At 70.7% G+C, this 57,348-nt stretch carries 47 protein-coding genes, 1 tRNA gene, 1 rRNA gene and 1 pseudogene (1 of these 50 only partly in view); 18 read left to right on the top strand and 32 right to left on the bottom strand.

The features are described 5' to 3' along the window. Positions 1–145: pseudogene (locus tag ACFYXB_RS26725) on the top strand (hypothetical protein) (its annotated part extends 356 nt beyond the left edge of the window); the annotation flags it as partial. A gap of 64 nt (positions 146–209) precedes the next feature. On the opposite strand, the gene hflX reads toward ACFYXB_RS26725, so the two are convergent. The 6 genes from hflX to miaA form a co-directional block, all read right to left on the bottom strand. Next, positions 210–1,700: a GTPase HflX gene (hflX, locus tag ACFYXB_RS26720; protein ID WP_351361783.1), complete on the bottom strand. Its 1,491-nt coding sequence runs from the start codon at positions 1,698–1,700 to the stop codon at positions 210–212. Between the two features lie 134 nt (positions 1,701–1,834). Next, positions 1,835–3,346, bottom strand: a complete 1,512-nt coding sequence (locus ACFYXB_RS26715) for a M1 family metallopeptidase (protein WP_389586618.1) — start codon at positions 3,344–3,346, stop codon at positions 1,835–1,837. A 98-nt stretch (positions 3,347–3,444) separates the two neighbouring features. Next, complete coding sequence (locus ACFYXB_RS26710; RefSeq protein ID WP_389586616.1) at positions 3,445–5,655, bottom strand: RelA/SpoT family protein; 2,211 nt, start codon at positions 5,653–5,655, stop codon at positions 3,445–3,447. Between the two features lie 283 nt (positions 5,656–5,938). Further along, entirely contained in the window at positions 5,939–6,808 is an 870-nt protein-coding gene (gene dapF / locus ACFYXB_RS26705; protein WP_351361774.1) for a diaminopimelate epimerase, read from the bottom strand. A 132-nt stretch (positions 6,809–6,940) separates the two neighbouring features. Continuing rightward, positions 6,941–7,444 (bottom strand): hypothetical protein, encoded by a 504-nt coding sequence (locus ACFYXB_RS26700; RefSeq protein WP_351361795.1) that lies wholly within the window; start codon positions 7,442–7,444, stop codon positions 6,941–6,943. Between the two features lie 108 nt (positions 7,445–7,552). Further along, a complete protein-coding gene (miaA, locus tag ACFYXB_RS26695; RefSeq protein WP_389586614.1) occupies positions 7,553–8,491 on the bottom strand; it encodes a tRNA (adenosine(37)-N6)-dimethylallyltransferase MiaA in 939 nt (312 codons plus the stop codon). 179 nt (positions 8,492–8,670) lie between these two features. On the opposite strand from miaA, the gene ACFYXB_RS26690 reads away from it, so the two are divergent. Together ACFYXB_RS26690 and ACFYXB_RS26685 are read left to right on the top strand one after the other, a co-directional pair. Then, complete coding sequence (locus ACFYXB_RS26690) at positions 8,671–8,958, top strand: hypothetical protein (RefSeq protein ID WP_388497706.1); 288 nt, start codon at positions 8,671–8,673, stop codon at positions 8,956–8,958. Between the two features lie 25 nt (positions 8,959–8,983). Next, positions 8,984–9,256, top strand: a complete 273-nt coding sequence (locus ACFYXB_RS26685; RefSeq protein ID WP_351361765.1) for an antitoxin — start codon at positions 8,984–8,986, stop codon at positions 9,254–9,256. Positions 9,257–9,364: 108 nt separating this feature from the next. Here the strand turns inward: ACFYXB_RS26685 and ACFYXB_RS26680 are convergent, their stop codons facing one another. From ACFYXB_RS26680 to ACFYXB_RS26665, 4 genes are all read right to left on the bottom strand, one after another. Beyond that, positions 9,365–10,084 carry a class III extradiol dioxygenase subunit B-like domain-containing protein gene (locus ACFYXB_RS26680; protein WP_389586611.1) on the bottom strand — a complete coding sequence of 240 codons (720 nt, stop codon included), beginning with the start codon at positions 10,082–10,084 and terminating at the stop codon, positions 9,365–9,367. Positions 10,085–10,273: 189 nt separating this feature from the next. Next, on the bottom strand, positions 10,274–11,794 hold the full coding sequence (miaB, locus tag ACFYXB_RS26675; RefSeq protein ID WP_389586609.1) for a tRNA (N6-isopentenyl adenosine(37)-C2)-methylthiotransferase MiaB: 1,521 nt from the start codon (positions 11,792–11,794) through the stop codon (positions 10,274–10,276). Between the two features lie 181 nt (positions 11,795–11,975). After that, the gene (locus ACFYXB_RS26670) at positions 11,976–12,587 is read right to left on the bottom strand and encodes a DUF6234 family protein (protein WP_389586607.1); all 612 of its coding nucleotides are present in this window, start codon (positions 12,585–12,587) and stop codon (positions 11,976–11,978) included. Between the two features lie 151 nt (positions 12,588–12,738). Next, on the bottom strand, positions 12,739–13,143 hold the full coding sequence (locus tag ACFYXB_RS26665) for a MazG nucleotide pyrophosphohydrolase domain-containing protein (RefSeq protein ID WP_389586605.1): 405 nt from the start codon (positions 13,141–13,143) through the stop codon (positions 12,739–12,741). Positions 13,144–13,229: 86 nt separating this feature from the next. Here ACFYXB_RS26665 and ACFYXB_RS26660 point away from each other — a divergent pair, with 86 nt between their 5' ends. Next, complete coding sequence (locus ACFYXB_RS26660) at positions 13,230–14,228, top strand: TAXI family TRAP transporter solute-binding subunit (RefSeq protein ID WP_389586603.1); 999 nt, start codon at positions 13,230–13,232, stop codon at positions 14,226–14,228. Positions 14,229–14,240: 12 nt separating this feature from the next. Here the strand turns inward: ACFYXB_RS26660 and ACFYXB_RS26655 are convergent, their stop codons facing one another. Together ACFYXB_RS26655 and ACFYXB_RS26650 are read right to left on the bottom strand one after the other, a co-directional pair. Next, positions 14,241–15,641, bottom strand: coding sequence for an ATP-binding protein (locus ACFYXB_RS26655; RefSeq protein WP_389586601.1), 1,401 nt, complete (start codon positions 15,639–15,641; stop codon positions 14,241–14,243). Between the two features lie 9 nt (positions 15,642–15,650). Further along, positions 15,651–16,337, bottom strand: coding sequence for a response regulator transcription factor (locus ACFYXB_RS26650; RefSeq protein WP_351364042.1), 687 nt, complete (start codon positions 16,335–16,337; stop codon positions 15,651–15,653). A 297-nt stretch (positions 16,338–16,634) separates the two neighbouring features. Between ACFYXB_RS26650 and ACFYXB_RS26645 the strand changes: the two genes are divergently transcribed. The 7 genes from ACFYXB_RS26645 to ACFYXB_RS26615 all read left to right on the top strand — a co-directional run bounded on the left by ACFYXB_RS26645 (position 16,635) and on the right by ACFYXB_RS26615 (position 23,051). Next, positions 16,635–17,411: an amino acid ABC transporter ATP-binding protein gene (locus tag ACFYXB_RS26645; RefSeq protein ID WP_351364039.1), complete on the top strand. Its 777-nt coding sequence runs from the start codon at positions 16,635–16,637 to the stop codon at positions 17,409–17,411. Between the two features lie 79 nt (positions 17,412–17,490). Further along, positions 17,491–18,330, top strand: a complete 840-nt coding sequence (locus tag ACFYXB_RS26640; protein WP_351364037.1) for a glutamate ABC transporter substrate-binding protein — start codon at positions 17,491–17,493, stop codon at positions 18,328–18,330. 130 nt (positions 18,331–18,460) lie between these two features. Further along, positions 18,461–19,129 (top strand): amino acid ABC transporter permease, encoded by a 669-nt coding sequence (locus tag ACFYXB_RS26635; protein WP_389586598.1) that lies wholly within the window; start codon positions 18,461–18,463, stop codon positions 19,127–19,129. Next, positions 19,126–20,034 carry an amino acid ABC transporter permease gene (locus ACFYXB_RS26630; RefSeq protein WP_389586596.1) on the top strand — a complete coding sequence of 303 codons (909 nt, stop codon included), beginning with the start codon at positions 19,126–19,128 and terminating at the stop codon, positions 20,032–20,034. Before ACFYXB_RS26635 ends, ACFYXB_RS26630 begins: the two co-directional genes overlap by 4 nt. Positions 20,035–20,209: 175 nt before the next feature. Further along, positions 20,210–21,823 carry an FAD-dependent monooxygenase gene (locus ACFYXB_RS26625; RefSeq protein ID WP_389586594.1) on the top strand — a complete coding sequence of 538 codons (1,614 nt, stop codon included), beginning with the start codon at positions 20,210–20,212 and terminating at the stop codon, positions 21,821–21,823. A 302-nt stretch (positions 21,824–22,125) separates the two neighbouring features. Continuing rightward, complete coding sequence (locus ACFYXB_RS26620) at positions 22,126–22,653, top strand: cysteine dioxygenase (protein ID WP_389586747.1); 528 nt, start codon at positions 22,126–22,128, stop codon at positions 22,651–22,653. Further along, positions 22,650–23,051: a rhodanese-like domain-containing protein gene (locus tag ACFYXB_RS26615; RefSeq protein WP_389586592.1), complete on the top strand. Its 402-nt coding sequence runs from the start codon at positions 22,650–22,652 to the stop codon at positions 23,049–23,051. The genes ACFYXB_RS26620 and ACFYXB_RS26615 overlap by 4 nt, the downstream gene beginning before the upstream one ends. Positions 23,052–23,128: 77 nt before the next feature. Here ACFYXB_RS26615 and recX read toward each other — a convergent pair whose 3' ends face one another. Both recX and recA read right to left on the bottom strand, forming a co-directional pair. After that, positions 23,129–24,064, bottom strand: coding sequence for a recombination regulator RecX (recX, locus tag ACFYXB_RS26610; RefSeq protein WP_389586590.1), 936 nt, complete (start codon positions 24,062–24,064; stop codon positions 23,129–23,131). 3 nt (positions 24,065–24,067) lie between these two features. After that, a complete protein-coding gene (gene recA / locus ACFYXB_RS26605) occupies positions 24,068–25,198 on the bottom strand; it encodes a recombinase RecA (RefSeq protein WP_389586588.1) in 1,131 nt (376 codons plus the stop codon). 356 nt (positions 25,199–25,554) lie between these two features. On the opposite strand from recA, the gene ACFYXB_RS26600 reads away from it, so the two are divergent. Together ACFYXB_RS26600 and ACFYXB_RS26595 are read left to right on the top strand one after the other, a co-directional pair. Next, positions 25,555–26,028: a carboxymuconolactone decarboxylase family protein gene (locus tag ACFYXB_RS26600; RefSeq protein ID WP_389586586.1), complete on the top strand. Its 474-nt coding sequence runs from the start codon at positions 25,555–25,557 to the stop codon at positions 26,026–26,028. Positions 26,029–26,383: 355 nt separating this feature from the next. Continuing rightward, complete coding sequence (locus ACFYXB_RS26595) at positions 26,384–27,127, top strand: hypothetical protein (RefSeq protein ID WP_389586584.1); 744 nt, start codon at positions 26,384–26,386, stop codon at positions 27,125–27,127. Positions 27,128–27,133: 6 nt separating this feature from the next. Here ACFYXB_RS26595 and ACFYXB_RS26590 read toward each other — a convergent pair whose 3' ends face one another. After that, complete coding sequence (locus ACFYXB_RS26590; RefSeq protein WP_389586582.1) at positions 27,134–28,405, bottom strand: AI-2E family transporter; 1,272 nt, start codon at positions 28,403–28,405, stop codon at positions 27,134–27,136. 60 nt (positions 28,406–28,465) lie between these two features. After that, entirely contained in the window at positions 28,466–28,660 is a 195-nt protein-coding gene (locus ACFYXB_RS26585; RefSeq protein ID WP_389586580.1) for a DUF3046 domain-containing protein, read from the bottom strand. A gap of 80 nt (positions 28,661–28,740) precedes the next feature. Here ACFYXB_RS26585 and ACFYXB_RS26580 point away from each other — a divergent pair, with 80 nt between their 5' ends. Continuing rightward, positions 28,741–29,685: a hypothetical protein gene (locus ACFYXB_RS26580; protein WP_389586578.1), complete on the top strand. Its 945-nt coding sequence runs from the start codon at positions 28,741–28,743 to the stop codon at positions 29,683–29,685. Between the two features lie 44 nt (positions 29,686–29,729). On the opposite strand, the gene ACFYXB_RS26575 is transcribed toward ACFYXB_RS26580, so the two are convergent. The 3 genes from ACFYXB_RS26575 to ACFYXB_RS26565 are packed head-to-tail and all read right to left on the bottom strand — an operon-like array spanning position 29,730 to position 31,671. Continuing rightward, on the bottom strand, positions 29,730–30,038 hold the full coding sequence (locus ACFYXB_RS26575) for an AzlD domain-containing protein (protein ID WP_351359599.1): 309 nt from the start codon (positions 30,036–30,038) through the stop codon (positions 29,730–29,732). Beyond that, complete coding sequence (locus tag ACFYXB_RS26570) at positions 30,035–30,808, bottom strand: AzlC family ABC transporter permease (RefSeq protein ID WP_389586576.1); 774 nt, start codon at positions 30,806–30,808, stop codon at positions 30,035–30,037. The genes ACFYXB_RS26575 and ACFYXB_RS26570 overlap by 4 nt, the downstream gene beginning before the upstream one ends. Continuing rightward, entirely contained in the window at positions 30,709–31,671 is a 963-nt protein-coding gene (locus tag ACFYXB_RS26565; protein ID WP_389586574.1) for an AraC family transcriptional regulator, read from the bottom strand. The genes ACFYXB_RS26570 and ACFYXB_RS26565 overlap by 100 nt, the downstream gene beginning before the upstream one ends. Before the next feature lie 121 nt (positions 31,672–31,792). Between ACFYXB_RS26565 and ACFYXB_RS26560 the strand changes: the two genes are divergently transcribed. From ACFYXB_RS26560 to ACFYXB_RS26550, 3 genes are read left to right on the top strand one after another with little or no spacing between them, the layout of a single operon-like run. After that, entirely contained in the window at positions 31,793–36,700 is a 4,908-nt protein-coding gene (locus tag ACFYXB_RS26560) for an ATP-dependent helicase (protein WP_389586572.1), read from the top strand. A gap of 48 nt (positions 36,701–36,748) precedes the next feature. Further along, positions 36,749–37,591: an Fpg/Nei family DNA glycosylase gene (locus tag ACFYXB_RS26555; RefSeq protein WP_389586570.1), complete on the top strand. Its 843-nt coding sequence runs from the start codon at positions 36,749–36,751 to the stop codon at positions 37,589–37,591. A 32-nt stretch (positions 37,592–37,623) separates the two neighbouring features. Continuing rightward, positions 37,624–38,388, top strand: a complete 765-nt coding sequence (locus tag ACFYXB_RS26550) for an SDR family NAD(P)-dependent oxidoreductase (RefSeq protein ID WP_389586568.1) — start codon at positions 37,624–37,626, stop codon at positions 38,386–38,388. Here ACFYXB_RS26550 and ACFYXB_RS26545 read toward each other — a convergent pair. From ACFYXB_RS26545 to ACFYXB_RS26500, 10 genes are all read right to left on the bottom strand, one after another. Continuing rightward, positions 38,336–38,614, bottom strand: coding sequence for a hypothetical protein (locus ACFYXB_RS26545; RefSeq protein WP_388505804.1), 279 nt, complete (start codon positions 38,612–38,614; stop codon positions 38,336–38,338). The two genes, ACFYXB_RS26550 and ACFYXB_RS26545, sit on opposite strands and share 53 nt — an antisense overlap. A gap of 123 nt (positions 38,615–38,737) precedes the next feature. Then, positions 38,738–39,208, bottom strand: coding sequence for a Dps family protein (locus ACFYXB_RS26540; RefSeq protein WP_389586745.1), 471 nt, complete (start codon positions 39,206–39,208; stop codon positions 38,738–38,740). A 211-nt stretch (positions 39,209–39,419) separates the two neighbouring features. Then, positions 39,420–39,794 carry a helix-turn-helix transcriptional regulator gene (locus ACFYXB_RS26535; RefSeq protein WP_351359580.1) on the bottom strand — a complete coding sequence of 125 codons (375 nt, stop codon included), beginning with the start codon at positions 39,792–39,794 and terminating at the stop codon, positions 39,420–39,422. 109 nt (positions 39,795–39,903) lie between these two features. Next, positions 39,904–40,449, bottom strand: a complete 546-nt coding sequence (locus ACFYXB_RS26530; RefSeq protein WP_389586565.1) for a CinA family protein — start codon at positions 40,447–40,449, stop codon at positions 39,904–39,906. After that, positions 40,446–41,177: a CDP-diacylglycerol--glycerol-3-phosphate 3-phosphatidyltransferase gene (pgsA, locus tag ACFYXB_RS26525; protein ID WP_389586563.1), complete on the bottom strand. Its 732-nt coding sequence runs from the start codon at positions 41,175–41,177 to the stop codon at positions 40,446–40,448. Before pgsA ends, ACFYXB_RS26530 begins: the two co-directional genes overlap by 4 nt. Then, complete coding sequence (gene rimO, locus ACFYXB_RS26520) at positions 41,174–42,649, bottom strand: 30S ribosomal protein S12 methylthiotransferase RimO (protein ID WP_351359572.1); 1,476 nt, start codon at positions 42,647–42,649, stop codon at positions 41,174–41,176. Before rimO ends, pgsA begins: the two co-directional genes overlap by 4 nt. Before the next feature lie 92 nt (positions 42,650–42,741). Further along, positions 42,742–43,587, bottom strand: a complete 846-nt coding sequence (locus ACFYXB_RS26515) for a helix-turn-helix domain-containing protein (protein WP_389586560.1) — start codon at positions 43,585–43,587, stop codon at positions 42,742–42,744. 275 nt (positions 43,588–43,862) lie between these two features. Beyond that, complete coding sequence (locus tag ACFYXB_RS26510; RefSeq protein WP_389586558.1) at positions 43,863–46,568, bottom strand: DNA translocase FtsK; 2,706 nt, start codon at positions 46,566–46,568, stop codon at positions 43,863–43,865. 123 nt (positions 46,569–46,691) lie between these two features. Next, complete coding sequence (locus tag ACFYXB_RS26505; RefSeq protein WP_351359563.1) at positions 46,692–47,375, bottom strand: response regulator; 684 nt, start codon at positions 47,373–47,375, stop codon at positions 46,692–46,694. A gap of 274 nt (positions 47,376–47,649) precedes the next feature. After that, positions 47,650–53,109: a HAMP domain-containing protein gene (locus tag ACFYXB_RS26500; RefSeq protein WP_389586556.1), complete on the bottom strand. Its 5,460-nt coding sequence runs from the start codon at positions 53,107–53,109 to the stop codon at positions 47,650–47,652. Between the two features lie 394 nt (positions 53,110–53,503). Between ACFYXB_RS26500 and ACFYXB_RS26495 the strand changes: the two genes are divergently transcribed. After that, positions 53,504–56,260 (top strand): SpoIIE family protein phosphatase, encoded by a 2,757-nt coding sequence (locus tag ACFYXB_RS26495; RefSeq protein ID WP_389586554.1) that lies wholly within the window; start codon positions 53,504–53,506, stop codon positions 56,258–56,260. 68 nt (positions 56,261–56,328) lie between these two features. On the opposite strand, the gene ACFYXB_RS26490 is transcribed toward ACFYXB_RS26495, so the two are convergent. The 3 genes from ACFYXB_RS26490 to rrf form a co-directional block, all read right to left on the bottom strand. Next, positions 56,329–56,401, bottom strand: a tRNA-Thr gene (locus ACFYXB_RS26490). Positions 56,402–56,478: 77 nt separating this feature from the next. Continuing rightward, positions 56,479–57,141: a DegT/DnrJ/EryC1/StrS family aminotransferase gene (locus ACFYXB_RS26485; protein WP_389586744.1), complete on the bottom strand. Its 663-nt coding sequence runs from the start codon at positions 57,139–57,141 to the stop codon at positions 56,479–56,481. Between the two features lie 114 nt (positions 57,142–57,255). Beyond that, positions 57,256–57,348, bottom strand: a 5S ribosomal RNA gene (gene rrf / locus ACFYXB_RS26480); the annotation flags it as partial.

Raw genomic sequence — 57,348 nt, 5'->3', positions numbered from 1 at the left:
GTTCCGGGTGGTGGACGGCAAGACCGTGCTGGTGTCTAACACCACGATCGGGCCGACCGACAACACCTGGCTCGCGGGCCCGCAGCTGGGCCAAGTGGCCGAGGAGCTCTACCAGAACATGAGCAGGGCGTACGGCGGTCGGTGACACCGGCACGCTGAAGGCCCGCTCCCCGGCGGCAAGCGGGGAGCGGGCCTTCGTGCGAAGTGCGTCAGAGCGCGGGAGCTGGCACGTACGGCGCGAGATCCGCCGCCAGTTCCTCGTGCACCCGCACCTTGAGCAGCGTGCCCTCCGCGGTGTGCTCCTCGGAGAGCACCTCGCCCTCGGTGTGGGCACGGGCGACCAGCTTGCCGTGGGTGTACGGCACGAGCGCCTCGATCTCGACCGAGGGCCGGGGCAGCTCGTTGTCGATGAGCGCGAGCAGTTCCTGAATGCCCTGACCGGTGCGGGCCGAGACCGCGATGGAGCGCTTCTCGATCCGCAGCAGTCGCTGGAGCACCAGCGGGTCGGCCGCGTCCGCCTTGTTGATCACGACGATCTCGGGCACGCCGGTCGCGCCGACGTCCCGGATCACCTCGCGCACGGCGGCCAGCTGCTCCTCCGGCACCGGGTGCGAGCCGTCCACCACGTGCAGGATCAGGTCGGAGTCGCCGACCTCCTCCATGGTGGAGCGGAACGCCTCGACCAGGTGGTGCGGCAGGTGCCGTACGAAGCCGACGGTGTCGGCCAGTGTGTACAGGCGGCCGCTCGGGGTCTCCGCCCGGCGGACGGTCGGGTCCAGGGTCGCGAACAGGGCGTTCTCGACCAGGACTCCCGCGCCCGTGAGGCGGTTGAGCAGGGAGGACTTGCCGGCGTTGGTGTAGCCCGCGATGGCGACGGACGGCACCTTGTTGCGGCGGCGCTCCTGGCGCTTGATCTCGCGGCCGGTCTTCATGTCCGCGATCTCCCGGCGCATCTTCGCCATCTTCTCGCGGATCCGGCGCCGGTCCGTCTCGATCTTGGTCTCACCGGGACCACGGGTCGCCAGGCCACCGCGACCGCCACCCATCTGCCGGGACAGCGACTGACCCCAGCCTCGGAGCCTCGGCAGCATGTACTGCATCTGCGCGAGCGCCACCTGCGCCTTGCCCTCTCGGGACTTGGCGTGCTGGGCGAAGATGTCCAGGATCAGGGCCGTACGGTCGATGACCTTGACCTTGACGACGTCCTCGAGCTGGATCAGCTGGCCGGGACTCAGCTCACCGTCGCAGATGACAGTGTCCGCGCCCATTTCGAGGACGATGTCCCGCAGCTCGAGCGCCTTGCCGGAGCCGATGTAGGTGGCCGCGTCGGGCTTGTCGCGGCGCTGGATGACACCGTCGAGCACGACGGCGCCGGCGGTCTCCGCGAGGGCGGCCAGCTCGGCGAGCGAGTTGTCGGCGTCCTGCGCGGTTCCCGAGGTCCACACCCCGACGAGTACGACCTGCTCCAGGCGGAGCTGTCGGTACTCGACCTCGGTGACGTCCTCGAGCTCGGTGGAGAGGCCCGCCACGCGGCGCAGGGCCGCGCGCTCGGAGCGGTCGAACTGGTCGCCGTCCCGCTCTCCGTCGATCTCGTGGCTCCAGGCGACGTCCTCTTCCATCAGGGCATCGGCCCGAAGACCTTCGGGGTAGGCGTGCGCGAAGCGCTTGGTGTCCTGGGAAGAGGAAGAAGAGGAGGTCATTGGGTCCTTACGTGGTTGTGGAATCCGATACGGGCGACAACCTGAACAACGCACGAGCACCCTGGGAGATTCCCGCGCTCCGTGCCGCGCCGACCTCAAGATGGTCGCACGGCACGGCCCGTCTCGTCACCGTCTTATTGCGCGGCAGACTTCTCCGGCGGCGTGGCCTTCCAGTCCTTGTGGCCTGGCATCGGCGGGGTCTTCTCGCTGTACAGCCAGGCCTTGAAGAACGCGCTCAGATCGCGTCCGGCGATGCTCGAGGCGAGGCGTTCGAAGTCGGCCGTGGTCACCGTGCCGTCGCGGTGCGTCTGGGCCCAGACCCGCTCCAGCCGCTCGAAGGCGGGCTCGCCGATCTCCTGGCGCAGGGCGTACAGCACCAGGGCTCCGCCGTCGTAGACGTTCGGCCGGAAGATCCCGATCTTCTGGCCCGCCGCGGGCGGCTTGGGCGCGGCGGGCGGACCGCCGGACCGGCGCCAGCGGTCGGAGACGCTGTAGGCCGCCTTCATGCGGTCGGCCATGGGCTTGTGCCCCTTCTCCTGCGCGTACAGGGCCTCGTACCAGGTGGCGTGGCCCTCGTTCAGCCACAGGTCGGACCAGGTGCGCGGGCTGACGCTGTCGCCGAACCACTGGTGGGACAGTTCATGCACCATGATCGACTCGACGTACCACTTGGGGTAGGCGGGCTCGGTGAACACGCCCTTCTCGAAGAGGGAGAGGGTCTGCGTCTCGAGTTCGAAGCCGGTGGCGGCCTGGGCCATCAGCAGGCCGTACGTCTCGAAGGGGTAGGGCCCGACCTTGCTCTCCATCCAGGCGATCTGGTCGGGGGTCTTGGCCAGCCAGGGTTCGAGGGCCTTGCGGTCGGCGGTGGGCACGACGTCACGGACGGGCAGTCCGTGCGGTCCGGTGCGGTGCAGCACGGTGGAGTGGCCGATGGACACCTGGGCGAGCTCGGTGGCCATGGGGTGCTGGGTGCGGTACGTCCAGGTGGTCGAGCGGCCGACCTTGTCGACGCCGGTCGGCAGGCCGTTCGCGACGGCCGTGTAGCCGTTGGGGGCGGTGACCCGGATCGTGAACATCGCCTTGTCGGACGGGTGGTCGTTGCACGGGAACACCAGGTGCGCGGCGTCGGCCTGGTTCGCCATGGCGAGGCCGTCGGTGGTGCGCACCCAGCCGCCGTCCCGGTGCTTGGCGGGCCTCGGGTCGCTGGTGTGGCGCACGGTGATCCGCGTCCAGTTGCCCCGGAGCAGCGCCCGCTTCGGGGTCACGACCAGGTCGTCTCGGGCGCTGGTGAAGGCGGCGGGGCGGCCGTCGACCTCGACGGACTCGACCTTGCCGTGCGCGAAGTCGAGGTTGATGCGGTCCAGGCTCTTCGTCGTCCAGGCGTCGATGGTGGTGACGGCCTCGAGGGGCTTGTCGTTCGTGCCGGGATAAGTCAAGGACAGGTCGTACGACGCGACGTCGTATCCGGGGTTGCCCAGATACGGGAAGAGGCGGTCGCCGATGCCCAGCGGGTCGGCGGGGGTGCTCGCGGAGACGAGGCAGACGGAGACGGCGGAGGCGAGGAGGGCGGCGGTGCGGTGCCGACGGCTCCTGCCGGCCGACAGGGGCGGCTTGGGCGGCCGGTTGGTGCGGGGGGTGAGCAGCATGGACCACCGCTACCAGCGCGCGCCTGTGCTATGGCGGAGACGCGCGCCCGGCGCACCCGAACGGATGGGCGTGGGGCGCGTCCGTCAGGAGGGCTCCGTCAGGAAGCCGATGTCTGGTGCTGCGCTCGCCCCACGTCGTACACGCCCGGCACGTTGCGCATGGCGCGCATGAGGACCGGGAGGTGGGCCGCGTCGGGGAGTTGGAGGGTGTATGTGTGGCGGACGCGCTGCTGGCTCGGCGGTTCGACCGTCGCGGAGACGATCTCGGCGCCTTCGAGGGCGATCGCTTCGGTGAGGTCGGCGAGCAGATGGGGGCGGCCGAACGATTCGGCGACCAGCGTGACCCGGCACGCGGTGGTGTCCCCCCAGCGCACGCCGATCTCCGGGCGCCCCCCGCTCTTCATACGCGCCACCGCGGCGCACTCGACGCGGTGCACGGTCACCACTCCCCCGCGCACGGAGAAGCCGGTGACCTCGTCGGGCGGTACGGGCGTACAGCATCCGGCGAGCCGGGGCGTGGCGCCGGGGCGATCCACCAGGACTTCGGCGTCTCGGGGGCGGGCCGGGGCGCCCGCGCCTTCTGACGTGACACGGCCGGCCGTGGCGGCACGCGTGACGGAGTCCACTGCCCCGGCGCGCTCCGCCCCACCGCCGATCCCGTCGCGGAGCCCGCTCCTTTCGGCCTGTTCCGGATCCGTGTCGTCGTGCACCGGATGTGCCGCCAGCCACCTCTGGATGGCGATCCGGGCGGCCGGGGTGTGCGCGTGGTCCAGCCATTCCCTGGAGGGTTCGGAGGCCGGGTCCTGGCCCATCAGGAGCTGAACGCTGTCGCCGTCCTTGAGGACCGTACTGAGCGTTGCCAGGCGGCCGTTGACCCGGGCGCCGATGCAGGCGTGCGCGTCCTCGCCGTACTGCGCGTACGCGGCGTCCACGCAGGTGGCGCCCTCGGGCAGGCCCAGGGTGCCGCCGTCGGGCCGGAAGACGGTGATCTCGCGGTCCTGGGCGAGGTCCTCACGCAGGGTCGACCAGAAGGTGTCGGGGTCGGGCGCGCCGCGCTGCCAGTCGAGGAGGCGGGAGAGCCAGCCGGGGCGCGTGGGGTCGGCGCGCTCGCCGTCGGCAGGGACGCCCTCGCCGCTCTGCTCCTCCGCCGGAGGGGCGTAGGGATTGCCCAGGGCGATGACACCGGCCTCGGCGACCTTGTGCATCTGGTGGGTACGGATGAGGACTTCGGCGACCTGGCCGTCCGGGCGCGCGACGGCCGTGTGCAGCGACTGGTAAAGGTTGAACTTGGGTACGGCGATGAAGTCCTTGAACTCGGAGACGACGGGCGTCATGCACGTGTGCAGCTCGCCCAGGACGCCGTAACAGTCCGCGTCCTCGTTGACGAGCACCAGCAGGCGGCCGAAGTCGGCGCCGCGCAACTGTCCGCGCTTGCGGGCGACGCGGTGCATGGAGACGAAGTGCCGGGGGCGGATGAGGACTTCGGCCGGGATGTCCGCGTCGCGCAGGACGGTGCGGACCTCGTCGGAGATCTCGGCGAGGGGGTCGTCGGCGCGCGTGGCGTTGTCGACGATCAACTCCCGCGTGTGCTCGTACTCGTCGGGGTGGAGGATCGCGAAGACGAGGTCCTCCAGTTCGGTCTTGAGGGCCTGGACGCCGAGCCGCTCGGCGAGCGGGATGAGGACGTCGCGGGTGACCTTGGCGATGCGGGCCTGTTTCTCGGGGCGCATCACTCCGAGGGTGCGCATGTTGTGCAGCCGGTCGGCGAGTTTGATCGACATCACGCGGACGTCGTTGCCCGTGGCGACGAGCATCTTGCGGAAGGTCTCGGGCTCGGCTGCCGCGCCGTAGTCGACCTTCTCCAGCTTCGTCACCCCGTCGACCAGGTAACGAACCTCCTCGCCGAACTGTTCCCGCACCTGGTCGAGCGTCACATCGGTGTCCTCGACGGTGTCGTGGAGCAGAGAGGCCGTCAAGGTCGTGGTCTCGGCCCCGAGTTCGGCGAGGATGAGGGTCACCGCGAGGGGGTGTGTGATGTACGGCTCGCCACTCTTGCGCATCTGGCCGCGGTGCGAGGACTCGGCCAGCACATAGGCGCGGCGCAGAGGTTCGAGGTCGGCGTCCGGGTAGTGGGCGCGGTGGGCCTCGGCGACGTGGCCGATGGCGTCGGGCAGTTTGTCACGGGCGGGTGAGCCCAGCAGCGCGGCCCGGCCGAGCCGACGCAGGTCGATCCGGGCGCGGGCCTTCTTGCGCGGCGCCGCAGGGGTGACAGGGCCTGGGTTCGCGGGGTTCGTGGCCTCCGCACTCATGGGCACCTCCGGCTCGTGGACCGGCGGACGGGGCCACGGGGCATACGCGGCTCAGGGATGGCGACGTTCCCCCGTCCGTGCCGGTGCTTGATGCTACCGAGCCCAACACGTGCGACTGACCGCCTCCCGCCGAGCGTGAAACGGATCACCCAATCGAGCGACGATGCGGAGGTTTACGGTTTTGCGCCAGGTGACTGGCCGTCGGCCGTGGTTTCGATACGCCCCTGACGCCGGGAGCCACGGATCCGGGTGTCGCGGGCTGTCGTGGCCGCGGTTCGCGCGGTCAACGGGCCGCGTTTTCCAGCCACTCGGCGTCGATCTCTCCTTCGGCGACGATCACGGCGGGGCCGGTCATCTCGACCTCGCCGTCGGGCCGCTCGATTATGACGAGGCGTCCGCCGGGCACGTCCACGGTGTACGTCGCAGGGGTGCCCGTGACGGCCGGGTCGGCGCCGTCGCGGCGGGCGGCGGCCACGGCGACGGCGCACGCGCCCGTGCCGCAGGAGCGAGTCTCACCGGCGCCGCGCTCGTGCACACGCATCGCCACGTGCCGGGGGCCGCGGTCGACCACGAACTCGACGTTCGCGCCGTCCGGGTAGGCGCCCTCCGGGCCGACGGGCGGCGGGGTGAACAGGTTGCCGGCGTGCGCGAGGTCGTCGACGAAGGCGACCGCATGCGGGTTGCCCATGTTCACGTTGCGTGCGGGCCAGCTGCGCTCGCCGACGCTCACCGTGACGTCCCCTTCAAGGAGGCGCGCGCTGCCCATGCCGACGGTGACGTCACCGTCCTTGGCGATGTGCGCGCTCTTCACGCCCGCGCGCGTGGCGACCGTGATGTCGCCCTCGGTGACGTGTCCGGCGTGCTGGAGGTAGCGCGCGAACACGCGCACGCCGTTACCGCACATCTCCGCGATGGAGCCGTCGCCGTTGCGGTAGTCCATGAACCACTCGGCCTCGGCCGCCATCGCCCTGGCCTCCGGATGCGCGGCCGACCGCACCACGTGCAGCACGCCGTCACCGCCGATGCCCGCACGCCGGTCGCACAGCGCGGCGACGGCGGCCGGGGTGAGGTCGAGGGCGTTCTCTGGGTCCGGGACGATCACGAAGTCGTTCTCGGTGCCGTGACCCTTGAGGAAGGCGATCCGCGTGCTCATTCCTCGATCGTACGGGGTCGGTACGACAACCTCGTACGGCGTCGGTACGGCGTCCCGGTCGCCGGTGCGGGGCCGGCGCAACGGACTCGGGGCGGCGGCGGGCGGGCCGGCGAGGCGAGCGGGTGCGCCGGCTCAGCGCAGGCGGGCCACGCGCCAGACGGCGAGGACCGCGACCACGGCGACGACGAGGACGTACGCGAGAACGACCCGCCAGTCCGGTCGGCGTCCGGAGCCGCGCGGGGGCAGACCCGGGAGGGCGTAGCCCACGCGGCGGGCGGCCATCATGCCCCAGCCTGCGGCGCAGGAGCAGATGAGCAGGCCCAGCATCGCGATGACGGCGCCGCTGTCGCCGAAGTCGAAGGCGAGCGGGAAGGCGAACATCAGGGAGCCGACGGCGGCGAGGCCCACGATGGGGGCGAGCTGCCAGATGCGCAGCCGACGCTGCGGCCGCAGTTCGACCTCGACCTCCGGGCCGCCCGCGAACATCTCCTCGGGCTCCGGGCCGTCGGCGGTGACACCGCCCACCGTGTCGTCGGGTCCGTCGGGGCTCAGGCGGTCCTCGTCCTGCCCCGGCCCATCACCGTCGGTGGTGAGGTGCTCGGTGCCTTGTGCGGTGTCGCGAGGGCCGGCCTCCATCGCCACGCGCCCTCCCAACTCGGACTCCACTTGGTCGATCGAAGCTCGATGATGGCATGGCGCCGGAGGCCTCGATGACCGGCGGCGCATCCCGATGCCATCACGTGATCAGGCTGTGACCGGTCGTTCGATCAACGTCAGCGCCAGGTGCGGAAGTTCCGTCCGGTCCGCCGTGGCGCCACTCAGCCAGTGCACCCGGGGGTCGCGCCGGAACCATGAATCCTGACGGCGCGCGAAGCGTTTGGTGGCGCGCACGGTCTCGGCCCTGGCCTCCTCCTCGGTGCACTCCCCGGAGAGGGCCGCGAGCACCTGCTGGTAGCCGAGGGCGCGCGACGCCGTGCGCCCCTCGCGCAGGCCCCCCGCCGCCAGCACGCGCACCTCGTCGACGAGCCCCGCGTCCCACATCCGGTCGACGCGGAGCGCGATGCGCTCGTCGAGCTCGGGGCGGGCCACATCGACGCCGATCTGGATCGTGTCGTAGACGGAGTCGTGGCCCGGGAGGTTCGCCGTGAACGGCTGGCCGGTGATCTCGATCACTTCCAGGGCCCGGACGATACGGCGTCCGTTGCTGGGCAGGATCGCCCGGCCGGCCTCGGGGTCGGCGGCGACGAGGCGGGCGTGCAGCGCCCCGGAGCCGCGCAGCGCCAGCTCCTCCTCCAGCCGGGCCCTGACCTCGGGGTCGGTGCCGGGGAACTCCAGGTTGTCCACTGCTCCGCGCACGTACAGGCCCGAGCCGCCGACCAGGATCGGCCAGCGGCCCCGGGCGAGCAGGTCGTCGATCCGGGCGCGGGCGAGCTTTTGGTACTCGGCGACGGAGGCCGTGACGGTGACGTCCCAGATGTCCAGCAGGTGGTGCGGGACGCCGCCCCTCTCCTCGGACGTCAGTTTGGCGGTGCCGATGTCCATCCCGCGGTAGAGCTGCATGGAGTCGGCGTTGATGACCTCGCCGCCGAGCTGCTGGGCCAGGAAGACGCCCAGATCGGACTTTCCGGCCGCGGTGGGGCCGACGACGGCGATGACGCGGGGGGTGGGGGCTGCACTGCTCACCGCACCAGTCTCCCAAACCTCACGGCCACTCCTCGAACGGGTTACGTGACGGCATGCGGTCGGCTTCGTTGCCCGTGGCGAGTGCCCGCCGCCGGTTTCGGGGCGGTGACCCGGGCGGCGCGATCGGACGCACCGGACGACGCGGGATTCCGTCCGCACGAGTAACGTATGGAGTGGATATGGGCGTTTTTGCACGACTTCTCCGGAAGTCCAGGGCCACGGAGGAGGCGTCGGCCGCCGAGGCGCGGACCGGTACGGAGCCGGCCGGGCCCGAGGCGGAGGAGGCTGCAGCTGCGGAGGAATCGGCACGGACGACGGCGTCTGCCGAAGGCGGGACCGAGGACGCGACGGCACGAGCGGAGACGGAGTCCGTCGAGGGCGTCGCCAAGGAGAGCGCCGAGATTCCCCAGCAGCATTCGGCCGACGAGGTCGCGGACAGCACGGCCCGCGAGGGCGCCCGCAGGTAACTGCCCCGCGAGGGAAGGTGGACCGATGGGTCTGATGGACAACGTGAAGGCCAAGCTCGCCCCGGCCAAGGACAAGGTGTCGGACCTCGCGCAGCAGCACGGGGGCAAGATCACACACGGCATCGACAAGGCCGCGAAGGCCGTCGACGAGAAGACCAAGGGCAAGTACAGCGAGAAGATCCACACCGGCACGGACAAGGCCAAGCACGCCATGGACCGGCTCGCGCACAAGGGCGGCCCCGAAGAGGCAGAGGGCACGACGCCCACGCCCCCCGAGACACCGCCTCCGGCTTCCTGAACGGCACGACTTATGACACGCTGACCGGCGGACGGCTGCGGAGCACTACAGCTCCCGGCCGCCCGCCGTTTCCGCGCCTGGAACCCGGCCCGCCCCGCCCCCTGACCCCTAGGACCAGCTCGCGACCACGTATCCCACGCCGTACGGCGCGTCCTCGTACAGCAGGGAGCCCGCCAGTGCCGCATCCTCCGCCGCTCCCGCCAGGACCTGCCAGGCGGAACGGCCGGCGGCCCTCAGTTCACGGGCCAGGTCCGGGTCCAGTGCCTCGATGGCCCGTACGTCCGCGGAGCCCAGCGCTCGGGCGACCTCCGCGTCGAACGGGGCCGCCCGCTCGTCCAGATAACCCGGTGCCTTGAGCGTGCGGCAGGCGCTGGCGTCGCCCATCACCAGGAGTGCCATCCGCTCGGCCCTTGCAGCGATTTCCCTTCCCACTTCGATACACCGCTCGGGCGCCAGCGGTTCCGCCACGCCGAGTCCCTCGATCGGGGCGTCCGCCCAACCGGTGCGCTCAAGGAGCCATGCCGCGACGACCAGCGACGTCGGCAGCTCGCGGTCGGAACCGGCGGCGGCGCCCTCGTCCCGGCCCAGTCGCACATCGACGTCCACGCCGAAGCCTCGGAAGGAGCCCCGGGTGCCCTGCGGACAAGGCCCGAGACCGCTCTCCTCGGCTGGCCCGACGACCACCAGCCGGTCGGGGCGGGCGGCGGCAAGTACGCCGAGCGCGTCCATGCACGCTGCACGCGCGGCGTCCAGCTCGGCGGCGGCACCCGCGGCGACCTCGGGCACGAGGAGCGGCGGGCAGGGACAGACTGCGGCGGCGACAAGCATGATCGGCAGAGTAACCCCGTCCGACGGCCCGGCGTCACCCCTCGACGAGCACGAGCACGTCGGAGGTGTCGATGCGGGTGCGCCGAGCGCCATGAGCTTGGCGTCGCCGGCCGTCACGCGCGCGTGCCGCACGCTCGGTGAGCTCCTCGCCGTACGAAGTGCGGCAGCCCACCCCAGCGGCGGCCGAGGTCAGTCGCAGCCGCAGCCGCTGCCCGAGGCGACCGGCAGCGGCTCGGGGGCGCCGATCTTCGGCAGGCCGAGCATCACACCGGCCGGCTTGGCGGCCTCGGCGGCGTTGCGCTTCTCCCAGGCGTCGCCCGCGCGCGTGCGGCGCACGTCGAGGACCTGGCCCTCGGCGAGGAGGTGGTGCGGGGCGGCGTACGTGATCTCGACCGTGACGACGTCGCCGGGACGCACCTCCTGCTCCGGCTTGGTGAAGTGGACCAGGCGGTTGTCGGGGGCGCGGCCGGAGAGGCGGTGCGTGGCGCCGTCCTTGCGGCCCTCGCCCTCGGCGACCATCAGCTCGAGCGTGCGGCCGACCTGCTTCTTGTTCTCCTCCCAGGAGATCTCCTCCTGGAGGGCGACGAGACGCTCGTAGCGCGTCTGGACGACCTCCTTGGGGATCTGGTTCTCCATGGTCGCGGCCGGGGTGCCGGGGCGCTTGGAGTACTGGAAGGTGAAGGCCTGCGCGAAGCGTGCCTCGCGGACCGCGTGCAGCGTCTGCTCGAAGTCCTCCTCGGTCTCGCCGGGGAAGCCCACGATGATGTCCGTGGTGATCGCGGCGTGCGGGATGGCGGCGCGGACCTTCTCGATGATCCCCAGGTAGCGCTCCTGGCGGTAGGAGCGGCGCATCGCCTTGAGGACCGTGTCCGAGCCGGACTGCAGCGGCATGTGCAGCTGCGGCATCACGTTCGGCGTCTCGGCCATGGCGGCGATCACGTCGTCGGTGAAGTCGCGCGGGTGCGGGGAGGTGAAGCGGATCCGCTCCAGGCCCTCGACGTTCCCGCAGGCCCGCAGCAGCTTGCTGAACGCCTCGCGGTCGCCGATGTCGGAGCCGTACGCGTTGACATTCTGCCCGAGCAGCGTGATCTCGGAGACGCCCTCGCCGACCAGGGCCTCAACCTCGGCCAGGATGTCGCCGGGGCGGCGGTCCTTCTCCTTGCCGCGCAGGGCCGGGACGATGCAGAAGGTGCACGTGTTGTTGCAGCCGACGGAGATCGAGACCCAGGCGGCGTACGCGCTCTCGCGTCGCGTCGGCAGTGTTGAAGGGAACGCCTCGAGCGACTCGGCGATCTCGACCTGCGCCTCTTCCTGCACGCGCGCGCGTTCCAGCAGCACCGGCAGCTTGCCGATGTTGTGCGTGCCGAAGACGACGTCCACCCAGGGCGCCTTCTTGACGATGGTGTCGCGGTCCTTCTGCGCGAGACAGCCGCCGACGGCGATCTGCATCCCGGGGCGCGAGGCCTTCTTCGGCGCCAGCCGGCCGAGGTTGCCGTAGAGCCGGTTGTCGGCGTTCTCGCGCACGGCACAGGTGTTGAAGACGACGACGTCCGCGTCCCCGTCCGACCCCTCGGGCGCACGTACATAACCGGCCTGTTCCAGCAGCCCGGACAATCGCTCGGAGTCGTGGACGTTCATCTGGCACCCATAGGTGCGCACCTCATATGTTCGCTCAACGTCCACGGCCTGGCTCCGGTCGATGCTGCTCATGCCATAAGGGTAGGCGGTACATCGGGCAGCCTTCGCCTCCGTAGCCGCACCGCAAGATCCGGTCCAGGCGCGATGAGTATCCGGGTCCCCCTGGCCCGACGCCCCGCCACGCCTCGACTTGCGGCGATACGCGACCACGGTGAACCCTCCGGCGATGAGAAGCCTGCGGCGCTCAGCCCAGTCAGACCGCTCCCAGAGCTCTGCGTAGTGCTCCCCCGTTCCAGAGGATCCGTCCTTCGAACGGGACAGCTGAAGAGCACTGCCTGCCCGAGTGGCTGAACGAGGGCGCCACGGTCGTCGATGGCCACGGCGTCGGGGCATCGTGCAGTTCATCGGCGAGTGGGAAGACCCCGCCACCCGGCGCGTCACCGACCGCGCGATCTTCCTGCGCCCCGAGGGCGGTGGCACGGAATGGATCGTGGCCGACCACCGCACCCTCGCCAAGGGCTGACCATGCTTCCCTCCGGCCAGGGGCGGGCGGGTGGTCGTCGTGGTACTGAAGAACCAGGGCTACGGCGGCGACCCCGAGCAGGGCGAGGCCCGCGAGGGTCTGGCCGCAGGCCGTCACGATCGCCCGGCCCCGGCCCGCCAGCAGAGCCGTCGCCAGCACCGCGAGGCCGAGTACGGCGAGACCGACGGCCGGTGCGGTCATGCTGACGTCGGAGTTGTCGGCGCCGGCGTCGAAGAACGCATATCCGGCCTGAGCCAGAGCGTAGAGATACGTGATCAGGGCCACCCCCGCGTCCAGCGCGAGCAGGAGGAGCGCGAGGACGACGTCCGCCAGCGGGTGCATGCCTGAGCGTCCTGACGTGGGGCGTGCATGTGCTGTGGACATGGCACCAGTGTCGGAGGGTCGGTCACGAAGTGCCTGAGTACGGATACTCAATACCGGCCTCGGCGGAACGCCATGAACTCAGGTTGGGACAGGGCCGGAACGAGCGGTGTCAGGCACCGCCGGATCTCCAGCCCTGGCGGCGCAGGACCTCCGACACGTCCGGCGCCTCGTAGTGCTCGCCCTTGAGCACCTTCCCGTCCGACCGGCGGGCGACCTGGCCGTCCGGGCCCAGCTTGCTCATGTTGGCGCGGTGGATCTCGGCGATCACGGCGTCGAGGTCGATCCCGTGGACCAGCGCCGTGCCGTACGCGATGTACACCACGTCGGCCAGTTCGTGTGCGAGCCGGTCCAGCGGGCCGGTGACCGAGACCTCGGCGACCTCCGCGGCCTCTTCGGCGAGCAGTTCCCCACGGTGCGCGGCCAGTTCGGGGGACACCTCGGTCGGCGTACTGCGGGCGTCGAGGCCGAAGGCGAGGTGGAACTCACGGACTGGGTCGGCGGGCGAGGTGCTCATACGGCGACTGTAACGGCCGCCTCCGACAACGCCGCTCCTGAGCCCCGCCTGGCCAGGACCCTGGCCAGGCTGGCAGGATCGCGCGCATGTCCAAGGTGCTCCCCCGGATCAGCAGGCGGCACGCGCTCCGGGGCACGGCCGCCGGCGGCGTCGCCCTCGGGCTGCTGCTGTGGTGGCTGCTGCCCCTGGGCGAGGAGCCGCCGAGCGGGACGATCACTTTCAGCACGGGGACGTCGCGCGGGGTCTACCAGGAGTACGGCGAGCGGCTGCGCACCGAACTGGACCGCGACATGCCGGGTCTGACGGTGAAGCTGCAGACCAGTGCCGGTTCGCAGGAGAACGTCCGGCGCGTGGCGACCGGGGAGGCCGACTTCACCATCGCGGCGGCCGACGCGGTGGAGACGTACGAGATCGCGGGCGCGGCCGGGGCGGACAGGCTGCGCGGTGTGGCCCGCCTCTACGACGACTATGTGCAGGTCATCGTGCCGGACGACTCGCACGTCAAGTCCATCACGGACCTGAGGCACAGGCGGGTGGCGATCGGGCTGCCCAACTCCGGTGTGCGGCTGATAGCGAATCGGGTGCTCAGGGCCGCGGGCATCGACCCCGAGAAGGACATCACGCCGATGTCGGACGGCATCGACACCGGGCCCGACCGGCTGATGCAGGGTCGGATCGACGCATTCTTCTGGTCGGGCGGGCTGCCCACGAACGGGCTGGTCCAGCTGGCCCGGAAGTTCCACTTCCGGTTCGTTCCGATCGACACCGACCTCGTGGCCACGCTGCACCGCCAGAGCGACGCGGCCCGCTACTACCGGGCCACCAACATGCCGGAGTCGGCCTATCCGTCGATCCAGCAGGGGTCCACCGTGCCCACGATCGCGGTGTCCAATCTTCTGATGACCCGTGAGGACATGGATCCCCGGCTGACCGAATGGGTGACCCGCACGGTGATCAAGAGCCGCGACGGCATCGGCGCGCACGTCCACTCCGCACAACTGGTCGACCTGCGCACGGCGATCTACACCGACCCCCTGACCCTGCACGAGGGCGCGCGACGGTACTACCGCTCGGTGAAGCCCTGACCCGGCCGGCCCTCAGCCACCGCTCCTCGGCACCGTCACCGTCACCTTGAGCCCCTTCGGCTCGTGGTGGTCGTACGAGAGTGAGCCGCCGCCCGCCGAGAGCAGGGCCCGGGTGATGGACAGGCCGAGGCCCGAGCCCTTCACGTTCTGGTGGCGGCCGCTGCGCCAGAAGCGGTCGCCGACGCGGGCGAGTTCCTCGTCGGTGAGGCCTGGGCCGGTGTCGGTGACCACGACGGCCGAGGTCTCGCCGTTGGAGGAGACGGTGACCTCGACGGTGCCGTCCTCGGGGCTGAACTTCACCGCGTTGTCGATCACGGCGTCCAGTGCGCTGGACAGCGAGATCGGGTCGGCCCACGCGGTGGTGGGCGGGCACTCGCCGGTCAGCCGGACGCCCTTGGCCTCGGCGGCCGGTGCCCAGGCGGCCACCCGCTCGGTGGCGAGCTGGCCGATGTCGGTCAGCCGCAGGTCGGCGTCGGCGTGCTCGGCCAGCGCCAGGTCGAGCAGGTCGTCCAGGACCTGCGCGAAGCGCTTGCCCTCGGTGCGGACCGAGGCGATCTCCTCGTTGCCCTCGGGCAGTTCGAGGGCGAGCAGTTCGATGCGCAGCAGCAGCGCGGCAAGGGGGTTGCGCAGTTGGTGCGAGGCGTCGGCGACGAAGGCGCGCTGCTGCTCCAGCACGTCCTCGACGTTGTCCGCCATCTCGTTGAACGACCGGGCGAGCCTCTGGAGTTCCGGCGGGCCGCCGGCCGCGGCGACCCGGGACTTCAGACGGCCGCTCGCGATGGCGTGGGTGGTGGCGTCGAGGATGCGTACGGGCCTGAGCACCCAGCCGGTCAGCCGCAGCGCGGCGCCGACGGCCAGCAGCATCGCGGCGATCTCGCCGGCGCCGATGAGGAGCCAGCCGCGCAGGGTCCGCGAACGCATCTCCCCGGTCGGCGAGTCGGTGACCACGACGGCTACGACGTCGCCGTCCCTGATGACCGGCGACGCGACGACGAGTCGGCTGCGCTGCCACGGCCACACCTGTGCGGGGTCGTGGCTGCGCCGGCTGAGCAGGGCCTCGTCGAACGCGTCGCGCACCTCGCCCGTGCGGGGCAGGAACCAGTCGGCGGGGGCGTTGGCCATCGCGGAGTCGTTGCGGTAGAAGACGCCCGCGCGGATGCCGTACACCTCGTAGTAGCTGTCGAGTTCGCGGCTGAGGGTCTCCCTGCGGTCGTCCACGGTCGTACGGCGGGATCCGCTGGGGCCGTCTGTGACGGACTGGGCGAGCACCGCGAAGCGCGCGGTGTCGTCGATCCGGTCGACGACCACCTTCTGCTGCTGGGCGGCGGCGACACTGGCGGCGAGCGGGAGGCCCAGGGCGAGCAGGACGGCCGCCATCAGGACGATGAGCAGCGGGAGGAGACGTGTGTGCACCCGTGCCCGCTAGGCGGCCGGTGTGACGAGCCGGTAGCCGACGCCGCGGACGGTCTCGATCAGGGCGGGCATGCGCAGCTTGGCGCGCAGGGAGGCGACGTGCACCTCGAGAGTGCGCCCGGTGCCCTCCCAACTGGTGCGCCACACCTCGCTGATGATCTGCTCCCGGCGGAAGACCACGCCGGGGCGCTGGGCGAGCAGCGCGAGGAGGTCGAACTCCTTGCGGGTCAGTTGGATTACCGAACCGTCCACGCTGACCTGACGGGTGGGTAGTTCGATGTGGACGGGGCCGAGGCGCAGCGTGCTCTCGCCGCCCGGTGCGACGTCCTCCTGGACGGTGCGCCGGCTGACGGCGTGGATGCGGGCGAGTAGTTCGCCGGTGTCGTACGGCTTCACCACATAGTCGTCGGCGCCCAGGTTGAGGCCGTGGATGCGGGAGCGGACGTCGGCACGCGCGGTGACCATGATGACCGGGGTGCTGGTCCGCTTGCGGATCTTGCCGCAGACCTCATAGCCGTCCTGGTCGGGCAGGCCCAGGTCGAGCAGGACCACACCGAAGCCGGCGCTCTCGGGCACAAGCGCCTGGAGGGCCTCCTCGCCGCTGCGGGCGTGCGTGACGTCGAACCCGTGCCGTGCCAGAACCGCGGACAGGGCGGCGGCGACGTGGTTGTCGTCCTCGACGAGCAGCAGTCTCATTCCGGCCCCCTCCGGTTCAGCCGTCGTACGGTCTCACTTCGCGGCCGCCTTGTAGAAGGCGCGCGCACGCGCCTGTGCACCAAGGAAGTCACGCCGATGGACAAGGACGGCGTCAAGAGGGTTCCGGTTACCCATGACTTCCGTTACCCGGCCGATACGCGGCCAGGTCGCCCCTACTACGACACGTGTCCGATTGCTATCGGATCGTAATGCTCAGATTCCCCTCAGATGTAATGACGCTGGTCGCATAGGGTTACTACTGTCCTCCGAAACCGAGGAGGACGGAGCCTGAGAGCGATGACCGAAGTATCGGTGGCCAAGGAAGACGTGGCCGCGACAGGCGATCTGGTCGTCCTGAAGAGCGTCAACAAGCACTTCGGCGCGTTGCATGTACTCCAGGACATCGATCTGACGATCGCCCGCGGTGAGGTCGTGGTGGTCATCGGGCCCTCGGGGTCCGGGAAGTCCACCCTGTGCCGCACCATCAACCGCCTGGAGACCATCGACTCGGGCACCATCACGATCGACGGGAACCCGCTGCCCCAGGAGGGCAAGGAGCTGGCCCGGCTGCGGGCGGACGTCGGGATGGTCTTCCAGTCCTTCAACCTGTTCGCGCACAAGACCGTGCTCGACAACGTGATGCTGGGCCAGATCAAGGTCCGCAAGGCCGACAAGAAGCAGGCCGCGGAGAAGGCCCGCGCCCTGCTCGACCGGGTCGGCGTGGGCACCCAGGCCGACAAGTACCCCGCGCAGCTCTCCGGCGGCCAGCAGCAGCGCGTCGCCATCGCGCGGGCCCTCGCGATGGACCCGAAGGTCATGCTCTTCGACGAGCCGACCTCGGCCCTCGACCCCGAAATGATCAACGAGGTCCTCGAGGTCATGCAGCAACTCGCCCGCGACGGCATGACGATGATCGTCGTCACCCACGAGATGGGGTTCGCACGATCGGCTGCAAACCGAGTGGTCTTCATGGCGGACGGCCGCATCGTCGAACAGGCTGCGCCGGACCAGTTCTTCAGCAACCCGCGCAGCGACCGGGCCAAGGACTTCCTGTCGAAGATCCTCCACCACTGAGAGCGCCGTCCACTCTCGGCACGGCCCGCGTCACCCGCCCGACGGCCCGCTTCTCCTCACCAGACAAAGGATGTTCACCATGAAGCTCCGCAAGGTCACCGCCGCCTCGGCCACCGTGCTCACGCTGGCGCTCGCCCTCACCGCGTGCGGCGGCGACAACAAGGACTCGGGCAGCAACTCGGGCGGCGGCAACAAGATCAAGATCGGCATCAAGTACGACCAGCCCGGTCTCGGTCTCAAGCAGCCCGACGGCTCGTTCGCCGGCTTCGACGTGGACGTCGCCACCTACGTCGCCAAGGAACTCGGTTACCAGCCGAACCAGATCGAGTGGGTCGAGACGAAGAGCGCCGACCGCGAGAACGCCCTCGCGCGCGGCGACGTCAAGTTCATCACGGCCACCTACTCGATCACCGACGAGCGCAAGCAGAAGGTCGACTTCGCCGGCCCGTACCTGCTCGCCCACCAGGACCTGCTCATCAAGACCGGCTCGGACATCTCCCAGGGCACGGACCTCAACGGCAAGAAGCTGTGTTCCGTGACCGGCTCGACCTCGGCGCAGAACGTGCAGAAGACGATCGCCCCGAAGGCCAACCTGAAGGAGTACAGCGGCTATTCGGAGTGCATCGCGGGTCTGCAGAGCGGCGCCGTCGACGCGGTGACCACCGACGACTCGATCCTCGCGGGCTTCGCCGCGCAGGACAAGTACAAGGGCCAGTTCAAGCTCGCCGGCCTGAAGCTGAGCAACGAGAACTACGGCATCGGTGTCAAGAAGGGCGACACCGCGACCGAGGACAAGATCAACAAGGCGCTGGAGAAGATGGTCAGCGACGGCTCCTGGCAGAAGGCCGTCGACGCCAACTTCGGTCCGGCGAACTACAAGAACGAGCCGGCCCCGAAGATCGGGCAGATCGTCCAGTAGCGCAGCCGCGCCGACGCAGGAATCCGGCAGGTAACGCACGGTTCCACGGGCACGCCGCCGCCGACCGCTTCCCGGGCGGCGGCGCGCCCTGCCCTCCACGTACGCCACACACCCGGAAGCGCGGGAGATCGTGTTCGACTTTCTAGAAGGCTACGACGTCCTCGGGGCGTTCTGGATGACGGTGAAACTCACCGCCCTCTCCGCCGTCGGCTCCCTGGTCTGGGGCACCGTGCTGGCCGCGATGCGGGTCAGTCCGGTCCCGCTCATGCGCGGGTTCGGCACCGCCTACGTCAACATCGTCCGGAACATCCCGCTGACGGTCATCATCATCTTCACGTCGCTCGGCCTCGCCGACATCTTCGGCGTGACCATGGGTGCCTCCGACGACTTCAAGCTCCAGGGCTTCCGCCTCGCGTTGCTCGGTCTCGTGGCGTACACCGCCGCCTTCGTGTGCGAGGCGATCCGCTCCGGCATCAACACGGTGCCGCTCGGCCAGGCCGAGGCGGCCCGCGCGATCGGGCTGAGCTTCACCCAGACCCTGCGGCTGATCGTGCTCCCGCAGGCCTTCCGCGCGGTCATCGGCCCCCTGGCCAACGTCCTGATCGCCCTCACCAAGAACACCACCGTGGCGGCCGCCATCGGCGTGGCCGAGGCCGCCTCCCTGATGAAGACGATGATCGAGAACGAGGCCCAGACGCTGGCCATCGGCGCGGTGTTCGCCTTCGGCTTCGTGGTACTGACCCTGCCGACCGGTCTCATCCTCGGCTGGCTGGGCAAGCGACTGGCGGTGAAGCGATGAGCTCCGTTCTCTACGACACTCCAGGACCCCGCGCCAGGCGGCGCAACGTGGTCCTCTCCGTCGTCTTCCTCGCGCTGCTCGCCCTGGTCGTGTGGTGGCTGTGGCAGAAGATGGACGACAAGGGCCAGACGAAGTGGGACCTCTGGGAGCCGTTCACCACGGCCCAGGCCTGGACGACGTATCTGCTGCCCGGACTCGGCAACACCCTCAAGGCCGCCGCGCTCGCGATGGTCATCGCCCTCCCCCTGGGCGCGCTCTTCGGCATCGCACGCCTGTCCGACCACCGCTGGGTACGCGTTCCCGCGGGCGCGGTGGTCGAGTTCTTCCGGGCGATCCCGGTGCTGCTGTTGATGCTGTTCGCCAACGAGTTCTACGTCCGCTCCACGGACATCGGCAGCGACGAGCGCCCGCTCTACGCGGTCGTGACCGGTCTGGTGCTCTACAACGCGTCGGTCCTCGCCGAGGTCGTCCGCGCCGGCATCCTGGCCCTGCCCAAGGGGCAGACGGAGGCCGCGTACGCGATCGGCCTGCGCAAGGGCCAGACGATGACCAGCATCCTGCTGCCGCAGGCCGTGACGGTCATGCTGCCGGCCATCGTCAGCCAGCTCGTCGTCATCGTGAAGGACACCGCGCTGGGCGGTGTCCTTCTCCAGTACTCGGAACTGCTGAACGCGCGCAGCACGCTCGCGGCCAACTACGCCAACGTCATCCCCAGCTTCATCATGGTCGCGATCATCTTCATCGTGGTCAACTTCACGCTGACCAGCTTCGCGAGCTGGCTGGAGGGCAGGCTGCGGCGCAGCAAGCGCGGCACGGGCGCGGTCCTGACCGGCGAGGACGTCGAGGAGCTCAACGCGGCCGAGGTCGGGGGCACTTTCGGCGCCGGGGCCGGCGGCACGATCTGACGATCGTTCAAGTGGCGTGACCCGTACGGAGGCAGTGGCCTGATCACCACTGCCTCCGTCACTTGACGCAAACACCGGCAATGGGTTGCATACGTTCTGTGATCGTGCACCCCGCTCCACTTTCGTGTTCACATGCGTCCGCAAGGACACCTCTGCGGGCAGGGGGCGCCACGCCGTGGACCCGGTGATCATCGTCGGCGCGGGGCCCGTCGGGCTCACGCTCGCCCTGGCGCTGGCCCGTCAGGAGGTGCCGTCCGTGGTCCTCGACGAGGGCCCCGGCAAGGACGAACCACGCGCCGCGCGCACCGTCGTGCTGCGCGAGGACACCGCCGCGCTGCTGGAACGGCTGAGCGGCGTCCCGCTCGCCGGGGTGGGGCTGCGCTGGGCCGGATGGCGGTCCATGCGGCGCAGGCAGGTGCTGCGCGAGGTCACCTTCGACGAGACCGAGCCCGGCCCGTTGCACATCGCCCAGCATGTGCTGACCACCGCCCTGCGCGCCGCGCTCGACCGGGAGCCGCTGGCCAAGGTCGCCGTGGACAGCCGCCTGGACGCGGTCGAACAGGAGCGTTCGGGCGTCACGGCCCACACCCGCGGCCCCAAGGGCACCTGGTGGCGCGGCAGTTACCTGATCGGCTGCGACGGTCCCCGCTCGACCGTGCGCAAGCTCCTCGACATCCGCTTCCCCGGCCGTACGGCGGTGGAGCGGCACGCCGTGGCCGCGCTGCGCACGGAACTTCCGTGGCCCGACCGGGCGTTGCTCCATCGGATGCCGCCGTGGCGGACGTCCTGGCCCATGGCCGGGGAGGTGACCGCCCGCCCCCTCCCGGACGACGTGTGGCGCCTGGACTGGCTGCTGCCGCAGGGCAAGGACCTGGTCACGCCCGAGCTTCTGGTGGCCCGGGTCCGCGAGACCCTCGCGGGCTGGGCGGGCGGCCCCACACCGCCGTACGAACTCCTCGACACGGGAGTTCACACGGTGCACCACCGGCTGGCCCGCCGCTGGCGCGTCGGCCGTGTTCTCCTCGCCGGGGACGCGGCCCATCTGCTGGGCACGCTCGGGACGCAGGGCCTCGACGATGGGCTCAGGGACGCCGACAACCTCGCCTGGAAGCTGGCCTCGGCCTGGCACCACGGCCCGCACGAGGCGCTGCTCGACAGCTACCAGACGGAGCGGCGCGGGGTCGTCGCCGCCCGGCTGCGCGCCGCCGACCAGGCGCTGCCGGTGCTGCGCGGCGGTGGCGGGCTGCGCGCGTACGTCCCCGGCACCGCCCGGGGCCACGACGCACTGTTCAGCGACGGCCACCTGGGGCGCGGGGCGCTCGGCACTCCCGGGGTGTACACCGGCTCGCCGCTCGCTCCCCGGCACCTCGAGGCGGAGGTCCCGGTCGGCACGACGCCCGGCGCCCAGGTGACGGACGTGCGGGTCACGGCGGAGGACGGTTCCTTCGTACGGCTGCGGGACCGGCTCGGCCGGAACGCGCTGCTGGTCGTCCTGATCGCGCCGGGCACGGGCGTGTGGGACCGCAAACACTGGGTCACCGCGGGCGTCATGCCCCGGCTCGCGGCCGCCGTGACGGCGCTGCCGTACCCCGCGGAGCTGCTCGTCGCCGAGAGCTACCCGGGAGCGCCCGCACACACCGTGCTCCTCGTACGGCCGGACGGTCACCTGGTCACCGCGCTCAGCGGGGTTCGCCCGGCCGACCTGTACGCGGCGGCCGAGGCGACGCTGGGCGGGGCCGCGAAGACGGAGGCCGAGGCGGAGGCCGGAGCGGGCTCCGGCGCGCGTTGAGCGCAGGTGGAGTCACGCTCCGGTCCACATAGTGACGGTCAGTTGACCGGCGTGCATCGGCATGGTCTACTCCGCATCGTGACCGACACCTGTGTGCACCTGTGGCGGAAGGTCCATCTGGACCTCGTCCGCTATGCAGGCTGCGTGTGTCGCCCGTCCTGCTGAATTCGCATCCCCTTTCACCCGCGCGCGCCGCCGACTTTCAGATCCCTGCCGCGCGCTTTCCGCGAACGCTCATCAGGACGGTGTACGTGTCTGTCTCCTCCTCTGTTTCCGCCTCGGCCGACGACACCCCCGCGGCCGTGTCCGCCCCGGCCGCCGGCTCCGCTGCCGTTTCCGCTCCGACGCAGGCGGACCTCCTCGACTTCGTGCGGTGGACGGCCGCCGACGCCGAGCTGGTCGCCTCGCTCCCGCTCGACCCGGAGGGGCGCACCTGGGTGCGGCTCGAAGGCCCCGGCGGCAGCGAGGCCTGGCTGATCGGCTGGCCGCCCGGAACCGGCACCGGCTGGCACGACCACGCCGAATCGGTCGGCGCCTTCCTCACCGCGTCCGGCGAGTTGAAGGAGAACTCGCTCGCCGCCCGGCTGCCCACCGACGGCTGGCAGACCCTGGAACTCACCGACGGCGTGGACCGCGAACGGCGGCTGTCGGCCGGGAAGGGCCGCGCCTTCGGACAGCACCATGTCCACGAGGTCCTCAACGAGTCCACCGACGAGCATGCGATCTCGGTGCACGCCTACTACCCGCCCCTGCCCCGCATCCGCCGCTACAGCCGCACCGGCCAGGTGCTGCGCCTGGAGCAGGTCGAACGCCCGGAGGACTGGCAGTGAGCGCGGCGGGCGAGACTCCCGTCGGCATCGACGAGTTGCTGGAGCGGGTACGCGAGGGCTACCACCGGATCGATCCGCGAGAGGCCTACGACGCGGTTCAGGCAGGGGAGGCCCTGCTGGTAGACATCCGGTACGCGGCCCTGCGCGAGCGTGACGGGCTGATCCCCGGCGCGCTCGTCATAGAGCGCAACGAACTGGAGTGGCGCTTGGATCCCCAGGGCAGCCACCGCACGCCGGAGGCCACCGGCCACGACCTGCGCGTCGTCGTCATCTGCAACGAGGGCTACGCCTCCAGCCTGGCGGCGGCGTCCCTCCACCAACTCGGCCTGCACCGGGCCACGGACCTGGTCGGAGGCTTCCAGGCGTGGAAGGCGGCGGGACTGCCGGTGACGGCGTGATCGGCCGAGGCCAGTCCGGCGACGGCGCCTGACAGGCGGGGTTCCCGAGGGGGCGGTCGGCGGCGCGGACGGTGCGTTCAGTGCTCCTCGCCGTCGAGGAACTCCGTGTCCTCGCCCTCCGCCTCCAGTGCCTGGCGTACGACTCGCAGGGCCATGCCCTCGGAGTAGCCCTTGCGGGCGAGCATGCCGGCGAGGCGTCGTATCCGCTTGTCGCGGTCGAGGCCGCTGGTGGAGCGCAGCTTGCGCTCGACGAGTTCGCGGGCCGTCGACTCCTCCTGCTCGGAGTCGAGTCGGCCGACGGCCTCCTCGATCAGCGACGCGTCGACGCCCTTGGTCCGCAGCTCCTGGGCGAGCGCGCGCCGGGCCAGCCCCCGGCCGTGGTGCCGGGACTCCACCCAGGCGCCGGCGAACGCGCTGTCGTCGATCAGGCCGACCTCCTCGAACCGCGACAGCACATGTTCCGCCACGTCGTCCGGGATCTCCCGCTTGCCCAGCGCGTCCGCAAGCTGCTTCCGCGTGCGCGGGGTCCCGGTGAGCAGACGCAGACAGATCGCCCGCGCCTGCTCAGCCGGGTCCCCTGGGGGCTCCTCCTTCTCGGCCCTCGACGAGGAGAAGGAACCTCCGTCTTCACCGGACGGCTCGCCGAAGCCTCGCCGCCGGCGCCCGCGCATGCCACCGTCCTGGCCGCGCGTGCCCCGACCGCCCCGGCGCGAACCGCCCCGCGGCCCGTCGCCGTGCGGGTCGCTGCCGTACCGGTCATCGCCGTACGGTTCGTCCGGACCGTTGCTGCCGAAGGCGTCCGTGCCCCCGGCTCCGGAGACGTCCGCCCCGCCGCGGGGCCCGTCCCCGTACGACCCGTCGCCGAAATCGCCGTCACCGAACGCGCTGTCGCCGTCCGCCCCGTGGCCCTCCGTGCCGTCGCCCGTCCAGGCAGGGCCGACGCCACCTCTGCCGCGCCGCTCCCGCGGAGCGTCGAGGTGCGCGTACTCGGCCCAGTCGGTTCGTCGTGTCACGGGTCAGCTCTTGGCTGCGGCGGCCTTGGGCTTGGTGGCCTTGGCGGCAGCGGGGGCGGGTACCGTCTTCGCGGCATCGCCCGTGGCCGTGGCCGTGGCCGCCGCGTCCGCGCCCGGCTCGGCCGCGGGCTCCTCCGGCCGCACGCCGACGCCCAGCTTCTCCTTGATCTTCTTCTCGATCTCGTTGGCCAGGTCGGGGTTGTCCTTGAGGAAGTTGCGCGCGTTCTCCTTGCCCTGGCCGAGCTGGTCGCCCTCGTACGTGTACCAGGCGCCGGCCTTGCGGACGAAGCCGTGCTCCACACCCATGTCGATCAGGCCGCCCTCACGGCTGATGCCCTGGCCGTAGAGGATGTCGAACTCGGCCTGCTTGAAGGGCGGCGCGACCTTGTTCTTGACGACCTTGCAGCGGGTGCGGTTGCCGACCGCCTCCGTGCCGTCCTTCAGGGTCTCGATGCGGCGGATGTCGATGCGCACCGACGCGTAGAACTTGAGCGCCCGGCCACCCGTCGTGGTCTCCGGGGAGCCGAACATCACGCCGATCTTCTCGCGGAGCTGGTTGATGAAGATCGCAGTGGTCTTGGACTGGTTGAGCGCGCTGGTGATCTTCCGCAGCGCCTGGCTCATCAGACGGGCCTGCAGACCCACGTGACTGTCGCCCATCTCGCCCTCGATCTCCGCGCGCGGGACGAGCGCGGCGACGGAGTCGATGACGATGAGGTCGAGCGCGCCGGAGCGGACGAGCATGTCCACGATCTCCAGCGCCTGTTCACCGTTGTCCGGCTGGGAGAGGATCAGGTTGTCGATGTCGACGCCCAGCTTGCGCGCGTACTCGGGGTCGAGGGCGTGCTCGGCGTCCACGAAGGCGACCTGGCCGCCGGCCTTCTGCGCGTTCGCCACCGCGTGCAGGGTAAGGGTCGTCTTGCCGGAGGACTCCGGGCCGTACACCTCCACCACTCGGCCACGCGGCAGGCCGCCGACGCCGAGGGCGACGTCGAGCGCGGTCGACCCGGTGGGGATGACCTCGATGGGCTCGTTCGGCCGCTCGCCCAGGCGCATCACCGCGCCCTTGCCGAATTGCCGTTCAATCTGTGCGAGCGCGGCGTCGAGCGCCTTCTCGCGGTCGGTTCCTGCCATGGGTTCCACCCGGTTTGCTTGAGTCGATCGCTTCACGTCAAAGACGCTAACGCCTGCCACTGACAATGCGCCCCGACGCCGGCCCGGCCTGTGGACAACTGGGGTCCTTCTCCACCTAAACCATGTCGAAATACCCGTCGAGAGCCTCGCCTGAGCTTCCATAAGAATGGATGTTCGATTTTCGTGTCAAGCAGACCACGCGGCACTGCGGGATGTCTCCCGTGCCGCGGTGTCTCCCCTGCCGCGATGCGGGAAGGGCGACGCAGGTCACATTCGTCCATGTCACAACTGGCGGGGGCTGTTCAGTCCAAGAGGTGGAACCACCGACAACGACGACAACGACACAGGAGTGCACCGTGGAAGCTCGGTTGAACCTCATGGCCAGCCCGGTCGCGGCCAGGGCCATGAAGCACATCGTCGCGGCGGGCAAGGCGCTCGCGGACTCGACGCTGCCGGCCGCGACGCGCGAACTGGTGATGCTCCGCGCCAGTCAGATCAACGGCTGCGCCGGATGCATCGACATGCACACCAAGGACGCCGCCGCGGCCGGGGAGAGCGCGGTGCGCCTCAATCTGGTCGCGGCCTGGCGCGAGGCCAAGGTCTTCACCGACGCCGAGCGCGCCGCGCTGGAGCTGGCGGAGCAGGGCACCCGCATCGCGGACGCGGCCGGCGGCGTCACGGACGAGGTATGGGCCAACGCCGCCAAGTACTACGACGAGGACCAGCTCGCCGCCCTGGTGACCCAGATCGCCGTCATCAACGCCTTCAACCGCGGAAACGTCATCACCCAGCAGCCCGCCGGCGACTACCAGGTCGGCCAGTTCCACTGACGGGACGGTAGTGGCCGCCGGCGCCACCCGGCGCCGGCGGCCACACCTCGGGGAGGCTCTGCATGACTCCGGGCCGTCCACCGGCGGGAGGGGCGGGAACGTGGGACGGTCCGCCACCGAGACCGGTCGGTCCCGATCCGCGCGGCCGGGCCGGCCAGCGGAACATGACCATGGCCGCCCCGTACTTCCTGATGCTGTGGGGAGCCGGTTTCTTCACGGGGGGCGCCGTGCTGCTCGTCGGCACCTTGTGGGGCTGACCACCGGCCTTGCGCGCGCGACGCTACTTCCCGTGGCGTACGGCGAGTGTCTTCGGCCGGACGATGACCGCGCGGGGCGCTCCCGGAAGCCTGAGCGCATGCCTCGTCCACGCTCCGCCGAGCGCCTCTGTCATGCGACCGGTCTGCTTCTCGTCCTCTCCGGTCTCGCGCACCTCGTGGTGTTCGCGGTCGACGGTGGCCCCTGGGACGGTCCCGTCTCCTGGCGCAAGCCTGTCACGTTCGGGCTCTCCTTCGGGGTGACGCTGATCGCGGTCACCTGGGTCACGTCGTATCTGCGCGTCGGACCACGCCTGCGCACCGTCCTGCTCCTCGTGTTCGCCGCCGACTGTGTCGTGGAGGTCGGCGGCATCACCCTCCAGGCATGGCGCCGGGTGCCCTCGCATCTCAACATGGAGACGCCCTTCGACACGGCTGTGTCGATAACGCTCGCCGTGGGTGGCGGGGTCCTCGTGGTACTGCTCACCGTCTTCGCCGTCGCATCCTTCCGGCACCGGCCGACGGGTCCCGCGGGCATGCCCCTCGCGGTGCGTGCCGGCTTCGCGGTCCTGCTCGTGGCGCTGGCCTCGGGTGCCGCGATGATCGCGCGCGGGGTGGTGCTCACCCGGACCGGCCACCAGGAGGCGGCCTACCACTCGACGGCCCCGCTCAAGCCGCTGCACGGCGTGAGCCTGCACGCCGTCCTCGTCCTCCCGGCCCTGGCGTGGCTCCTGTCCCGCACCCCTTGGAGCGAACGGCTCCGGTGGCGCGTCGTGGCCGCGGCGACCGGCTGCTACGCGGTCGCGGTCGTGATCGCCGGGGTGTGGGCGGTCATCACCTACTGAAAGCCCTCAGGAAGAGCCCTCCTCCAGGGCACCTTCCTCGGGCTCCGCCGCCCCCGGCCGTCGTGCCCACAGTTGCTGCGCGCGCGTGAGCAGACCGGGTTCGGCCGTGCCGCGGCTGCGGTGGCCCTGCACGCGGGGGTCGTCCGTGACGTCGTACCGCTTCACATAGGCGCCCAGGAAGGCCTGCAGCGTGGCGACCGCCGGGATTGCGATCAGCGCGCCGACGGCGCCCAGCAGCGCGGTGCCCGCGATGACCGACCCGAAGGCGACCGCGGGGTGGATGTCGACGGTCCTGGAGGTCAGCTTGGGCTGCAGCATGTAGTTCTCGAACTGCTGGTAGACCACGACGAAGATCAGCACCCACAGCGCGTACCAGGGGTCGACCGTGAACGCGATCAGCATGGGCAGGGCGCCCGCGAGATAGGTGCCGATGGTGGGGATGAACTGTGAGACGAGGCCCACCCACACGCCGAGGACAGGCGCGTAGGGCACGCCCAGGGCCTGCAGCAGGATGTAGTGCGCGATTCCGGAGATGAGCGCCATCAGACCGCGCGAGTAGAGGTAACCACCGGTCTTGTCCACAGCTATCTCCCACGCGCGCAGCACCTCGGCCTGGCGGGCGGGCGGCAGGACGGAGCACAGGGCTCGGCGCAGCCGGGGACCGTCGGCGGCGAAGTAGAACGAGAACAACGTGATCGTCAGCAACTGGAACAGACCGCCGAGCACCTGGGCGGACACGTCGAGCACGCCGGCGGCACTGGTCTGCGCGTACTTGCGCAGCGAGTCGGAGTGCAGCAGGCCCTCCTGGACGTCGACCCGTCTGAGCTCTGTGTTGAATGTCTCGTTGACCCAGTTGATGACCGAGTCGAGATACCCGGGGAACCCCTCGACCATCTTGATGATCTGCCCGGCGAGCATGGAGCCGAGCAAGGTGACGAATCCGGCGGTCAGGATCAGCAATCCGAGGAAGACCAGGAAGGTCGCGAGGCCCCTGCGCATGCCGCGCTCGGCCATCCAGCTCACCGCGGGCTCTATGGCGAGCGCCAGGAAGAACGCGATGAGTACGTTGATCAACAGGCCGGTGAGCTGGTGGAAGGCCCAACTGCCCAGCTGGAACACGGCGATGAGCGCGAGCGCGAGCACCATGGCGCGCGGCAGCCAGCGCGGCATGCGGGCGCCCGGCGCGGCGGCGCCCTCGGCCGGGGGCCGGTCGGGCGGTGTCGTACCGAACGTGGATGCGTGCTGGGCGAGCTGCCTGGTGTCGTCAGTGGGTGCCACGGTGCAAGTCTCGCCCATGCCACTGACAACCCGCTGCCGCCCTGCGATCTTCGTTACCGGTCAGTGCTTCTCCCCCGGCACGTCCATGACGGTGCAGACCACGCGCCACACGTCCTTGGCGTCCCAGCCGGCGTCCAGTGCCTGATGCACCGTGCGTCCGCCGAGCTCCGCCATCACATGATCGCGCGCGAAGGTGTCGGCGTACCCTGAACCGAAATGTTCCGCCATCCGCTGCCAGAAGACCGTCAACCGCATGAACCCAGTATCCCGCTCCTGCGAGTGGGCCCTTCTCGGGACCGCTTGCCACGGGTGCTTTCCGCCCTACGGTCTGACCCATGGCCGAATCAGGAGCTTCCCCGCTCCCCCCTACTCCCCCGGCGCGCACCCCGCTCTTCCGCGCCGAACAGTTCGTCTGGCTCACCGCGCGCGTGCTGGAGCAGCGCCTCTTCGCTCACCACTTCCTGAACGGCGGCGCCGATTCGGTGGAGACGGCGCTGGACGCCTACCGCAACGACGACGGCGGGTACGGGCACGCGCTGGAACCCGATCTGCGCGGCCCGGTCAGCCAGCCGCTGCACACCGGTCACGCGCTGCGCATCCTGGACGCCATCGGGCGGTGCGGCGGCCAGCGGGTGGAGCGCGTGTGCCGCTATCTGACGTCGGTGTCGACGGCGGACGGCGCGCTGCCGGCGGTCCATCCCGGCCAGCGCGGCTATCCGGTGGCGCCGTTCATCCCGGTCGTGGACGACCCGCCCAGCGAACTCCTCGCCACCGGGCCGGTGGTGGGGGTGCTGCACCACAACGAGGTGTGGCACGCCTGGCTGTTCCGGGCCACCGACTTCTGCTGGCAGGTCGTGGAGTCCCTGGAGAAGTCCCACCCCTATGAGGTCGAGGCCGCGGTGGCCTTCCTGGACTCGGCACCCGACCGCCCGCGCGCGGAGGCGGCCGCCGACCGGCTGGGCCGCCTGGTGCGTGAGCAACGGCTCGCGGCGCTGGATCCGGAGCGCCTTGCGGAGTACCCCGTCGCGCCCGGCTACGCCCCGGGCGAGCACCACTTCCCGCACGACTTCGCGAGAACTCCGCGCTCCCTCGCGCGCGCGTGGTTCACGGACGCCGAGATGGAACGCTCCCTGGACTTCCTCGCCGGCGAGCAGTGGGAGGACGGCGGCTGGCCGATCCGATGGCGCCAGTGGGCACCGGGCACTGCCCTGGAGGCCCGTCCCATCGTGACGATCGAGGCGCTGCGCGCCCTCAGGGCGTACGGCCGCTTCGTGGGCTGATCCGGACGCACCGGGTCACCCACGAGGGCCCGGGACCCCAGCCGTCACCCACCCAGCGCCCGCACTCCCGCCGTGACCAGCACGGCCGCCGCGACGACTAGCAGGAACGGGGCGCGCAGCACCAGTGCGACGGCGGCCGCGGCGAGCCCCGCGGCCCTGGCGTCCAGCACGAGCGCGTGCCCGTCGGCGAACGTCTGCTGGGCCGTGAGGGCGGCGAGCAGGGCTACGGGCAGCAGTGCGGCGAGCCGCTTGACCAGCGGCCGCTCCAGGGCGCCCGCGGGCACGAGCAGCCCGGCGAGCTTGACGGCGTAGCAGCCGATAGCGGTCGCGCCAACGGCGATCCAGGTGTTCAACGTGCGTCCTCTGGTGCGTCGTTACGGGGCTGTCCGGTCGGTTCGTCGTTGCGGGTACGTCCCGCGCGGCGCCCCTCCACGAAGAGGGCGACCGGTGCGGCGAGCGCGGCGACGAGGACCGGTACTCCGGCGGGCAGGACGGGGAGCAGGCCGAGTCCCAGCAGCATCGCGAGGCCGGCGACCGCGCGCTCGACAGTGGTCTTCAGCATCGGCGCGAGCAGCGCAAGGAAGACGGCGGGCCCGGCAGCGTCGAGGCCCCACGCGCCCGTGTCACCGATCGCCTTGGCACCGAGGGCGCCAAGCAGCGTGGTGAGGTTCCACAGCAGGTACAGGCTGAGCCCGGTGACGGCGAAGCCGAGGCGGGCTGCGCGCCGGGTCGGCTGGGCCAAGGACACCGCGGTGGTCTCGTCGATCACCCACTGGGCGGCGAACGGCCGCACCGCGCGCGGGAGGGCCAGCAACTGCGAGAGGCGCAGCCCGTAGAACGCGTTGCGCACGCCCAGGAAGAAGGCGCCCGCGGCGGCCGTGAGCGGACTGCCGCCCGCCGCGAGCGCTCCCACCAGGGCGAACTGGGAGGCGCCGGTGAACACCAGGAGGCTGAGCGCGCAGGTCTGCAACAGGCTCAGCCCGCTGCCGGCCGAGGTCACCCCGAACGCGAAACCGGACAGTCCTACGGCGACGCCGACTCCGAGGGCGTCCCGGACGACGGCAGCGTCCGGTTTCCCTCCGTCGCCTGCGCGTATGTCTGCGAGAGCTGTCTGTTCTGCCACGCCTCGGACGGTACGAGCAGTCGCCGCCCGGCGTCTTGTACGTTCTTGCGCTCCCGCTGGTAGGCCCCCGGCGGTACGCCGACGATCCGGGCGAAGTGACGGTTGAGGTGCGGCTGGTCGGTGAACCCGACTGCGACGGCCGCCTCCGCGGGTGTCGTGCCCGCGTCCAGCAGTTGCCGCGCCCGGCGCACGCGCGCGTCGGTCAGCCAGGTGTGGGGCGGCATGCCGTAGACGTCGCGGAACGCCCGCAGCAGCGCGAAGGGGCTGGTGCCCAGGTCGGCTGCCAACCGCTCCAGGGTGGGCGGCTCGGTCATCCGCTCCTCCAGCACGGCACGCGCGCGTGCCGCGAACCGGGCCCCTGCCGTCCGCACCTCGCGCCGGGGCAGCGCCCCGCCGTTCAGCCGCAGCAGCCGGGTCACCGCCACCCGCAACAGGGTGTCGGCGGCGAGCGCGTTGCCCTCGTCGGCAGCGCGGAGCACCTGATGGACCAGGCCGACCGAGTACGGATCGTCGAGGACGGGACTGACGAAGCCTGGAGTGCCCTTGATCCCGGTGGTCTCGGCCGCGATCTCGCCCACCACCTCGGGCGACGGGTAGACCGCCCCGTACCGCCAGCCCTCGGGAATCCCTGCCCGTCCGGTGTGCGGGGTGTCCGGATTGACCAGCGCGAGCGCTCCCGCCCCGGCGTACACGTCGGACCCTCCGTGGTGGAAGACCTCGACGCCGTCGGCGATGGCGGCGATCACGAAATGCTCGTGGGTGTGCCGGACGAACGTCTTGCGGATGTACCGGGCCCGCAGCAGATCCACGCCCGGCAGGTCCGCGTACTGCCAGTGCCGTGCCCGCTCGCCCGAACCCGCCATGCGCCCATTGTCCGCCACACCGGCGACGCCCGGCGCCCCCGTCCACCAGGCGAACACGGCAGGGTCGAGGACGTTTTTGCAGGTCAGGCCGATTGTCAGAGCGTGGGTGCAGGATGGACGCATGGTCAGCTCCGCACACCGAGCCCTCGACGGCTTCTCCCCCGCGACCCGCGGCTGGTTCACGGGGGCGTTTTCCGCGCCCACCGCGGCCCAGGCCGGCGCGTGGCAGGCCATCGGCCAGGGCTCCGACGTGCTGGTCGTGGCCCCGACCGGCTCGGGCAAGACGCTGGCCTCGTTCCTCGCCGCCCTGGACCAACTGGCCTCGACCCCGCCCCCGGCCGACCCGAAGAAGCGCTGCCGGGTCCTGTACGTCTCGCCGCTCAAGGCCCTCGCGGTCGACGTCGAGCGCAACCTGCGCAGCCCGCTGACCGGCATCCGCCAGGAGTCGGTGCGCCTGGGCCTGCCCGAGCCCGAGGTCAGGGTCGGCATCCGCTCCGGTGACACCCCGGCCGCCGAGCGCCGCGCACTGTCCACGCGCCCGCCGGACATCCTGATCACCACCCCGGAGTCCCTGTTCCTGATGCTGACGTCGGCCACGCGCGATGCGCTGACGGGTGTGGAGACGGTGATCCTGGACGAGGTGCACGCGGTCGCGGGCACCAAGCGCGGCGCGCATCTGGCGCTGTCCCTGGAGCGGCTGGACGAGTTGCTGCCGCGGCCGGCCCGCCGTATCGGTCTGTCGGCGACCGTCCGTCCGGTCGACGAGGTGGCCCGCTATCTCTCGCCCCGCCGCAAGGTGGAGATCGTCCAGCCGGAGTCCGGCAAGGAGTTCGACCTCTCCGTGGTCGTCCCGGTCGAGGACCTGGGCGAGCTGGGCGGCTCCCCGGTGGCCGACGGCACGGAGGGCGCGGAACGGCCGTCGATCTGGCCGCATGTCGAGGAGCGGATCACCGACCTGGTGCAGGCCCACCGCTCCACGATCGTGTTCGCCAACTCCCGGCGTCTCGCGGAGCGCCTGTGCAACCGGCTCAACGAGATCGCGTACGAGCGGGCGACCGGTGAGCCCCTGGACGAGCACCACTCCCCGGCCGAGCTGATGGGCGGCTCGGGCGCGGCACAGGGCGCACCCCCGGTCATCGCCCGCGCGCACCACGGCTCCGTCTCCAAAGAACAGCGCGCCCTGGTCGAGGAGGACCTCAAGGCGGGCCGTCTCCCGGCCGTGGTCGCCACCTCCAGCCTCGAGCTGGGCATCGACATGGGCGCCGTCGACCTCGTCGTCCAGGTGGAGTCCCCACCCTCCGTCGCCTCGGGTCTGCAGCGCGTGGGGCGCGCGGGACACCAGGTGGGCGCGGTCTCCACCGGCGTGGTCTTCCCGAAGTACCGCGGCGACCTCGTGCAGGCCGCCGTGGTCACCGAGCGGATGCGCACCGGCTCGATCGAGTCTCTGAAGGTGCCCGCCAACCCGCTGGATGTCCTGGCGCAGCAGCTGGTGGCCATGACGGCGCTGGACACCTGGCAGGTCGACGACCTGCTGGCCGCCGTCCGCCGCTCCGCGCCCTTCGCCTCGCTGCCGGAATCGGCGTTCACGGCGGTCCTCGACATGCTCGCGGGCCGCTATCCCTCCGACGCCTTCGCGGAGCTGCGCCCGCGCGTGGTGTGGGACCGCGTCGCCGGTACGGTCACGGGCCGTCCCGGCGCGCAGCGCCTCGCCGTCACCTCCGGCGGCACGATCCCGGACCGCGGACTCTTCGGGGTCTTCCTCGCCGGCGCCGATCCCAAGAAAGGCGGCGGCCGGGTCGGCGAGCTCGACGAGGAGATGGTCTACGAGTCCCGGGTCGGCGACGTCTTCACGCTCGGCACCAGCTCCTGGCGCATCGAGGACATCACGCGCGACCGCGTCCTGGTCTCCCCCGCCCCCGGGGTACCCGGCCGCCTCCCCTTCTGGAAGGGCGACCAGCTGGGCCGTCCGCTCGAACTGGGCCGCGCGGTGGGCGCGTTCCAACGCGAGGTCGGCTCGCTGCCCAAAGACGACGCCCGCCTGCGTCTGCTGGCCGCCGGGCTCGACGCGTGGGCCGCGGACAACGTGCTGTCGTATCTGGACGAGCAGCGGGAGGCCTGCGGGCACGTCCCGGACGACCGGACGATCGTCGTGGAGCGCTTCCGCGACGAGCTGGGCGACTGGCGCGTGGTCGTCCACTCCCCCTTCGGCGCCCAGGTCCACGCCCCCTGGGCCCTGGCGCTCGGCGCCCGCCTGTCCGAGCGGTACGGCATGGACGCCCAGGTCATGCACGCCGACGACGGCATCGTGCTGCGCCTGCCGGACGCCGACCTCATGGGCCTCGACCTCCTCGACCAGGAGCCCATGAAGGCGGGCACGGAATACGACGCGGACCAGGCGCCGGTCGGCGCGGCGGACGTCGCCTTCGACAAGGGTGAGGTCGACCAGATGGTCACCGACCAGGTCGGCGGCTCGGCCCTGTTCGCCTCCCGGTTCCGTGAGTGCGCGGCCCGCGCGCTGCTGCTGCCGCGCCGCAACCCCGGCCGGCGCACACCGTTGTGGCAGCAACGTCAGCGCGCCGCCCAACTGCTCCAGGTGGCGAGCGAGTTCGGCTCGTTCCCGATCGTCCTGGAGGCGGTCCGTGAATGCCTCCAGGACGTCTTCGACGTCCCTGGGCTCGTCGAGCTGATGGGCGACATCGAGTCCCGCAAGGTGCGCCTGGTCGAGGTCACCACCCCCGAGCCGTCGCCCTTCGCGCGATCCCTGCTGTTCGGATACGTCGCCCAGTTCCTGTACGAGGGGGACTCCCCGCTCGCCGAGCGCCGCGCCGCCGCGCTGTCCCTGGACTCGCGGCTGCTGGCCGAGCTGCTCGGCCAGGCGGAGCTGCGCGAACTGCTCGACGCGGAGGTGCTGACCGAACTGGAGCAGGAGCTCCAGTGGCTCACCGAGGACCGCCGCGCCAAGGACGCCGAAGGCGTCGCCGACCTGCTGCGGCTGCTCGGCCCGCTCACAGACGCTGAACTGGCCGAGCGCGGCGCCGAACCGCACTGGGCGAAGGAGTTGGCCGGAGCCCGCCGCGCCATCCGGGTCCGCGTCGCCGGCGCCGACCACTGGGCCGCGATCGAGGACGCCGGCCGCCTGCGCGACGCGCTCGGTACGGCGCTGCCGGTCGGTGTCCCCGAGGCCTTCACCGAGCCGGTCAAGGACCCGCTCGGCGACCTCCTCGCCCGCTACGCCCGCACCCACGGCCCGTTCACGTCGGCCACCGCGGCGGCCCGGTTCGGCCTGGGCGTGGCGGTGACCGAGGGCGCCCTGCGGCGACTGGCCGCGAACGGCCGTGTCGTACAAGGGGAGTTCCATCCCGCGGGCATCGGCCAGGAGTGGTGCGACGCGGCCGTACTGCGCCGCCTGCGCCGCCGTTCCCTGGCCGCACTGCGACATGAGCTGGAGCCGGTGCCGCCGGCCGCGCTGGCGCAGTTCCTGCCGCAGTGGCAGCACCTCGGCAAGGGGCACGGGCTGCGCGGCGTCGACGGACTGGTGCGCGCCGCCGAGCAGTTGCAGGGCGCGTCCGTGCCCGCGTCCGCGCTGGAGAAGCTGATCCTGCCCTCGCGCGTGGCGAACTACACGCCGTCGATGCTCGACGAGCTCACCTCGGCGGGCGAAATCGTCTGGGCCGGGGCGGGCGCCCTGCCCGGCAAGGACGGCTGGGTCTCCCTCTACCTGGCGGACGCGGCTCCCCTGCTCCTGCCGCCACCCCACCCCCTGGAGCTGACCGCGCTCCACCAGTCCGTCCTGGACGCCCTCTCCGGCGGCTACGGCTTGTTCTTCCGGCAGATCGCCGACCAGGTCCGGGCCACCACCCACCCCGACGCGACCGATCCCCAACTGGCCGACACCGTCTGGGACCTGGCCTGGTCCGGACGGCTCACCAACGACACGCTCGCCCCGATGCGCTCCCTGCTGGGTTCCGGCCGCACCGCGGGCGCCACGGCCCACCGCGCCAAGCGCACCGTTCCGCGCGGCCGCTACGGCTCACTGACGACCGCCGCCCGCCCCGCCTCGCGCAGCGGCCCGCCGACCGTGGCCGGCCGCTGGTCCCTGCTCCCGCTCCGCGAGCCGGACACCACCAAGCGCGCACACGCCCTGGCCCGTACTCTCCTGGACCGGCACGGCGTGGTGACCCGGGGAGCGGTCGCGGCGGAGGGCGTCGAGGGCGGCTTCTCGGCGGTGTACCGGATCCTGTCCGCCTTCGAGGAGAGCGGCCAGGCGCGGCGTGGGTACGTCGTGGAGGGGCTCGGCGCCGCCCAGTTCGCGATGGACGGAGCCGTGGACCGACTGCGCGCGGTGTCCAACGCCCGCGACCGGGGCGAAGCCCTGCCGGGCCCGGACTCCGGCGGCTCCCAAGACTTCGGCAGCGGCGCCCCCGCCGCGTTCGACCTCACCGGCCCCACCGACCTCGACGGCGACTTCGACTGGCCCCCGAACAACCGCACTTCACCGGGCGACTACATCTCCCCGAAGGACTTCGCAACGCCCGGCCACGGAGGCCCCCGAGGCGGCACCGACGGCTTTGGCGGTACCGCCTCCCCGTACGGCACCTCCTACGGAAACCACCGCAGCCGTACCGCCGCCTCCCCCGACACCCGAGCCGTCGTCCTGGCCGCCGCCGACCCCGCCAACGCCTACGGCTCCGCCCTCCCCTGGCCCGAGCCACCCACCGGCGCCGGGCACAAGCCGGGCCGCAAGGCAGGCTCCCTGGTGGTGCTCGTGGACGGTGAGCTGACGCTCTACATGGAGCGCGGCGGCAAGACCCTGCTGGCCTGGCCCTCCGCTCCCGACACCACGGCCACCGACGACCCCCGTCTCCGCCCCGCTGCCGAGGCGCTGGCCGCGGCCGCCCGAGCGGGCACCCTCGGCACGGTCACGGTGGAGCGCGTCAACGGCGCCTCGGCCCTGACCTCCCCGCTCGGCACCCTCCTGGAGACGGCGGGCTTCATAGCGACCCCGCGCGGCCTGCGCCTGAGAGCATGAGACCGCCCGCCCACAGCCCCGGTGCTCCCCCCGTGTCACCCTTGAGCCATGCCCGAAGGTGACACGGTCTGGCAGACCGCGAGGCGGCTGCACGGCGCGCTCGCGGGCCGGGTGCTGACCCGCAGCGACCTGAGGGTGCCCAAGTACGCCACGGCCGACCTCACCGGCCGCACGGTCCTCGACGTCACCCCGCGCGGCAAGCACCTGCTCACCCGTATCGAGGGCGGCCTGACCCTGCACTCGCACCTCCGGATGGACGGCTCCTGGAAGGTGTACGAGACGGGCCGGCGCTGGAGCGGTGGCCCCGCCCACCAGATCCGGGTGATCCTCGGCACCGACGACAGCACCGCCGTCGGCTACCGCCTGCCGGTCCTCGACCTCCTGCGCACCACCGACGAGTCCCGCGCCGTGGGCCACCTCGGCCCCGATCTGCTGGGCCCGGACTGGAACCCCGAACTGGCCCTGGCCAACCTCCTCGCGGATCCGGCCCGCCCCCTCGGCGAGGCCCTGCTCGACCAGCGCAACCTCGCCGGAATCGGCAACATTTACAAGAGCGAGCTCTGCTTCCTGCTCGGCGCTACCCCGTGGCTGCCCGTGGGCGCGCTGCCCGCCGGCCGCGCCGCGCAACTGCCCGCCCTCGCCCAGCGGCTCCTGGAGGCCAACCGCGACCGTCCCGTCCGCAGCACGACGGGCCGGCGCGGCCAGGACCTGTTCGTGTACGGCCGCGCACCCCGCCCCTGTCTGCGCTGCCACACCCCGATCCGAGCGGCCGACCAGGGCGACGGCTCTCGGGAGCGCCCCACCTACTGGTGCCCGTCCTGCCAGCACGGCCCCGCCCCGGCACCGGGCTCCCCGCAGACCCGCAGAATCCGCCCCCGTACAATCAATTGACGATCCATCAGACACGCTCGTACGGTCCCCTCATGCCCGTCAAGGCGTACGACCTCAGCGGACGCACCGCATTCGTCACCGGCGCCGCCAGCGGCATCGGCCGGGCCTCAGCCGTCCTGCTCGCCGAGGCGGGCGCGACGGTGCACTGCGCCGACCGGGACAAGGAGGGCCTGCACGGGACGGCCACCCTCATCAAGGACCGGGGCGGCACGGCATACACCCATCTCCTCGACGTCACCGACCGGGCGCAACTGCGGCAGGCCGTCCGGTCCTGCGAGCGGCTGGACGTGATGGCGGCGATCGCCGGGATCATGCACAGCAGCCTGGTCCTGGAGACCCGCGACGAAGATCTCGACCGGGTCCTGAACGTCAACTTCAAGGGCGTGCTGTACGCCTGCCAGGAAGCGGCCCGTCTGATGCTCGCCGGCGGCACCCGCGGCAGCATCGTCACCATGGCCTCCGGCGCCGTCGACACCGGCGGCCCCGGGCTCCTCTGCTACGGCGCCGCGAAGGCGGCCGTGGTCCAACTGACCAAGACGCTCGCGACCGAGGTCGGCCGGCACGGCATCCGGGTCAACGCGGTCGCCCCGGGCTGGATCCGCACGCCCATGACCGACCGTCACGACGGCGAGCAACAGGCGCACACCGAGGCCCTGATGGCCCGGATGTCACCGCTGGGCCGGGTCGGCGAAGCGGACGACATCGCACACGCTGTGCTGCATCTGGCGTCCGACGCCTCGTCGTTCACGACGGGTCAGATCCTGCGCCCGAACGGGGGTGTCGCGATGCCTTGGTGACGTCTCCCGCCCGCCAGGCCGCGACCCAACGCTCCGGCCCGACGGCGCCCGCGGCCAGCGCCTTCGGCACACAGTGCACCGGCAGCAGACTCAGTCCCCACCCCCCGGCCACGACGGCCCCCTCCACCAGGCCGGTGTCCGCCCCCAGCGCGATCCGCAGCACGGCCCACCACCACACGGCCCCGAAGCCCAGGGCGATCCCCGAGCGCACTGTCCGCCGCACCATGCCCGTCACCTCCCGCCGGGACGCTAGACCGCGGCCCTCACCACGAGGGAGGGCGCACCAGGGGCACACGAACGCACCGCCGGCGGCCCGGCCCGGGTCGGCACCGCGTCACTCACCGGGGCGCTACGCGTTCTCGGCCTGGAACATCCAGTGGTGTTTCTCGAGGTCCGCCGTGATCCCGATGAAGATGTCCTGGGTCACCGGATCCGCCTCACCCGTCGCCAGGACCCGCTCCCGCATACGCGCAATGACGGCACCCAGCGCGTCCACGAGCGTCCCAACGGCGTCCGTGTCCTTGACCCAGCCCGAGGGCGCCGGTCCTATGCCGCTGCTGGAGGCCACGGTCGGCGCGCGCCCGTCGGGCGGGACGCCCAGCGTCGACGCCCGCTCCGCCACGAGGTCGGAGTGGGTCCGCGCGGAGGCGACGACCTCGTCCAGCTGGAGGTGGATGGACCGGAAGCGGGGGCCGACGATGTTCCAGTGGATCTGCTTCGCGACCAGCGAGAGGTCCACCAGATCGACGAGTGCCCCCTGGAGCGCCTCGGACACGATCTTCAGATCCGCGTCGGACAACGGGCTCTTCACGACGTACACCACACCCTCCGATGATTCGTCCTGACATGTCCCTCCCACCATGACGGGTGCATCGGATACCGGCAAATGGACGCAAACCGGAACGCCATGCAGGCGGGCGCCTGGAAGGCGGACAGCGCGAAGGCCCCGGCCTGACTCCCCCGGGATCGTCCCGGAGAAGCCCCGACCGGGGCCTTTGACGTGTCGCGTTACAGAGCCACGCGCGTGAACGTCACGCGGCGACCACATCCACCGCCTCGGCGGGCGCCTTGATGGTCACCCGTTCCGGTGGCACACCGGTCACTGAGACGGAGCCCAGCATCGGACGAACCGGCGCGGGCACGGACTCGGTGGCCGCGGCAGACCGGGCCAGCTCGGCGAGGGCGAGCTCGTCGCTCACTTCCCGCATGAGCTCGGACATCCGTACGTCCAGCGCGTCGCAGATGGCGGAGAGCAGTTCGGAGGAAGCCTCCTTCTGCCCCCGCTCCACCTCGGAGAGATAGCCGAGTGAGACTCGGGCGGACGAGGAGACTTCGCGCAGAGTACGGCCCTGGCGTTGGCGCTGCCGACGCAGCACGTCACCAAGCAGGCGACGGAGCAGAATCATCGGTGGCTCCCTCCTCGGACCGCGTAGCCGCATCCTTCTCGCCCCACCGTACCGCCTTGCGCCGCGGCCGTGCGGGGAGCGATGTCGTGTTCACTCAGGGCTGCAAACATCAAAACCCCCCGTTCCGTTCCGTATCCTGTGCCCGCTCATTTCCAGTCTGTTCGCCCGCAAGCTCCTTCAAGAGCAGTGCGAGTACGCTCCGTACACTCTCCATACGAATGTCCGCGCGGTCGCCGTTCAACCGCAACGCCTCCACTTTTCCGCCGCCGGCGGAACCGGAATCCGACCCGAGAGGCCCGTCCACCGCCACGAAAACCGTCCCGACGGGCTGCCCGTCCTGTGGCTCGGGTCCGGCGACACCGGTCGTCGCGAGGCCCCAGTCGGCGCCGAGAGCCTTTCTCACTCCGGCCGCCATCTGGGCCGCGACCTGCGGATCCACCGCACCGCGCTGGGCCAGCAGAGTGGCGTCGACGCCCAGTAGCTCGTGCTTGAGTCCCGTGGCGTAGGCGGTGACCGAGCCCCGGAAGGCCTTGGAGGCCCCGGGAACCGATGTGATCTCCGCCGCAACCAGGCCACCCGTGAGCGACTCGGCGATGGCGAGCGTCTCGCCCCTCACCGTGAGTAGTCGCACCACTTCGGTGGCCGCGGACTTCACCCTTCCGAATCCTCCAACGCTGCCTGCCGCTCGGCGATTCCCTGCCTGCGCAGCACAATGGCCTGTCTCACATAGTCGAGCCCGGTCACCACGGTCAGCACGACCGCCGCCGCCATCACCCAGAACCTCAGGGTCGCCAGCCAGCCCGTCAGCGCCAGCACATACATCCCCACGGCCACGCCCTGGGTGAGTGTCTTGAGCTTGCCGCCGCGGCTCGCGGGGATCACGCCGTACCGGATGACGAGAAAACGCAGCAGCGTGATGCCGAGTTCCCGGCCGAGGATGACCACCGTCACCCACCACGGCAGATCGCCCAGCGAGGAGAGACAGATCAGCGCCGCGCCCATGATCGCCTTGTCGGCGATGGGGTCGGCGATCTTCCCGAAGTCGGTGACGAGGTTGTACGTCCGGGCCAGATGACCGTCGAACAGGTCGGTGATCATGGCGATGGCGAAGGCCGCCCAGGCCAGCGAGCGCCACGCGGGGTCGTACCCCCCGCCGGCCAGCATCAGCGCCACGAAGCCGGGGACGAGGAGCAGCCGGAGCATGGTCAGCAGGTTGGCGATGTTCCAGACGCTGGCCTGGTTGACGGCTGCGGCCACGACCTTCCCGCCGCGCGCGGACCTGGCTCCGCCCTCAGGGCCGGAAGCGGAACCGCCGGCGGCGGAGCCCGTGGCGCCCTGCGCGCCGGAGGAGCCGCCCGCGGCGGATGCCGGGACTCCGGTCATCTGCCCGCCTCCTCACCACACGCGAGCGAGCCCTGGAGCGGCTCGGCCACGAGGTCGACACCCTCCGTACCGACCACCTTCGCCTCGACGATACGGCCGACGCGCAGGCCTTCGCCGCTTGTGAGCAGAACCTGGCCGTCGGTCTCCGGGGCCTGGTGTGCGCCGCGGCCGTACGGGCCGTCCTCGCCGTCGACGGACTCCACCAGCACGTCCACGGTCTCGCCCAGGCGCTCCTCGGCCCGCTGCGAGACGAGTTCCTCGGCGAGCCGGGAGATGTGGGCCAGCCGCTCGGCGACGACGTCCTCGTCGAGCTTGTGGTCGTACGTCGCGGCTTCCGTGCCCTCCTCGTCGGAGTAGCCGAAGACGCCGATCGCGTCCAGTCGCGCGTGGATCAGGAAGCGCTCGAGCTCGGCGAGGTCGGACTCGGACTCGCCGGGGAAGCCGACGATGAAGTTCGAGCGCACGCCGGCCTGCGGGGCCTTGGCGCGGATGGTGTCGAGCAGTTCCAGGAAGCGATCGGTGTCGCCGAAGCGGCGCATCGCGCGCAGCACGTCCGGGGCGGAGTGCTGGAAGGACAGATCGAAGTAAGGGGCGATCTTCGGGGTGGACGTCAGCACGTCGATCAGGCCCGGGCGCATCTCCGCGGGCTGGAGGTAGCTCACGCGCACCCGCTCGATGCCGTCGACCCCGGAGAGCTCGGGCAGCAGGGACTCGAGGAGGCGGATGTCGCCCAGGTCCTTGCCGTACGAGGTGTTGTTCTCGGAGACCAGCATGATCTCCTTCACGCCCTGTTCTGCCAGCCACCGCGTCTCGTTCAGCACGTCGCTGGGGCGGCGTGAGATGAAGGAGCCGCGGAAGGAGGGGATGGCGCAGAAGGAGCAGCGGCGGTCGCAGCCGGAAGCGAGCTTGACCGAGGCGACCGGGGAGCCGTCCAGACGGCGCCGCAGGGGCGCACGTGGGCCGGACTCCGGGGCCAGGCCCTCGGGGAGGTCCACCGGGGCGCCGTGTCCGGGAAGCGCCACCTCGGTGGCAGAAACCTGTCGCTCGGCCGGGCTGATCGGCAGCAGCATGCGCCGGTCGCGCGGGGTGTGGGCGGCATGGATGCCGCCGCTCAGGATGGTCTGCAGACGGTCGGAGATGTCCGTGTAGTCGTCGAAGCCCAGCACGCCGTCGGCCTCGGGGAGGGCCTCGGCGAGCTCCTTGCCGTACCGCTCGGCCATGCAGCCCACCGCCACGACGGCCTGCGTTCTTCCGTGTCCCTTGAGGTCGTTGGCCTCCAAGAGGGCGTCCACGGAGTCTTTCTTGGCGGCTTCCACGAAGCCACAGGTGTTGACCACGGCGACATCGGCGTCCCCGGCGTCCTCCACAAGCTGCCAGCCGTCCGCCTCCAAACGGCCTGCGAGCTCCTCCGAGTCCACCTCGTTACGGGCGCAGCCGAGAGTGACTAGTGCGACGGTACGGCGTTCAGGCATGGGCTCAAGACTACTTTGTCTGACTGACACCCCACGTCGACGGGGTTGACCGTTCTCGGCCAACCCCGTGGTGTCGCGCCCTGCCGGGCCGACTAGCCGACCTGGGGGTCGCCCTTCGTGTACGTCAGACGCTCCACGGCGCCCGGCTGGAAGTCGTCCTCGATCTTCTTGCCGTTCACGTAGAGCTGGATCGCGCCGGCGTCGCCGAGGATGAGGTTGATCTTCGAGCTGTCCTGGAAGGTCTTGGAGTCGCCCTTCTTGAGGAGCCCGTCGAAGAGCATGCGGCCGTTGTGGTCCTTGGCCGAGATCCAGCTGCGCCCGTCGACGGCGCTGACCTGGACGGTGACCTTGTCCTGGGGCGCGGCCGCGATCGCGCTGTCGGACGGCTCGGGCTTCTCGGCGGCGGGCTTGCTGCCCGAGGGCTTGGGCGAGGCGGCCTTGCTGGTCGAGGGCGTGGCGCCCTGGGCGACCTCGTCCTTGGCGTTGCTCCCGTCGTCGCCGCCCTTGAAGACGGTGAACCCGACGAAGCCGACCACGGCGACGATCGCGGCGACCATGGCAGCGGTCCAGTTGGGTCCGCGCCGCTCCGGGCGGATACGTTCCGCCTCGAACAGCGGGGCGGCCGGCGTCGGCGCCGGGCGCCCGCCGTGCTCGGCCTCGTACCGCGCGAGCAGCGGGGCCGGATCGAGGTGCACGGCCTTGGCCAGGGTCCTGATGTGCCCGCGGGCATACACGTCTCCGCCGCAGGGCGCGAAGTTGTCCGCCTCGATGGCGTGCACGATGGCGATGCGCACCCGAGTGGCGCTACTGACGTCGTCGACGGTCAGCCCGGCCGCGGTGCGCGCCTGCTGAAGGGCGCGGCCCACGGAGGTACGGGATTCCTCGGATACGTCTTGGAACGGACGCTCGTCTTCAGGGGAGTTGCTGCCGATGGACACGGGGGCGCCTTTCGAGCGTGTAGCCACCTGTGCTGGAAGTTCAGTCTATGGGGGGTACGAAAGGGTGGGGCAACCGGGCGGTATCAATCTGTACGCCATCGGTATGGCCGGACATCCCGACGACGGGACGGGTACGAACTCCAGTGTGGGGCCCGCGCCTGTCCTTTCGCTCAACTTGACGTGCGTCAAGGGGAAACGGTTGCCCGCCGATCTCTAACGAGTGGATCACGACGCGTCCACCCGGCCCTACCCGCAGGACCGGACGGCCGGCTTCTCTATCCCTCAGACTCCCCACGGATCACGGCGAGCACGCCATCCAGCTCGTCGGGTTTCACAAGAACGTCACGTGCCTTGGAACCCTCGCTCGGGCCGACGACGTTGCGGGACTCCATGAGGTCCATGAGCCGCCCGGCCTTCGCGAAGCCGACGCGCAGCTTGCGCTGGAGCATGGACGTCGATCCGAACTGCGTGGAGACGACCAGTTCGGCCGCCTGGCACAGCAGGTCGAGGTCGTCGCCGATGTCCTCGTCGATCTCCTTCTTCTGCTTGGTGCCCACCGTGACGTCGTCCCGGAAGACCGGCGCCATCTGGTCCTTGCAGTGCTGGACGACGACCGCGACCTCCGCCTCGGTGACGAACGCGCCCTGCATACGGGTCGGCTTGTTCGCCCCCATCGGCAGGAAGAGCCCGTCGCCCTTGCCGATCAGCTTCTCGGCGCCTGGCTGGTCGAGGATGACGCGGGAGTCGGCGAGCGAGGAGGTGGCGAACGCCAGCCGCGAGGGCACGTTGGCCTTGATCAGTCCGGTGACCACGTCGACGGAAGGCCGCTGGGTCGCGAGGACGAGGTGGATGCCTGCCGCGCGCGCCAGTTGCGTGATACGCACGATCGCGTCCTCGACGTCGCGCGGGGCGACCATCATCAGGTCGGCGAGCTCGTCCACGATCACCAGCAGGTACGGATACGGCTGGAGTTCCCGCTCGCTGCCCTCGGGCAGCTTCACCTCGCCGTTGCGGATGGCCTCGTTGAAGTCGTCGATGTGCCGGTACCCGAACGCGGCCAGGTCGTCGTACCTGAGGTCCATCTCCCGTACGACCCACTGGAGCGCCTCGGCGGCCCGCTTCGGGTTGGTGATGATCGGCGTGATCAGGTGCGGGATGCCCTCGTAGGCTGTCAGTTCGACGCGCTTGGGGTCGACGAGGACCATGCGCACGTCCTCCGGGGTCGCCCTCATCATGACCGACGTGATCAGGCAGTTGATGCAGGACGACTTGCCGGAACCGGTCGCGCCGGCCACCAGGATGTGCGGCATCTTCGCCAGCGAGTGCATGACGTAGCCGCCCTCGACGTCCTTGCCGAAGGCGACCAGCATCGGGTCGTCGTCCTCCGCGGACTCCGCGAGACGCAGCACGTCGCCGAGGTTGACCATCTCCCGGTCGGTGTTCGGGATCTCGATGCCGACCGCGGACTTGCCGGGAATGGGGCTGATGATCCGCACGTCCGGGCTGGCGACGGCGTACGCGATGTTCTTGGTGAGCGCGGTGATCCGCTCGACCTTCACGGCAGGGCCGAGTTCGACCTCGTAGCGCGTGACCGTGGGACCGCGCGTGAAGCCGGTGACGCGCGCGTCGACCTTGAACTCGGTGAACACCTTGGTGAGCGACGCGACGACGGCGTCGTTCGCCGCGCTGCGGGCCTTGCCGGGGCCGCCGCGCTGCAGGAGGTCGAGCGAGGGCAGCGAGTAGGTGATGTCGCCGGAGAGCTGGAGTTGCTCCGCGCGCGGAGGCAGGTCGCGGGTCTCCTCGGGGGCCGACTTGGTCAGGTCGGGGACGTTCTCGACCGGGAGCTTCTCCTGCTTGGGCCGCGCGGCCGGCGCCGGGACAGGAGTCGGCGTGGTGTTCTCGCGGTCGCCCACACTCACGCCCTGGGTGAGGTCGGCGACAAGCGGCGAGGGCGGCATGCCGTGCAGGACGGCGCCGTCGAGCGCGGCCGCGGCCGCCGCGGCGACGTCCACGGCGTCCATCTGCCGCCCCATGTCGGGCTGCGGCACCGCGGAGCGCCTGGGGCGGCTCCGGCGCTTGGAGAGGGCTTCCTGCTCGGTGCTGTCGGTGTCGTACGCCTCGGGGGCGCCCCGGCGCTTGTGAGGGCGCGCGGGCAGCGCTTCGCGCCACTGCTCCTCGTACCGCTCGTCGTCGTCCTCGCCGAATTCGTCCGGCACCGGGTCGTGCAGGAGACCGAGGCGCACACCGAGCGAACGGAGCCGCTGCGGGATCGCGTTGACCGGGGTGGCGGTGACGACCAGCAGTCCGAAGATCGCGAGCAGCACGAGCAGCGGTACGGCGAGGACGTCGGTCATCGAGTACGACAGCGGGGTCGCCGCCGCCCAGCCGATGAGGCCGCCGGCGTCCCTTATGGCCTGCATGCCGTCGCTGCGGGCGGGCGAGCCGCAGGCGATGTGGACCTGGCCGAGCACACCGATGGCGAGCGCGGACAGGCCGATCACGATACGGCCGTTGGCGTCCGGCTGCTCGGGGTGCCGGATGAGGCGCACAGCGATGACCGCAAGCAGTATCGGCACCAGCAGGTCGAGGCGGCCGAAGGCGCCGGTGACCAGGATCTCCACCAGGTCGCCGACGGGACCGCGCAGATCGGCCCAGGTGCCGGCGGCGACGATCAGGGCGATGCCGAACAGCAGCAGCGCGACGCCGTCCTTGCGGTGCGCCGGGTCGAGGTTCTTCGCGCCCTGCCCTATCCCGCGGAAGACGGCGCCGACGGCGTGCGCGAGGCCGAGCCAGACGGCGCGCACGAGTTTGTAGATGCCGCCGGTGGGATTCGGCGCCGGCTTGGGTGCCGGCGCCGACTTCTTCGCGGCGGCCTTCTTGGCGGGTGCCTTCTTCGCAGCGGCCTTCTTCGCCGGAGCCTTCGAGGGAGCAGCCGCCTTCTTCGCGGGCCGCTTCTTGGCTGCGGAGGGACGTGAGGCCATGGATGTGAGGTTACCGGTGGAGACGACAGCGGACACGTGTGCCTACTGCTTCACCCGTTCGTGTCGCCCCTGCGTCGGCACGGAACTGACGCGCACTCATGCGCAACGGACGTGCCCCGGGCGTCAGTTCTGGCTCGGCAGTGTCGGGGCACCGCCGCCGGTGCCCGGCTCCAGGGCGTCGAGCGCCCGGCGCAATCCCGTGAGTTTGCGTTCGAGATGGGCGGCCGTGGCCACGGCCGCCGCGTCCGCGGACTCGTCGTCCAACTGCTTGGACAGCGCCTCAGCCTGCTCCTCGACGGCCGCGAGCCGCGCGGACAGTTCGGCGAGCAGTCCCGCCGGCTCCTTGCCGGGGCCGACCGCGCTCTTGCCGCCGCCCTCCAGCTGGAGCCGCAGCAGCGCCGCCTGCTCCCGCAGTTGGCAGTTCTTCATGTACAGCTCGACGAACACGGAGACCTTCGCGCGCAGCACCCATGGGTCGAAGGGCTTGGAGATGTAGTCGACCGCGCCCGCCGCGTAGCCCCGGAAGGTGTGGTGCGGACCGTGGTTGATCGCAGTGAGGAAGATGATCGGGATGTCCCGGGTCCGCTCGCGCCGCTTGATGTGCGCCGCGGTTTCGAAACCGTCCATTCCTGGCATCTGGACGTCCAGCAGAATGACCGCGAAGTCGTCCGTGAGCAGTGCTTTGAGCGCTTCCTCCCCGGACGATGCCCGCACCAGCGTCTGATCGAGCGCAGAGAGGATGGCCTCCAGCGCCAGCAGATTCTCCGGCCGGTCATCGACCAGGAGGATCTTGGCCTTCTGCACCATGGCCCGCCCTCCTCGCCCCGGCGGTACACCGGGCGCCGCCCCAGGGGACGACTCCCTTTCGCCGCCCGTCCTTGTGCCGGTCATGGTAGCCGCACCCCGCCCGTCGCCACACCCTGTCACCGTGATGTCACTGTGCACGTAGCAGAAACGCGGCGGGGGACCAGAAGGTTCCCCGAATCCCACACCTCTACACGGCCCCGGGCACCCGGAGTCAGCAGCTCCGTGTGCCCGCCGAAGGTTCCCGTAACGTTCATCCGGAGCCCGTCCGATCCCCTCATTCCTCGCGCATCCACTGCTCCATCACCGACAGCAGGTGATCGGGATCGACCGGCTTCGTGACGTAGTCGGAAGCGCCCGACTCGATCGCCTTCTCCCGGTCGCCCTTCATGGCCTTCGCGGTCAGCGCGATGATCGGCAGACCGGCGAACTGCGGCATCCTGCGGATCGCCGTGGTCGTCGCGTACCCGTCCATCTCGGGCATCATGATGTCCATCAGGACGACCGCCACGTCGTCGTGCTGTTCCAGGACCTCGATGCCCTCGCGGCCGTTCTCCGCGTACAGCACGGACAGTCCGTGCTGCTCCAGGACGCTGGTCAGCGCGAAGACGTTGCGGATGTCGTCGTCGACGATCAGCACCTTCTCCCCGCCGAACCGCACGCCGCGGTGCGGCTCGGGTGCCGACTCCTGCCGGGCGGCGGCAGCGCCGGTCGGCCACAGCTCGGCCACCGGAGCGCCCCGGCGGCGGCGCCGGAACAGCGCGGCAGCGCCGTTCTGCGTCTCCTGGTACGACTTCACCTCGGCCGGCGTCTCGATCTCGGCGTCGGACAGCTCGGGCATCTGATGATCGGAGGCGAGCAGTTCCCCCGCCGCCAGCACCGGCAAGGATTGCTGATAGCCCTGCGGCGGCAGTTCACTCGGGTGCAGCGGCAAATACAACGTGAACGTCGAGCCGCGTCCCGGCTCGCTCTGCGCATGGATCTCACCGCCGAGCAGGTGCGCGATCTCCCGCGAGATCGACAGCCCGAGGCCCGTACCGCCGTACTTGCGGCTGGTCGTGCCGTCGGCTTGCTTGAACGCCTCGAAGATCACCCGCATCTTGCTGGCCGCGATGCCGATCCCGGTGTCGGTCACCGAGAACGCGAGCAGCGCCGCGTCCGGGTCGCTGACCGAACCGGTCTCCAGCAGCTGCTCGCGGATGCCCACCGGAACGTCCGCGCCGGCGGGCCGGATCACCAGCTCGACCGAGCCGGAGTCGGTGAACTTCACCGCGTTCGACAGCAGGTTGCGCAGCACCTGGAGCAGCCGCTGCTCGTCGGTGTGCAGGGTGGCGGGCAGTTCGGGCGAGACCCGTACGGACAGGTCGAGGCCCTTCTCCGCGGTCAGCGGCCGGAAGGTGGCCTCCACGTAGTCGACGAGCTGGACGAGCGCGATGCGCGTCGGCGAGACGTCCATCTTGCCCGCCTCGACCTTCGACAGGTCGAGGATGTCGTTGATCAGCTGGAGCAGGTCGGAGCCGGCGCCGTGGATGGTCTCGGCGAACTCGACCTGCTTCGGTGTCAGATTGGCGTCGGCGTTGTCGGCGAGCAGCTTGGCCAGGATCAGCAGCGAGTTGAGCGGGGTGCGCAGCTCGTGCGACATGTTGGCCAGGAACTCGCTCTTGTAGCGCATGGAGACCGCGAGTTGCTCGGCGCGCTCCTCCAGGACCTGCCGTGCCTCCTCGATCTCCGTGTTCTTGACCTCGATGTCGCGGTTCTGCCGGGCCAGCAACTCGGCCTTCTCCTCGAGCTCGGCGTTCGAGGCCTGCAGCGCCTTCTGCCGGTTCTCCAACTCGGCCGACCGCTCACGGAGTTGCTCGGTCAGCTCCTGCGACTGCTTCAGCAGCAGCTCCGTCTTGGTGTTGACGGAGATCGTGTTGACGCTGGTCGCGATCATCTCGGCGATCTGGTTGAGGAAGTCCTTCTGGATCTGCGTGAACGGCGCGAAGGACGCCAGCTCGATGACGCCGAGCACCTTGCCCTCGAACAGCACCGGAAGGACGATCACCTGCGCGGGCGGGGCCTCCCCGAGCCCGGAAGAGATCTTCAGATAGCCGCTGGGCGCGTTCTCCACGATGATCGCACGTTTCTCCTGGCCCGCCGTCCCGATCAACCCCTCACCCGGCCGGAACGACGTCGGCATGGAGCCCATCGAGTAGCCGTACGAACCGAGCATGCGCAGTTCGTACGCGTCCTCCTGCTCGGCGCTCGTGTCCTTGCCGTCGACCAGCGGCATCGCCAGGAAGAACGCGCCGTGCTGCGCCGAGACCACCGGCGTCAGCTCGCTCATGATCAGCGAGGCCACGTCCTCCAGGTCGCGGCGGCCCTGCATCAGGGCCGAGATACGGGCGAGGTTGCCCTTGAGCCAGTCCTGCTCCTCGTTGGCGATCGTGGTGTCACGCAGGTTGGCGATCATCTTGTTGATGTAGTCCTGGAGCTCCTGGATCTCGCCGGCGGCGTCCACGTCCAGCTTCAGGTTGAGGTCGCCGCGGGTTACCGCGGTGGCCGCGCGCGCGATGGCCCGCACCTGCCGGGTGAGGTTCCCGGCCATCTCGTTCACGGACTCCGTCAGGTCGCGCCAGGTGCCGTCCACGTCACGCACGCGTGCCTGCCCGCCGAGCTGACCCTCGGTGCCCACCTCACGGGCGACCCGGGTGACCTCCTCGGCGAAGCTGGACAGCTGGTCGACCATCGTGTTGATCGTCGTCTTGAGTTCGAGGATCTCACCGCGTGCGTCAATGTCGATCTTCTTCGTCAGGTCACCCTTGGCGATGGCCGTGGTGACCATGGCGATGTTGCGCACCTGGCCCGTCAGGTTGGACGCCATCTGGTTCACGGACTCGGTGAGGTCCTTCCACGTACCGGCCACACCCGGTACGTGCGCCTGGCCGCCGAGGATGCCGTCCGTGCCCACCTCACGGGCCACCTTTGTGACCTGGTCGGCGAACGAACTCAGCGTCTTCACCATGGTGTTGATGGTGTCGGCGAGCTGCGCCACCTCACCGCGCGCCTCGATGGTCACCTGCCGCGTGAGGTCGCCGTTGGCGACGGCCGCCGAGACCTGGGAGATGTTGCGCACCTGCATGGTCAGGTTGTTGGCCATCAGGTTCACGTTGTTGCTGAGGTCCTTCCAGATGCCCGTGACTCCCGGCACGTGCGCCTGCCCGCCGAGGATGCCCTCCGTGCCCACCTCACGGGCCACGCGGGTCACCTGCTCGGCGAAGGACGACAGTTGATCAACCATGGTGTTGACCGTCGTGACGAGCTCAAGAATCTCGCCCTTCGCGTCAACAGTGATCTTCTTGGACAGGTCGCCCTTGGCGACCGCGGTCGTGACCTCGGCGATGTTGCGCACCTGGATGGTCAGGTTGTTCGCCATGAAGTTCACGGACTGCGTGAGGTCCTTCCAGGTGCCCGCGACCCCCTGCACCTCGGCCTGGCCGCCCAGCATGCCCTCGGTGCCCACCTCGCGCGCGACGCGCGTGACCTCCTGGGCGAACGACGACAGCTGGTCGACCATCGTGTTCAGGGTGTTCTTCAGTTCCTGGATCTCACCGCGCGCGTCCACGGTGATCTTCTGCGAGAGGTCACCGCGCGCCACCGCCGTCGCGACCTGGGCGATGTTGCGCACCTGGGCGGTGAGGTTGCCGGCCATGCCGTTCACGGAGTCGGTCAGGTCGCGCCACACACCGGCCACCCCGGGCACCTGCGCCTGACCGCCGAGGCGGCCCTCCGTGCCCACTTCGCGGGCCACCTTGGTGACCTGGTCGGCGAAGGCGGAGAGCTGGTCGACCATCGTGTTGATCGTGTTCTTCAACTCGAGGATCTCGCCACGGGCGTCGACATCAATCTTCTGCGACAGGTCACCGCGGGCCACGGCCGTCGTCACCTGGGCGATCTGCCGCACCTGGGAAGTCAGGTTGCCCGCCATGAAGTTGACGGAGTCCGTGAGTTCCTTCCAGGTGCCCGAGACACCGTCCACGCGCGCCTGACCGCCGAGGCGGCCCTCCGTGCCCACGTCCCTGGCCATCCGGGTCACCTGGTCGGCGAAGCTGGAGAGCTGGTCCACCATCGTGTTCACGGTGTTCTTCAGCTGGAGCATCTCGCCGGAGACATCGACCGTGACCTTCTGCGACAGATCGCCGTTGGCCACCGCCGTCGTCACCTGCGCGATGTTGCGCACCTGACCGGTGAGGTTGCGGAATGCAGTGTTGACGGAGTCGGTCAAGTCCTTCCACGTACCGGCCGCACCGGCCACCTGCGCCTGGCCGCCCAGCTCACCCTCGACGCCGATCTCCCGGGCCACGCGCGTGACCTCGGCACCGAACGACGACAGTTGATCAACCATCCCGTTGACGGTGTTCTTCAACTCGAGCATCTCGCCGGCCACGTCGACCGTGACCGTCTGCGACAGATCGCCGTTGGCCACCGCCGTCGTCACAGCGGCGATGTCCCGCACCTGTGTGGTCAGGTTCCGGAAAACCGTGTTCACGGAATCCGTCAGGTCTTTCCACGTCCCCGCCGCGCCCGGCACGTTCGCCTGACCGCCGAGCCGCCCCTCGGCACCGACCTCGTTGGCCACACGCGTGACCTCGTCCGCGAAGATCCGCAGCGTCTCGGTCATCTGGTTGATCGTCTCGGCAAGCTGCGCGACCTCACCGCGCGCCGGAACGGTCACCTTCTGCGACAGATCGCCGTTGGCGACAGCGGTGGTGACCTGGGAGATGCCACGCACCTGCGCGGTCAGATTGCCCGCCATGGTGTTGACCGAGTCGGTGAGCTCCTTCCACACGCCGGCCACCCCGGGCACCTGCGCCTGACCGCCCAGGATGCCCTCCGTGCCCACCTCACGGGCGACCCGCGTCACCTCGGAGGAGAACGACGACAGCTGCTCCACCATCGTGTTGACAGTGTTCTTCAGCTCCAGCATCTCGCCGGCCACATGCACGGTGACCTTGCGCGACAGGTCACCCCGGGCCACCGCGGTGGTCACCAGCGCGATGTCCCGGACCTGCGCGGTCAGCCGGTTCGCCATCGTGTTGACGGACTCCGTCAGGTCCTTCCACGAACCGGACATACCGCGCACGCGTGCCTGACCGCCCAACTTGCCCTCAGTGCCCACCTCGCTGGCCACGCGCGTGACCTCGTCGGTGAACGTCGAGAGCTGGTCGACCAGGTTGTTGACGGTCCGCCCGACCCGCAGGAACTCCCCCCGCAGCGGATGCCCGGTCCCGTCCGGCGCCTGCGTGCGCAGCTCCATGCGCGGCGACAGATCGCCCTCGGCCACCGCGGTCAGCACCCGGCCGACCTCGGAGACGGGCCGTACGAGATCGTCGACCAACGCGTTGGAGGCCTCGATCGCGGCCGCCCAGGAGCCTTCGGAGGCACCTGTTTCCAGCCGTTCTGTGAGCTTTCCCTCACGCCCGACCATGCGCCGGACCCGCGACAGCTCACCCGTGAGATGGAGATTGCGGTCGGCCACCTCGTTGAAGACAGCGGCGATCTCCGACACCACGCCGTCCCCGGACACCGTGAGCCGCTTGCGGAAGTTCCCGTCGCGCATCGCCACGAGCGCCACCAGCAGCCGGTTCAGGGCAGCCGTGTCCACCACCGTGGTCCCGCCGCCTCGCTGCTTGCTCAGGGACTGTCCGCCTTTCGCGCGCGTCTTCGTGCCCCGCGTCGCTGCGCCAGACTCCACTGTGTCCCTCCCGCAGGGGTCGACCATTGCTGCCGTGCTTCGAGTACTTCTGTTCGGCGTACCAGATACCGGTTACTGCTGCTCACTGCTGCGCATTCGTGCCCGAGGAGATCCGGCCACACCAGAGACTGCTGCCCGCGCTACACGGATCACACCCAGCCCGCCCGGACCTTCACAAGAAGCTTGCCCAGTGTTTCACCCCTGCCGAACCAGGCCATAACAGTTCGGCAGCTTCGCACATCGTCCGCACACGGGGGGCGTAAACACCGGCGACCGGCATCCGCTCGGACGGCGAAGGTAAGTAACCTTGCATCCGGCTGTCCAGCCACACCGGTCCGTCCGGCCTGGGCGGTGGCACGAGAACGAGCGGGAATCGGAGGGGCGGCCGCAGAACATGACCACCGGACTGATCCCCGGGGGACAGACCCCGGACCGCCGGCCGACGGGCGAACACATGCCGCAGCAGCGGCACGACCTGGTCGGCCACGGAGTCCTGCACGTCGACGACAAGTCGAGGAGTTCTGTGATCACCGCGCGCGCGGCCGCCAGCTTCGAGCCCGTCGGGCGTTCCGTCGCGACCGCCCGGTCCTTCGTCCGCGACACGCTCCAGGGCTGGGGCTTCGCCGACATCGTCGACGACGCCGTGGTCCTCACCAGCGAACTGGTCACCAACGCCGTGGTGCACGCGGGCACCCACGCCGACGTCCTGTGCCTGCGCACCGAGGACGGCGTACGGATCGAAGTGGCCGACCGCTATCCGGAACGCGAGGTCCCTCTCCAGGGCTCGCCCGTCAACATGGGCAGCCCAGACCGCGAGGGCGGCCGCGGCCTCCAGCTCTGCGCGGCCCTCGCCGGCCGCTGGGGCGTCGAGTACACGCCGACCCATAAGAACGTCTGGTTCCAACTCGACCTCCCCGAGCGCCCGGTGGGCACCCGCTCCGCCGGACCCTCGCTCCCCGCCGAGCTTCTGCCGCTCGCCGACGGCCGGGTCCGCGTGGCTGTCGTCCAGATCGACCGCACGGGCGCCATCACCGCCTGGAGCGAGGACGCCGAGGAACTCTTCGGCTACCCCGCCGACCAGGTCACCGGCAAGCCCCTCACCGACCTCGCGGCCTGGCCGCACACCCCGGGCACCAGCACCGGCATCGTCGAGGCACTCCAGCTCTCGCGGTGGGAGGGCAGTTACGGCATCCGCGGTGCCGACGGCCGTGTCACCCCGGTGTACGCCTCGCATCTGAGGGTCCGCGACACCGGCGGCGAGCCCTCCACCGTCTGCCTCCTGGTCCGGGACCACGAACGCGCCGTACTCCAGACGCCGTTGCGCGTCCCGGCCCCGGACACCGCCGGCTCGGCCGACGGTCAGAGCAGCGACCCCTTCGAGGTGTTCATCGGCTCGCCGGCCCCGGACGACCTCGACGGCCTCCTGCAGCGCACGGTGGAACGCGCCCGCGACATGCTCGACGCCGACTCCGCCTTCCTGCTCCTGGCGACCGACGACGAAACCGAGTTGGAGGTCCGCGCCTCCACCGGCCTGCCCTCGGCCCGCCAGCGCTTCGCGCGCGTGCCCGTCGAGGCGGGCCCCGGCCGCTACGGCTCGGCCCGTATGCCGGCCGTCCACGACGACCTCACGGCCGTACCGGGCGCCGTACCGCTGCTGAGCGGCACCGGCATGCGCTCGGTCGTCACCGTCCCGCTGAAGGTCGAGGGCCGCCTCACGGGCTCCCTCGGTGTCGCCGCCGAGGCACCGAGCCGGTACTCCAACGAGGAGGCCCTGCGCCTCCAGTTCGCCGCCGACCGCATCGCCCTGGCCGTCGAATCGGCCCGCCTGGGCGAGCTCGAGCGTCTGCGCCGCGGCTCGCTGAGCTTCCTCGTCGAGGCCTCCGACCTGCTGGCCGGCACCCTGGACCGCGACCAGACCCTGGCCCTCATGGCCCAGATGACGGTGCCGACCCTGGCCACCTGGTGTGCCGTCTACACCATCGCCGACCAGGCCTCGGAGCCGTACCTCTCGTACGTCCTGCACGAGGACGAGGAACTCATCGACGGCATCAAGTCGTTGTTGTCGAAGATGCCCCCGCCGGACCCGGTACCCACCCCGGGCGCCCGCGTCTGGACGGCACCCGCCGAGGTGGCCCACCAGGCCGCCCTGCGTACCTCCATGCGCAGCCTCGGCCTCACCGGCGGCCCCACGCACCAGGTCTCCTCGAGCATCGGCCCGACGCTCGCCACGGCCTCCGCGGTGGGCGGCGAGACCGTCGTCCTCCCGCTCGTCGCCCGCAACCGCGTCATCGGCATGCTGACGCTCGGCAAGCCGACCGACGAACACTTCCGCCAGGAAATCCTGGAGCTGGCCGAGGACTTGTCCCGCCGGGCCGCCCTGGCCCTGGACAACGCCCGCCTGTACTCGGAGCGCACGGCCATCAGCCAGTCCCTCCAGCGCAGCCTCCTGCCGCCCGGCCTCCCCCAGATCGACGGCGTGGAGGTCGAGGTCATCTACCGCGCGGCCGGCGAGGGCAACGAGGTCGGCGGCGACTTCTACGACGTCTTCCCCATCCGCGACGGCGCCTACGGCTTCGCCATCGGCGACGTCTGCGGTACGGGCCCGAACGCGGCGGCCGTAACCGGCCTCGCCCGGCACGCACTGCGCCTGCTCGCCCGTGAGGGCCTCACCGGCCCGGCGGTCCTGGAGCGCCTGAACTCGGCCATTCTCGACGAGGGCGCCCGCAGCCGCTTCCTGACCCTCTTGTACGGCGAGATGCGCCCCCAGGAGGACGGCAGCGCGGAGCTGAAGGTGGTCTGCGCCGGGCACCCGCTCCCCCTCCGGCTGCGCCAGGACGGCACGGTGGAGGCGGCGGCCGAACCCCAGCCGCTCCTCGGCGTCATCGAGGACCTGGAGCTGTACGAGCAGACGGTCACCCTGGACCCCGGCGACGTCCTGCTCTGCGTCACGGACGGCGTGACGGAGCGCCGGGAGGGCACCCGCATGCTGGGCGACGACGGCCTCGCCGACGTCCTCACGACCTGCACAGGCCTCACGGCGGGCGCGGTGGCGGCGCGCATCATGCGCGCGGTGGAGCGCTTCGCCTCCGACGCCCCGTCCGACGACATGGCGATCCTCGCGATGCGCGTCCCGGGCCTGCACAAGGACTAGGACAGGGAGCGGGGCAAGGATCTGGGCACGACAAAGGCCCCACCCGACCGGGTGGGGCCTTTGGACTGAGCCCCCAAACGGAATCGAACCGTTGACCTTCTCCTTACCATGGAGACGCTCTACCGACTGAGCTATAGGGGCCTGTTGCGTTTTCGGGGCTTCCCCCGCGGCAACGGAATAGATCATACCCTGAACTGAACCGTGTTCCCAAACCCCGCTCAGAAAGCCGGCTGGAGCAATCCGCCGAGGGCATTGCACGCCGACACTATCCGCTGCATCTCGCGTTTGGTCAACGTGGCGTCCACGGGAAGCGCGAGCGTTTCGTCGGCGGCCACCTCCGTCTCGGGCAGCGACACGCAGCGGCGGAACTCGGGCAGCCGGTGCACGGGCGTCTTCACCGGCACCCGGCACTCAACTCCCCTGGCTCGCACGGCCCGTGCGAAAGCGTCCCGGTCCGGCCGGCCATTGCCGGGCACGCGCACGACGTACTGTTGGAAAGTGTGCCCGTCCCCGCCGTCGGGCGTGCGTACGCCCCTGAGCTTGGCGTCGAGGTAAGCGGCACGCTGCCGTCGCTGCGCGATCTCGTCGTACGGCGCCTCGGACTCCCCCTCCTCCAGCACCAGCAGGCCGTGCCGCTGACCGACACCGTGCAACCGCCCGAGGTCCGCCCGACGTCCAAAGCGATGGACGACAACGACGGCCGCGGTACGGGAAGTTATGGTCGCTTCGACTGAGGTCACGTCGAGGCAGTACGTCACCGGATCTATGTCTGCGAACACCGGGATCGCACCGGCAAGAGTCACGGCCTCGGCGACTTCCACGTTCCCGAAGGCCGGCACGACGACCTCGTCACCGACTCCGACGCCGGCGGCCCTCAGCATTGCAGCAGTACCCATGTGGTGGATGCTGTGCGCGGAACGTGAACGTCAAGTTACGGCGAACAAAAAAGGGTTGGGCTCCGAACCGAAGTTCAGAACCCAACCCTTTGAAGAATTGTTCGGCGGTGTCCTACTCTCCCACAGGGTCCCCCCTGCAGTACCATCGGCGCTGTAAGGCTTAGCTTCCGGGTTCGAAATGTAACCGGGCGT

This window comes from Streptomyces sp. NPDC002619 (assembly GCF_042889305.1).
In the GTDB taxonomy this organism is placed as follows: Bacteria; Actinomycetota; Actinomycetes; order Streptomycetales; family Streptomycetaceae; genus Streptomyces.
This window is presented reverse-complemented; position numbering and strand designations above follow the sequence as displayed.

What these genes read in the sequence shown, in the direction of transcription:
- ACFYXB_RS26535 (WP_351359580.1), bottom strand. Translation starts at nt 39,794, where the DNA reads ATGATTCTGCTCCGTCGCCTGCTTGGTGACGTGCTGCGTCGGCAGCGC.
- rimO (WP_351359572.1), bottom strand. Translation starts at nt 42,649, where the DNA reads ATGCCTGAACGCCGTACCGTCGCACTAGTCACTCTCGGCTGCGCCCGT.
- ACFYXB_RS26715 (WP_389586618.1), bottom strand. Translation starts at nt 3,346, where the DNA reads ATGCTGCTCACCCCCCGCACCAACCGGCCGCCCAAGCCGCCCCTGTCG.
- ACFYXB_RS26640 (WP_351364037.1), top strand. Translation starts at nt 17,491, where the DNA reads ATGAAGCTCCGCAAGGTCACCGCCGCCTCGGCCACCGTGCTCACGCTG.
- ACFYXB_RS26510 (WP_389586558.1), bottom strand. Translation starts at nt 46,568, where the DNA reads ATGGCCTCACGTCCCTCCGCAGCCAAGAAGCGGCCCGCGAAGAAGGCG.
- ACFYXB_RS26710 (WP_389586616.1), bottom strand. Translation starts at nt 5,655, where the DNA reads ATGAGTGCGGAGGCCACGAACCCCGCGAACCCAGGCCCTGTCACCCCT.
- ACFYXB_RS26650 (WP_351364042.1), bottom strand. Translation starts at nt 16,337, where the DNA reads ATGAGACTGCTGCTCGTCGAGGACGACAACCACGTCGCCGCCGCCCTG.
- ACFYXB_RS26630 (WP_389586596.1), top strand. Translation starts at nt 19,126, where the DNA reads ATGAGCTCCGTTCTCTACGACACTCCAGGACCCCGCGCCAGGCGGCGC.
- ACFYXB_RS26565 (WP_389586574.1), bottom strand. Translation starts at nt 31,671, where the DNA reads ATGGCGGGTTCGGGCGAGCGGGCACGGCACTGGCAGTACGCGGACCTG.
- dapF (WP_351361774.1), bottom strand. Translation starts at nt 6,808, where the DNA reads ATGAGCACGCGGATCGCCTTCCTCAAGGGTCACGGCACCGAGAACGAC.
- ACFYXB_RS26495 (WP_389586554.1), top strand. Translation starts at nt 53,504, where the DNA reads ATGACCACCGGACTGATCCCCGGGGGACAGACCCCGGACCGCCGGCCG.
- ACFYXB_RS26665 (WP_389586605.1), bottom strand. Translation starts at nt 13,143, where the DNA reads ATGAGCACCTCGCCCGCCGACCCAGTCCGTGAGTTCCACCTCGCCTTC.
- recA (WP_389586588.1), bottom strand. Translation starts at nt 25,198, where the DNA reads ATGGCAGGAACCGACCGCGAGAAGGCGCTCGACGCCGCGCTCGCACAG.
- ACFYXB_RS26505 (WP_351359563.1), bottom strand. Translation starts at nt 47,375, where the DNA reads ATGGTGCAGAAGGCCAAGATCCTCCTGGTCGATGACCGGCCGGAGAAT.
- miaB (WP_389586609.1), bottom strand. Translation starts at nt 11,794, where the DNA reads ATGAGCAGCATCGACCGGAGCCAGGCCGTGGACGTTGAGCGAACATAT.
- ACFYXB_RS26485 (WP_389586744.1), bottom strand. Translation starts at nt 57,141, where the DNA reads ATGCTGAGGGCCGCCGGCGTCGGAGTCGGTGACGAGGTCGTCGTGCCG.
- ACFYXB_RS26580 (WP_389586578.1), top strand. Translation starts at nt 28,741, where the DNA reads ATGGCCGAATCAGGAGCTTCCCCGCTCCCCCCTACTCCCCCGGCGCGC.
- ACFYXB_RS26660 (WP_389586603.1), top strand. Translation starts at nt 13,230, where the DNA reads ATGTCCAAGGTGCTCCCCCGGATCAGCAGGCGGCACGCGCTCCGGGGC.
- ACFYXB_RS26595 (WP_389586584.1), top strand. Translation starts at nt 26,384, where the DNA reads ATGCCTCGTCCACGCTCCGCCGAGCGCCTCTGTCATGCGACCGGTCTG.
- ACFYXB_RS26550 (WP_389586568.1), top strand. Translation starts at nt 37,624, where the DNA reads ATGCCCGTCAAGGCGTACGACCTCAGCGGACGCACCGCATTCGTCACC.
- ACFYXB_RS26685 (WP_351361765.1), top strand. Translation starts at nt 8,984, where the DNA reads ATGGGTCTGATGGACAACGTGAAGGCCAAGCTCGCCCCGGCCAAGGAC.
- pgsA (WP_389586563.1), bottom strand. Translation starts at nt 41,177, where the DNA reads ATGACCGGAGTCCCGGCATCCGCCGCGGGCGGCTCCTCCGGCGCGCAG.
- ACFYXB_RS26670 (WP_389586607.1), bottom strand. Translation starts at nt 12,587, where the DNA reads ATGCACCCGCTGGCGGACGTCGTCCTCGCGCTCCTCCTGCTCGCGCTG.
- ACFYXB_RS26690 (WP_388497706.1), top strand. Translation starts at nt 8,671, where the DNA reads ATGGGCGTTTTTGCACGACTTCTCCGGAAGTCCAGGGCCACGGAGGAG.
- ACFYXB_RS26545 (WP_388505804.1), bottom strand. Translation starts at nt 38,614, where the DNA reads ATGGTGCGGCGGACAGTGCGCTCGGGGATCGCCCTGGGCTTCGGGGCC.
- ACFYXB_RS26555 (WP_389586570.1), top strand. Translation starts at nt 36,749, where the DNA reads ATGCCCGAAGGTGACACGGTCTGGCAGACCGCGAGGCGGCTGCACGGC.
- ACFYXB_RS26645 (WP_351364039.1), top strand. Translation starts at nt 16,635, where the DNA reads ATGACCGAAGTATCGGTGGCCAAGGAAGACGTGGCCGCGACAGGCGAT.
- ACFYXB_RS26700 (WP_351361795.1), bottom strand. Translation starts at nt 7,444, where the DNA reads ATGGAGGCCGGCCCTCGCGACACCGCACAAGGCACCGAGCACCTCACC.
- hflX (WP_351361783.1), bottom strand. Translation starts at nt 1,700, where the DNA reads ATGACCTCCTCTTCTTCCTCTTCCCAGGACACCAAGCGCTTCGCGCAC.
- ACFYXB_RS26680 (WP_389586611.1), bottom strand. Translation starts at nt 10,084, where the DNA reads ATGCTTGTCGCCGCCGCAGTCTGTCCCTGCCCGCCGCTCCTCGTGCCC.
- ACFYXB_RS26560 (WP_389586572.1), top strand. Translation starts at nt 31,793, where the DNA reads ATGGTCAGCTCCGCACACCGAGCCCTCGACGGCTTCTCCCCCGCGACC.
- ACFYXB_RS26585 (WP_389586580.1), bottom strand. Translation starts at nt 28,660, where the DNA reads ATGCGGTTGACGGTCTTCTGGCAGCGGATGGCGGAACATTTCGGTTCA.